The organism is Verrucomicrobiia bacterium (genome assembly GCA_019634625.1).
Lineage (GTDB): Bacteria > Verrucomicrobiota > Verrucomicrobiia > Limisphaerales > CAIMTB01 > CAIMTB01.
On sequence record JAHCBA010000013.1, the window covers coordinates 1 to 57,671 of the forward strand.

Here is a 57,671-nt window from a genome sequence, read left to right on the forward strand (position 1 = left end):
TTTTTTGGCCAGCTCCAGTACCTGCTTGGGGGTGCTCATTGGGATCCAGGGGTCAGGCGTTGCGCTTGCTTTGGTTGATGTGATGGCGCCCGCCGCGGCAACGCCATGAGGCGGCGGGCGCAGAGGGGCATTCAGGCGCCGTGGTAGCCTTCCTCGCCGTGCTCGGCGAGATCGAGGCCGGCGACTTCGACGTCCTCGGAGGGGCGGAGACCGACGACGGCTTTGACCAGGAGGGCGAGGAGGACGGTGGCGACGACCGAGAGGACGAGGGTGATGGCGATGGCCTTGATCTGGGCCATGAGGAGGCCGTCGGCGACGTCGGCGACGAGGGGATTGGCCTCAGGGGTGGCGAGCAGGCCGGTGAGGAGGGCGCCCAGGGTACCGCCGACGCCATGGATGCCGAAGGTATCGAGGGCGTCGTCGTAGCCCAGCCATTGCTTGAGTTTCCAGCAGGCGAAGAAGGTGAGGACACCGGAGAGGATGCCGATGATCATGGCGCCGCTGGTGGAGACGAAGCCGCAGGCGGGGGTGACGGCGACGAGGCCGGCGACGACGCCGGAGCAGTATCCGAGGACGCTGGGTTTGCCCTTGATGATCCATTCGGTCATGGCCCAGGCGAAGCTGGCGGCGGCGGCGGCGAGGGTGGTGTTGACGAAGGCGACGGCGGCGATGCCGTCGGCGGCGAGGGCGCTGCCGCCGTTGAAGCCGTACCAGCCGACCCAGAGCATGCCGGTGCCGATCATGCAGAGGACGAGACTGTGCGGGGGCAGGGGTTCCCTGCCGTAGCCGAGTCGTTTGCCGAGGAGGATGCAGAGGGCGAGGGCGGTCCAGCCGGAGGACATGTGGACAACGGTGCCTCCGGCGAAGTCGAGGGCCTTGATGGGGGCATCCGGGTTGACCGCACCGGCCATGAGTCCGTCGGCGGCCCAGACCATGTGGGCGAGGGGGAAGTAGACGACGAACATCCAGAGGGTGACGAAGAGGAGCACGGCGGAGTACTTCATGCGTTCGGCGACGGCGCCGACGATGAGGGCGGGGGTGATGATGGCGAAGGTGAGTTGGAAGACGGCCCAGATGCTGTTGGAGATCCAGGGACCGCCATGACCGACTTCATCGCCGCGGACGCCCTGGAAGAACATGAACTCGGTGCCACCGAGGAAGGCGTTGCCGGTGGCGAAGGCGAGACTGTAGCCGCAGATCCACCAGAGGAGGGTGACCAGGCCGGCGATGCCGAGGCACTGGGCCATGACCGAGAGGACATTCTTGCGTCGGACCAGACCCCCGTAGAAGAGGGCCAGTCCCGGGAGGGTCATGAAGAGGACCAGGGCGGTCGAGGTCATCTGCCACGCGTTGTGGCCGGGGCCCGGGCCGGGGATGAGCGACGTGTCATCATTGGTGCGGGCGCCGTTGTTCATGTAGGCCTCGAGATCGGCCAGGCGGTCCTCGACGGAGGGGAGAGGGGTGGAAGCGTCAGCGCCCAGGGCCTGGAGACAGGGCAGGAGGAGCAGGGCGATTGCGGCGAGGGAGGCGAGGGCGTGACGCGGCATCATCGTGGGGGGGGATGAGGGTTGTCTGGAGTTGTTGGAGGGTGCGACCGGCCCCCCGGCCCCGAAGGGCGACCGGGCCTGGAAGCCACGGTCGCCCGGGGGTGAGGGAACGGGGCCGGGCCCCGCGCAGGGTCTATCGTTCGGCGATCGGCTGGAAGTACGGATACGCTTCGTTGCCGTGTTCTCCGATATCGAGGCCTTCGCTTTCCTCGTCGGCGGAGACGCGGAGACCCATGGTCGCCTTGATGACGAGGAAGAGGATCAAGGCGAAGGCGAAGGTGAAGGCGCCAATGGAGACGATGCCGATGAGCTGGGAGACGAGTTGGGCACCGCCGGCGAGGCCGCCGAAGAGGCCGACGGCGAGGGTGCCCCAGATGCCGCAGGTGAGGTGGACCGAGATCGCGCCGACGGGGTCGTCGATCTTGACGCGGTCGAGGAAGAGCACGGAGAGGACCACGAGGACACCGGCGATGAGGCCGATGACGATGGCGGAGCCCATGGCCATCAGATCGGCGCCGGCGGTGATGCCGACGAGGCCGGCGAGGACGCCGTTGAGGACCATGGAGAGGTCCGGCTTCTTGAGAAGGATCCAGGCGGTGGCCATGGAACCGACGGCACCGGCCGCGGCGGCCAGGGCGGTGGTGACCAGGGTGAGGGAGGTGGCCGCGGGGTCGGCCGAGAGGACCGAGCCGCCATTGAAGCCGAACCAGCCGAGCCAGAGGAGGAAGACGCCGATGGTGGCGAGGGGCATCGAGTGGCCGGGGATGGGGAGGGGCCGACCTTCCTTGGAGTACTTGCCGAGGCGGGGTCCGAGGATCAGGACACCGGCGAGGGCGCCCCAGCCGCCGACCGAATGGACAAGGGTGGAGCCTGCGAAGTCGTAGAAGGGCGTTTCCAGGGCGTCGAGCCAGCCGGCGCCCCACTTCCACATGCCGGTGATCGGGTAGGAGATGGCGACGAAGAGCGTCGAGAAGATCAGGAACGGGCCGAGCTTGATCCGTTCCGCGACGGCACCGGAGACGATGGTGGCGGCGGTGGCGGCGAACATCCCCTGGAAGAGGAAGTCGGTCCAGTAGGTGTACCCGGCGTTGTAGGTGTCGGTGAGGGACGCGACGTCGTCGGTGACCCCGACACCGAAGCCGGCGAAGCCGAACCATTTGCCGGCGAAATCATCGCCCGGGTACATCAGGTTGAAGCCCACGAACGCGTAGGTAAGGAGACCGATGCAGGGGATGAGGGTGTTTTTGAAGAGGACGTTGACGGTGTTTTTGGAGCGGGTGAGGCCGGATTCGAGGCTGGCGAAGCCAAGGTGCATGATGAAGACCAGGGCAGTGGCCACCATCATCCACAGGTTGTGGGCGGTGAAGATCACGTAGCCTGGGGAGGCCTGGAAGGCTTCGAGGTCGGCGTAGGCGGCCTCTTCGGCACCGACGGCCGAAAGCGAGGCCAGGCCGAGGAGCAAGATCAATGGGGCGAATCGTTTCTTCATGTTGGGAACGGATCTGGGCTGGGGTTGTTTCGCGGGCTGGGGGTTGGGGGCTAGACGGCGGTGTCGCCCTTCTCTCCGGTGCGAATCCGGACGGCGTCATCGATGGCCGACACAAAGATCTTGCCGTCGCCGATTTTGCCGGTCTTGGCGGCGCCGACGATCGCCTTGACGGCGGTCTCGACGCGGTCGTCGGGGAGGACGAGTTCGATTTTGATCTTGGGGAGGAAATCGACCGTGTACTCGCTGCCGCGGTAGATTTCGGTATGGCCCTTCTGGCGGCCGAAGCCCTTGACCTCGCTGACGGTCATTCCTTCGATGCCGGCTTCGCCGAGGGCATCCTTCACTTCCTCCAGTTTGAACGGCTTGATGATTGCTTCGATTTTCTTCATGAGCTCTGCGGTTTGGCCGGCTGAGCGGGGGTGTCGGTTGGTCCGGGTTGGGCGAGGAACAGTCCCTCGAAATCCAAGATTACCCCGGGGTCGGGGTCTATCGGACCGGACGGCGTCCTACCCCCGTAGAGACCGCCCGGTCCGAAGACCGAGGGCAGGGGGAACATCCCCGGCCGAGGGGGAACAAGCACCCGGGATGCCAGTTCTCCTGATGGGGACTGAACCGATTGGAAACAGGCGGGTTACCACGAATCCGGCCGGATTGTGGCGGAGTGTCGGTGGGGAGTGGTGTTGCTTTTTGGGCAGATGGTTCGGAATGCGGCAGGGAAGCGGCGAGAATCGAGCGGGATCCGCCATTTGGCTCATGGTTTCCATGGAAGGATTCGGGCTCGAATCCCCTTGGCGCCGACGACCGGGGTAGGGCTATGCTCCGGCGCATGCGGAGTTTCATGAGAGTGCTGAGCGGGCGGATTGGCCCGTGGTGGATTGGCCGGTTGGCGGGGGTGGCGATGGGGTTGCTGGGGGGTGGGGGGATGGCGAGGGGGGGTGGCGACTCCGGGGTGGGGGCGTTCGACTACGTGCGGGATTTGAAGCCCTTCGTCATGGACTACTGCATTGCGTGCCACGGGAAGGAGCGACCGCGGGCGCAGATTGATTTGGAGAGCGTGCCGCCGGCGGGGATTGTGCTCTCCAACCGGGACGTCTGGGACAAGGTGCGGCATGTCATCGAGTCGCGGGAGATGCCTCCGGAGAACCGGCGTCAACCCTCGGAATTCGACCGTCAGGCGACGGCGCGGTTGATCGGGGACGAACTGGAGCGCCTGGAGGCGGCACTGCCGCCAACGGCGGGATTGGTGACGTTGCGGCGGCTCAACCGGAACGAGTATCGGAACACCATCCGGGATCTGCTGGGAGTGGACTACGAGGTGCACGGGGAGTTTCCGCACGACGAATCCGGGTACGGGTTCGACAACATCGGGGATGTGTTGTCGCTGCCGCCGATGCTTTTCGAGAAGTACCTGGCGGCGGCGGAGGAGATTGCCCGGCGGACGATCGTCACGGAAGATCCGGCCCGGCAGCGGGTGAAGCGGCTTCCGGCGGGGGCGTTTTCGACGGAAGCGGATGCGATTTCGACGTTGGAGGAGGAGATCTGGGGATTCTACCGGGAGGGCGAGATTGTGACGGTCCACGCATTCGCGAAGGCGGGGGACTACATCCTGCGTTTGGGGGCCTACGGGGAGCAGGCGGGGTCGGAATTGCCGAAGATGGGGGTGGGGTTGGGCGGACGGGAGATCCATGTGCAATCGGTTCGGGCTTTGGAGGGCCGGCCGGAGACGTTCGAGGTCCCGATTCGGATCGAGGAGGCCGGACCGCAGCGGCTCTCGGTGTCGTACCTGAACAATTTCAATACGGACGGGGATCGCAATGTGTTCATGACCTCGTTTGAGGTACTGGGGCCGCTCGGTGCGGAGGAGGAATCGTATCCGGAATCGCACCGGCGGGTGTTGCCGCGGCGGCCTCTGGCGGGGGAGGAGGCGACGGTGGCGGCGGAAGCCTTGCGGAGCCTGGTGTCGCGGGCGTACCGGCGTCCGGCGAAGGACGAGGAGGTGAGGCGTTTGGTGGGTTTGGTGGAACAGGTGCGGAAGGACGGAGCCAGTTTCGAGGAGGGGATGCGGCTGGCGCTGCAGGCGGTGCTGGTCTCGCCGCATTTTCTGTACCGGTGGGAACTGGATCCCGAGCCGTTGGGGCCCGGGGAGGAGCGGGCGTTGAACGATTACGAGGTGGCGTCGAGGCTTTCGTATTTCCTGTGGAGTTCGATGCCGGACGACGCGCTGCTGGCGGTGGCGGCGGAGGGGAGGCTGACGGAGCCGGACGTGCTGGTGCGGGAGACGAAGAGGATGTTGAGGGATCCGAAGGCGCGGGCGTTGGTGGAGCATTTCGGGGGGCAATGGTTGCAGATCCGCAACCTGGAGGAGGCGGAACCAGACCCGTTGATTTTTCCGGGATGGGGACCGGAACTGCGGGAGGCGATGAAGGCCGAGGCGGAAATGTTCCTGTGGGCCTTGATCCAGGAGGACCGGCCGATTCAGAGCCTGTTGGATGCGGACTTCACCTATCTCAACGAGCGATTGGCGCGTCATTACGGGATGGAAGGGGTGGAAGGGGAGGCGTTTCGGCGGGTGACGTTGCCGGCGGGATCGGCGCGAGGCGGGGTTCTGACCATGGGGAGCGTGTTGACGGTGACCTCCGTCCCGACGCGGACGGCGCCGGTCCTGCGGGGCAAGTGGATATTGGAGCAGATCCTTGGGACGCCGCCGCCGCCGCCGCCGCCGGACGTGCCGGCGATCGAGGAAGGGGAGGAGGCCTCGAAGACGGCGACGCTGCGGCAGCGGCTGGAACTGCACCGGAGCAAGCCGGAGTGCATGACCTGCCATCAGCGGATGGACCCCTTGGGATTCGCGCTGGAGAACTTCGATGCGGTGGGGGCATGGCGGGAGATGGACGGGGTGCACCCGATCGACAACACGGCGGAGCTGCCGGGGGGCCGGACGTTTGTGGGGGCGGCGGGGTTGAAGGAGGTATTGCGGTCGAACGAGGAGTTTCCGCGGGCGCTGACCTCGAAGCTGCTGACCTATGCGTTGGGGCGGGGATTGCAGGTGTACGACCGGCGGGCGGTGCGGGGGATTCTGGAGAACCTCGAAAAGAATGGCTTTAAGTTTTCCTCCCTGGTGTTAGAAGTGGTGGCCAGTGACCCATTCCTGAAGCGACAGCCAGAGCCTGCAATTCATGACCAACATGCGAGTCTCCATCCCTAGAAGGACCTTCCTGCGCGGTCTGGGCGCCTTGGTGGCGTTGCCGGCGTGCGAATCCCTGATGTCGGCGCGGGCGTTGGCGGGCGTGGCGGGGGAACCGTCGTCGCCGCTGCGTCTGGCGTTCCTCTATGTGCCGAACGGCGTGCACATGCCGGACTGGACGCCTTCGTACGAGGGGGCCTTGTCGAGTCTGCCCGCGATTCTGGAGCCGCTGTCGGCGTTCCGGCGGGACATGACGATCCTGACGGGTCTGACGCACGACAAGGGTCGGGCGAACGGGGACGGGCCGGGGGACCATGCGCGGGCGGCGGCGAGCTGGTTGACCGGTTCGCAGGCGCTGAAGAGCGAGGGTTCGGAGATTCGGGCGGGGGTATCTGTGGATCAGGTTGCGGCGGCGGCGATCGGCCATTACACGCGGTTGCCGTCGCTGGAGATCGGGGCGGAGCCGGGGCGTCAGGCGGGCAAGTGCGACTCGGGATACAGCTGCGCGTACTCGAACAACATTTCGTGGCGGAACGACTCGACGGCGATGGCCAAGGAGATCAATCCGCGGGCGGTATTCGAGCGCATGTTTGGGGGCGGGACCGACCGGGAACAGGCCGAGGGTCTGGCGCGGCGCCGGCGGTATCAGAGAAGCCTGCTGGATTTCGTGCATGAGGATGCCAGGGCGCTGGTTCGGAAGGCGTCGGGGCGGGACCGGACCAAGCTGGACGAGTATTTGACCGCGGTACGGGAGATCGAGCAGCGCGTGGAACGGGCCGAGCGGGAGTCGCATCGGGGATTGGAAGGGGTGCCGGACGCGACGTTGCCGGAGGGGATACCGTCGAGTTACGAGGAGCATCTGCGGTTGCTGGGGGACATGCTGGTGCTGGCGTTTCAGACCGACACCACGCGGGTGGCGACGTACATGTTCGCCAACGAGGGCAGCAACAAGCCGTATCCGTTCATCGGGGTGCGGGACGGGCATCACACGCTGTCCCACCACGAGAACGACCGGGAGAAGCAGGAGCGGATCAGCCGGATCAACCAGTTCCACACCCGCCAGCTGGCGTATTTGTTGAACCGGCTGAAGTCCACGCCGGACGGGGATGGCAACCTGCTCGATCACTCGATCCTCGTGTACGGTTCAAGCATCAGCGACGGGAACCGGCACAACCATGACGACCTGCCGGTGGCGCTGTTTGGAGGGGGATGCGGCAGCATTCTGCCGGGGCGCCACATCCGGTATCCGCAAGAGACGCCGATGTGCAATCTGTTCCTGTCCCTGTTGGAGCGGGCCGGAGTGAAGGAGGAGCGATTCGGGGACAGCACCGGGCCGCTTCGTTATCTGGAGGGATAGGAGCAGGGAGGGACTGTCCGCCCGGCAGGCCGGCGATTCGGTCCTTCACGAGTGCAGGTAAGCGTCGGGAGAGCCGAGGGAGGTCCGAGGGGTCCCCTCGGCTCTCGGCTTGAGGACGGTGGGCTGGATGACAGTTGGAATGGCATGAGAGCGACGATCGCAGGACTACTGGTATGGGCTTGGTTGATCGGGGTATCGGGGGCGCAACGGACCCCGGCGGAATACGCCGCTGATCTGGAGTCCACGGATCCCAGGATTCGGAGGGAGGCGGCGTACCAACTGAGCCGGTTGGGCCAGGACGTCCGCGAGGTGGTGCCGCAACTGATCCGGGCGTTGAACGACGATGAGCAGCAGGTGTGGTTTGGGGCGATTACGGCGCTGACGCACCTGGGAGCGGAGGCGGAGCCGGCACTGGAGCCACTCTTGCAGGATCTGGAGGGCTGGCAGCCGTTCCGGCGGAACCGTCAGGGGAGCCAGGCCCTGTATCGAACGGCGGTGGCGTTGGGAGCGATCGGGGAGGCGGCGGTCCCATCGCTGGTGGAGAGGCTGGGAGATCGGCGGTGGCATGTGCGGGCGGGGGCGGCCATGGCCCTGGGGTTTGCGGGGGACTCGGCGCGGCCGGGTGTTCCGGGTCTGGTGGTCCTGCTGGGCGACGACCGTGCGGAGGTCCGAGAGGCGGCCACGGAGACGCTGGCCCGGATGGGTTCCCTGGCGGTGGGTTCGCTGGCCGAAGCGCTTGAGGGCGGGGCAGCGGTAACGCGGCGGGTGGCGGCGGCGGATGCGCTTGGGCGGATGGGGCCCGAGGGGATGCCGGCGGTGGGGGTGCTGCGGTTGCTGGCCATGTCGGTGGCGACGGAGGAGGAGGTCCGGGCGGCGGCTCTGCGTTCCTTGGGGCGGGTGGATCGGGATCCGGCCACGCTGCTCCCGGTGCTGATGGAGGCGTGGCGGGGAGAGGGGGAGACGATCCGGGCTGCGGCGAAGGAGAGGCTGCTTCTGGTGCGACCGGTGGACAGGGCACTGGTGCTGGCGCTGTTGCCGGAGCTGGAGGCGGCGACGGGCGCGGATCGTGGGCGGGTGGCGGGATTGATTGCGGAATTGGGGCCGGCGGCGCGTGGGGCCGGGCCGACCCTGGTGCGGATGTTGCGCCAGGAGGACCGGGCGGATGAAGGACTGGTGACCGCGTTGGCCGGGTTGGGCGTTGGTGGGGTGCCGCTGGTGCTGGAGGCCTTGGCGGGAATGCCCGTGAACCGGGTTTCGGAGGATCACTGGACCCTGGCGGTGTTGCGCCGGGTGGACCGGACCGTGGTGGGCCGGTTGGAGGAGGCCTTGGGGCATGAGGTTGCGTCGGTGCGTATGGGGGCGCTCGAGGGGTTGGCGGCGTTGGGGGAGGATGCGCGGTCCGCGGCGGGGCGGGTGCCCGCCTTGATGGACGACGCCGAGCCGGCGGTGCGGGCGCGGGCGTGGCTGGCGGCGGCCCGCTGCGGGGTGGCGCCTGCGGCGATGGTGGAGCGGCTGGATGCCGGACTGGGCGACGCGGATCTGGGAGTGCGGCGGGCGGCGGTGGCCGGCATTGCGGAACTGGGTGCGGCCGCCGCCCCGGCGGTGCCGCAGTTGGTGGATAAGCTGGGGGCCGACGATGCGGCGTTGCGCGGGGCCGCGGTGCGCGCCCTGGGGGCGGTGGGTCCCGGGGCGGCCGTGGCCGTGAGTCCGCTGGCCCAATCCCTGGCGTTGGTCCCGGCGGGGGATCGGGTGGAGACGCTGGTCGCCCTGGGCCGGATCGGGAGGGCGTCAGCCAGCGCGATGCCGGAGATTATGGAGACGTTGAAGGCCCCGGAGCCGGAGGTGCGGCGGGCGGCGATCGAGGCGATCGGGCGCATGCAGGAGGCGGGGCAGCCGGGCCTGCCGCAGGTGCTTTTGGGGTTGAAGGATGGCGACCCGCGGGTTCGGGCGACGGCGGTGGAAGCCCTGGTGGCGGTGGATGCGGCGGGCGAGGAGACGGTGGCCCGGGTGACAGAATCCCTGGAGGATGAAGTCACCGGGGTTCGGCGGGCGGCCGGGACGGCCCTGGTGCGATTGGAGCAACGGGGCCGGCCAGCACAGGACCGGCTGTTTGCGATGCTGGACAGCGCGGCGGATCGGGGATTGGCCGTCGAGGCCTTGCGGGCGATTCATCCCACGTCGGTTCCGGCACTGATGCGCGCGCTCGAGCACGGGGACTGGACGGTGCGGGAGATGGCGGCGGACGGGTTGGCGCGGTTGGGCCGGGAGGCGAACGAGGCGATGGCGGCGCTGGAACGGGCGTTGCGCGAGGATCCTTACGAGGAGGTCAAGCGGGCGTCGCGTCGGGCCTTGCGCCGGATTCGCGAGGGATCGTGAAGCCGACCGGCGGGGGGGGCGCGACTCAGTCGAGAGTTTGGCGGTAGCGTTTGAGGCCCAGGGCGAGGGCGAGGACCAGGAAGGCGAGGAGGGGCCAGAGGTGGGGGAGGATGTCGGGGAGCGGATTGCCCTTGAGGATGATGCCGCGGGCGATGCGGAGGAAGTGGGTGAGGGGAAGGAGGCTTCCCAGGGACTGGGCCCAATCGGGCATGCCACGAAAGGGAAACATGAAGCCCGAGAGGAGCAGGGAGGGGAGGAAGAAGAAGAAGGACATCTGCATGGCCTGGAGCTGATTGCGGGCGATGGTGGAGAAGGTGATGCCCATGGCCAGGTTGGCGACGATGAAGGGCAGCATGGTGACGAGGAGGAGGGTGAGGCTGCCTTCGAGGGGGACGTGAAAGAGGTGGCGTGCGGCGACGAGAATGGCGGCGGTCTGGAGATAGCCCACAAGGATGTAGGGGATGATCTTCCCGATCATGACTTCGGCGGGGCGGGCGGGGGTGGACAGGAGATTTTCCATGGTGCCGCGCTCGCGTTCCCGGGTGATGGCGACGGCGGTGATGATGACCATGGTCATCGTGAGCACCACGCCGAGGAGACCGGGCACGATGTGGTAGCGGGTGATGCCCTCCGGGTTGTAGCGGCGATGGGCACGAAGTTCCACGGGGCCGGGGCGGGGCCGGAGATGGGCGAGGGGCCCGTGGAGATCGGGATCGAAGGCATGGTCGATGAGCGATTGGACCGCCCCGAGGGCCTGGCTGGTGGCGGCCGGGTCGGTGGCGTCGGCGTCGAGGAGAAGAGCGGGGCGTTCGCCGCGGAGGAGCTGACGTTCGAAGTCCGCGGGGATGTGGACGACGAAGAGGACGTCGCCGCGTCGGAGCAGGCGTTCCGCCTCGGCCTCGGAATCGATTCGGGCGACGATGCGGAAGTAGCGGGTGTTTTCGAGGGCGGTTTCGAGGGATCGGGAGAAGGGGCTGCGATCGGCAGCGAGGATGGCGGTGGGGAGGTCGCGGGGATCGGCATTGATGGCGTAGCCGAAGAGGATGAGCTGGAGGCAGGGGATGCCGATCATCATCCCGAAGGTCATCCGGTCGCGGCGCATCTGGATGAACTCCTTGGCGATGATGGCCCAGCAGCGGGCGAAACTGAATCTCATGGGTGGGTGAATGGCGGCGGGGTGAAATTGTCGGGGGCGCGGTTCATGAGGCTGATGAAGGCATCTTCGAGGCCGGGCGGGATGGGGCGGTATTGGTAGGGTTCACGAACGACCTCGCCAAGGGCCTGGGCCATGCGGACGGGGTCGTGGCCGCCAACATGCAGGACGAGGCCGAAGGGGACGACCTGGTCGATGCCAGGGGTTTGGACAAGGATCGGGGCGAGGGTGGAGACGTCCGGCCCATGGATTTCCCAAGTATGAATGGCGGCCTGCCGGATGACCTCGGGAACGGTGCCGCGGGCCAGGAGGCGTCCGTAGGCGATGTAGGCGAGCCGATGACAGCGTTCCGCCTCGTCCATGTAGTGGGTGGTGATGAGAACGGTGAGGCCCTGGGTGGCGAGATCGTGGAGTTCCGCCCAGAAGTCGCGGCGCGCCTTGGGATCGACGCCTGCGGTGGGTTCATCGAGGAGGAGGAGCCGGGGTTGGTGAATGAGACAGGCGGCAAGGGCCAGCCGTTGTTTCCAGCCACCGGAGAGGACGCCCGCGAGTTGCCGGCGACGGTCGGCGAGTCCCAGGCGGTCGAGGCTGTCGCGGACGGCCTGGCGGCGTTGGGGCATGCGGTAGATGCGGGCGATGAAATCGAGGTTCTCCTCAAGGGTGAGGTCCTCGTAGAAGCTGAACCGCTGGGTCATGTAGCCGACACGACATTTGATCTCGGCGGCCTGGGTGCGGAAGTCGAAGCCGAGGCAGGAACCGGAGCCGGCGTCCGGGGTGAGGAGCCCGCAGAGCATGCGCAGGAAGGTCGTCTTGCCGCTGCCGTTGGGACCGAGGAATCCGAAGATCTCGCCGCGCCGGACCTCGAGGGCGACGCCGTCCACCACGGTGCGGCCCGCAAAGCGCTTGGTGACGTCGCGGACGTCGATGATTGGTTGAGAACTCATGGCAGTCGGACCTCGACGGGTTGGCCGGGCCGGAGGGAGGCGGCGACCCCGGGGGAGACCTCGGCCTCGACCCGAAAGACCAGCTTGGCGCGGGTGTCGCGGCTGTAGATGACGGGTGGCGTGAACTCGGCCCGGGTGGCGACGTGGCGGATCCGGCCGGGAATGGGGGTGTCGGAGCCATCGTGCCGAATCTCGACCTGGCGGCCCGGGGTCATCGCGCCGAGTTGGTCGGAGGGAACGAAGAAGCGGACAAACAGGTTTTCCGGGGGAAGCAGGACCACGGCGCCGGCGCCGGGCGGAACGAATTCTCCGGGGCGGAACAGGATTTCGTGGACGATGGCGGGGAGGGGAGCGGACTGGGATTTCTGACCGAGGGCCCAGCGGGCGCGATCGAGGACGGCGCGCATCGCGTCCCGCTCGGCGGCGGCAGCCTGGATCTCGTCTTCACGTCCGCCGAGGCGGGCGGTCGCCAGGTCGGCCTCGGCCGCATCCAGGGCAGCCTGGGCGGCATTGCGCTGGGTGCGGGCCTGATCGATTTCGGCCTCGGCGATCACCTGGTCCCGGGCCAGTTGTTGACGACGCTGGAACTCGGCGGTCCAGAACTCGAGCGAGGCACGGCCCTGGGCGGCACGGGCCTCGAGAGCGGCGATCTCGGTGGGGCGGCGTCCCTTGAGGAGATTGTCCAGCCGCGCTTCGGCGAGGGCGACGCGGCGTTCGGCCTCCTCGACGGCGGCGCGTTCGAGTCCGGATTCGAGGGTGAAGAGAGGATCGCCGGCCTGGACGTTGTCGCCTCGGCGCACCTCGCACTGGAGCAGCAGGCCTCCCACCGGCGAGGCGACATGGACGTAGTCGGCCTCGATGTAGCCTTGGAAGGAGTCTGGGGGCGGGGGTGCGCAGCCGGCGAGGGCGAGGGTCAGAGCAAGGGCGAAGGCAAAGGCGGGCGCAGGGAAGGCTGGTTGGGTTGATTGTGGGGCTGGAGCGGCGCTGAAAGGGGGAGGCATTGGCAAAGCAATAGCTCCGGGCCGGGCCTGGATGCACGCCGTTTGGGGGGGCTGACGGTTCGAACAGTCGCTGCAGGGAAGGCTTGGCGACGGACCGATGGGTTCGGTCTCGTCCTGCGCGAGGGCATCCCGCTAGGCTTCGTGCGTGATGCAGGCGCTTCGGGTGATTGGTTTTGGGGAGGATGGCCGGGCGAGGGCGGGTCATGGCAGGGGCGTGGGGCGACATTGGAACGGTTTTCGTGATGGGGGCTGGAGTGTCCGGACCCTGGGGGGTGTCAAGGGTTCCTCGGGGCGACCATGAGTTACCGGCTTTCCCTTCATCCCAGCGGGCATCTGCATGTCGAGGAGACGACTCCGGGTGACGCGACGATCTCGCGCGACCTGGGTGAGGATGGGTCTGAATCCGCGGAGGCACCGGCCTGGGTCGAAGCGTTCCGTGTTTCGTCGGCGCAGGGGTTGCTGGCGTTGGTGTCGCACGGGGAGCGGGGGGCGGGGTGGACGGCGGAACTTGGTTTCTGGCGCGAGTTTGCGGTGGCCCATCTGACCGCCGTGGCCCATGCGCCTGAGTTGGCCGAGGGTTCTCCGGTTGATTCGGGGTCGGCGACGGAGCCGCCGCCGGGGTGGTTTCAGGAGTTGACCTTGAAGATTCCGGCGATGCGGGGCGCGGAGTACGCGAGTCTGGAGGTGTTTGCGCGGTTGTGGGGCGAGCTGGACGGGCTGGCACGGGCGGCGGCGAAGGCGGCCGGCGGGTGGAAGCCGTGGCTGGCGAAGGTCCATCCCGCGCTGCATCTGCTGGGCAAGGTGACGTTCCACCTCGCGGAGAACAAGCGGTCGGTCGCGACGCCGTTCGCCTTCATGGCGACCTACACGCACCGGCTGTCGGCCTCGGAGAAGCCGGTGCATCTCCCGTTGGGACGGGCGTTGCAGGAGTACGCGGGGGCGCGGAACCAGAAGGCGCTTCGATCCCTGCTGGAACCGGTGCAACGCGCGGCGGAACGCAGTGAGTGGGTGCGGCAGGCGTTGGACAGCCACCGGGTCTTCCAACCCCAGGCGTGGTCTCCGGTCGAGGCCTACGTGTTTCTCAAGGAGGTGCCAACGATCGAGGACTGCGGGATCGTGACCCGGATTCCCGACTGGTGGAAGGGGGGCCGCGGGCCGCGCCCTCAGGTCCGGGTGCGGGTGGGGGAGAACGTCGTCGCCGGGTTGGGCCAGGACCGGCTTCTGGAGTTCTCGATGGAGACGGCCCTGGATGGGGAACCGTTGACCGAGGAGGAGTGGCGCGCCCTGACAAGTGCCTCGGATGGATTGGTGCAGTTGCGCGGCCGCTGGGTCGAGGCGGACCGCGAACGGCTGCAAGGGGCGTTGGAACACTGGAAGCGGGTCGAGAAGGAGCTGGCTGGGACCGGGGTGCCGTTCTCCCAGGCCATGCGCCTGTTGTCCGGGGTGCGGCTGGGATCGGACAGGATTGACACGGGCGACGCATCGGCGGCGCCCGACTGGTCCGAGGTGGTGGCGGGAGGATGGCTCCGGGAGGCCCTGAATGCCTGGCGTCAGACAGCGCCTGACGCGGACTTCGACCTCCATCGCAATCTGCGTGCCCGGCTGCGTCCCTACCAGGAGGTTGGGGTTCGCTGGCTCCGACTCCTTCAGGAACTCGGCCTTGGGGCGTGCCTTGCCGATGACATGGGGCTGGGCAAGACCCTTCAGGTCATTGCGCTGTTGCAGCACCTGAAGGACCGAGCCGCCGCCCGGACGATGCGGAAGGGGGAGCGGAAGGGGGAGCCTCGGGTTTCGGGTCCGGCGTTGCTGGTGGCGCCGGCGTCGTTGCTGGCCAACTGGCGAAACGAGGTGACCCGGTTCGCTCCGGGATTGCGGATGGGATTCGCCCATCCGGCGGAGGGGGTGGAGGAAGGCTGGCGGGAGGGCAGCGAGGCGTTCGTCGGGGGGAAGGACCTGATTGTGACCACATACGGTCAGGCAGCCCGGCTGGACTGGCTGGCCACGCGCGAGTGGGCGTTGGTCGTGCTGGACGAGGCCCAGGCGATCAAGAATCCCGGGGCCCGCCAGACGCGGGCTGTGAAGCGCCTGCGGGCGCGGGCGCGCATCGCATTGAGCGGAACGCCGGTCGAGAACCGGCTGGGGGATTTGTGGTCGTTGTATGACTTCCTGAACCCCGGGCTGCTGGGATCGGCGACGGAGTTCTCACGGTACGTGAAGGGGATCCGGGCGGCGGCTTCCCCGGACTTCGCGCCCTTGAGGCGCCTGGTGCGTCCGTACCTGCTGCGGCGGCTCAAGACGGACCCTTCCATCGTGCCGGATCTTCCCGAGAAGACCGAGTTGACGGCCTACTGCGGGCTGAGCCGGAAGCAGGCCGGGCTGTACGCGCGGAGCGTGGAGGAACTGGCGGAAGGACTGGAGTCGTCCGAGCCGGGCATTCAGCGGAGGGGCCTCGTGCTGGCGTTCCTGATGCGATTCAAACAGATCTGCAACCACCCCAGCCACTGGTTGGGCGACGGCGAGTTCGCTGCGGACGACAGCGGCAAGTTCGGGCGCCTGACGGAATTGGCGGAAGAGATCGCCTCGCGGCAGGAGAAGGTGCTCGTCTTCACGCAGTTCAAGGAGATGACGGGCCCCTTGGCGGCGCACCTGGCCGCAGCGTTTGGAAGGGCGGGCCTGATGCTGCACGGATCCACACCGGTCCGGGAACGACCCAAGCTGGTGGCGGCATTCGAGCGCGAGGACGGGCCCCCGTTCTTCGTGCTTTCGCTCAAGGCGGGCGGAACGGGGTTGAATCTCACGGCCGCCAACCACGTGATCCATTTCGACCGCTGGTGGAATCCGGCGGTGGAGAACCAGGCCACGGACCGGGCGTTTCGCATCGGTCAACGCCGCAATGTCCTGGTCCACAAATTCGTCTGTCGCGGAACCGTCGAGGAACGGATCGACGCCTTGATTGCAGAGAAGCGGGCGCTGGCGGATTCGGTCCTGGGAGGGGAACCCGGCGCGGAGACCCTGCTGACGGAGATGTCGGACGAGGACTTGCTGCAGTTGGTCGCGCTGGACATGAAGACGGCGGGCGCGGAGTGACTCGGTGCCACGATCGCCGGCGGGTGGGGTTTGGAAATGGGCTGAATGGGTGTGCATATGCACGAAGTTTGGGTCGGTTGGATCGGGGGAACGGCGAGGGCGGAAACGCGGGGGTGGAGTGGCGGGCGGGAGGTTGGGAATGGACTGAATTCCCGTGCATATGCACGAAGTTTGCGTCGGTTGGGTCGGGGGAACGGCGAGGGCGGAAATGCGGGGTGGGGTGGCGGGCGGGAGGTTGGGAATGGACTGAATTCCCGTGCATATGCACGAAGTTTGGGTCGATTTGGGTCGGGGGAACGGCGAGGGCGGGAACGCGGGGGTGGAGTAGCGGGCGGGGGTTGGAAATGGACTGAACTGGCGTGCATCTGCACGAAGTTTGGGTCGATTTGGGTCGGGGGAACGGCGAAGGCGGGAACGCGGGGGTGGAGTGGCGGGTGGGAGGTTGGGAATGGACTGAATTCGCGTGCATATGCACGAAGTTTGAGGCGATGGGCGACAACCGGGAGGGAGGGAAGGCTGTTGGGGAGGGAAGGCTTGCTTCTGGATCGGGCGAACCGGGAGGCTGCGTCTGCGCGAGCGATTCATCCTGACCATGTCCTGGTACTCCTTTCGCCCCTATGTGTCGGTGGCCCAGCGTCGGCGGGAAGCGGAACAAACGGCCCGCAAGATGGCCCGGAAGGGCACGCCGCTGAACCCCGTGGTGGTGGGGCGCACCATCGCCCGGACCTTCTGGGGGGAGTCGTGGTGCGACAATCTCGAGGCTTACAGCGATTACGCCAACCGACTGCCACGCGGCCGCACCTACGTCCGGAACGGATCAGTGATCGATCTCCAGGTCGGGACGGGAACGGTCAAGGCGCTGGTCCAGGGAAGTTCGCTTTATCGCATTGAGATCGGCATCGCCGCTCTCGACAGGAAACGCTGGATCGCATTTCGGGATCGATGCGCCGGCAAGGTGACGAACCTGCTCGATCTCCTGCAGGGCCGCCTTTCCAAGGAAATCCTCCGGGACATTGCCGCCCCGGGCCAGGGCCTGTTTCCGTCGCCGAAGGAGATCCGGCTTTCCTGTTCGTGTCCCGACTGGGCGGTCATGTGCAAGCATGTGGCGGCGGCGCTTTACGGCATTGGCGCGCGTCTCGACGAGCAACCGGAGCTGTTCTTCACGCTGCGAGGCGTGGATATGAGGGAATTGCTCGCCGCGGCCACGGAAGCGGTGGCCGCACCCCGGTCGAAGGGTTCCGTCACCGACCCGACCCTGGCGGGGGAGGATCTGGGCGCGATTTTCGGGGTGGAGCTGGAGACGGGCACCCTGATGGACGGGGCGGTTGCGGCAACGAAGACGGCAACCGGCGCCTCGGGGACAGGCCGGAGGAAGACCCCGCGAAGCGTGACGCGGCGAAGCGCGACCCGGGGAAAACCCGGCGCGGGTGCCGGCGGGGGCGGTTCCGGGATCGGGAAGGCGGCGAGCGCCGGGAAGCCGGGGGCGGCGAAGCGGCGTTCGAAGGTCAAGGCGGCGGTGCGGCGGCGGGTTCCGGGGTGATGAAGGGATGGTCATGGGGGCGGGGATGGCGTAGATCGGGGGCGACTTATGGCGCTCGCACTTGAGGACTACGCGATGATTGGGGACTGCCAGACGGCGGCGCTGGTGGGACGGGATGGATCGATCGACTGGCTGTGTCTTCCGCGGTTCGATTCCGGGGCGTGTTTTGCGGCGCTGCTGGGGGGCGAGGAGCACGGGACGTGGCGGATTGCGCCGGCGGGCTGGGAGGGGCGATCGGAGCGGGCGTATCGGGGTCCGACGCTGGTGCTGGAGACGGAGTTCGTGACGCCGGAGGGGGTGGTGGCGGTGGTGGATTTCATGCCGCCGCGGAGCGGGGCGGCGGATCTGGTGCGGATCGTGGAGGGGCGGAAGGGGCGGGTGGAGATGGAGATGACGCTGCGGATCCGGTTCGACTATGGATCGATCGTGCCGTGGGTGCGGGCGATCGAGGGGGGAGCGGTGGCGGTGGGGGGGCCGGACACGCTGCGGTTGGTGGGGTCGGTGCCGGTGGAGGAGCGGGATGGGGCGTGGGTGGCGCGGTTTGCGGTGGCGGAGGGGGAGCGGGTGTGTTTCGACCTGACCTGGTACCGGTCGCACGAGGCGGAGCCGGCGCGGATCGACCCGATGGGGGTGTTGAGTTCGACGGTGGAGTATTGGAAGCGGTGGGCGGGGCACTCGACGTACCGGGGTCCGTGGTCGGAGGCGGTGACGCGGTCGCTGGTGACCTTGAAGGGACTGACGTACGAGCCGACGGGAGGGATTGTGGCGGCGCCGACGACGTCATTGCCGGAGCATCTGGGGGGGCAGCGGAACTGGGATTACCGGTACTGCTGGTTGCGGGATGCGACGTTCACATTGTATGCGCTGGCGGGGGCGGGGTATCTCGACGAGGCGCGGGCGTGGCGGGAATGGCTGTTGCGGGCGGTGGCGGGGAGGCCGTCGCAGGTGAGCATCATGTATGGGGTGGCGGGGGAGCGGCGGTTGCCGGAACTGGAGCTGGGCTGGCTTCCGGGGTATGAGGAATCGCGACCGGTTCGGATAGGGAACGGGGCGTACCAGCAGTTGCAGATCGATGTGTTCGGGGAGGTGCTGGATGCGATGCACCGGTGCTGGCGGATGGGGTTGGAGCCGGCGGAGGATGCGTGGCGGGTGGAGCGGGCGATGGTGGAGTATCTGGAGACGCACTGGGAATCGCCGGACGAGGGGATCTGGGAGGTGCGGGGACCGCGGCGGCACTTCACCCATTCGAAGATGATGGCGTGGGTGGCGCTGGACCGGGCGGTGAAGGGGATCGAGTGCTTCGGTCTCGAAGGGCCACTGGAGCGGTGGCGCGAGGTTCGGGCGCGGATTCACCGGGACGTGTGCGAGAAGGGGTATGCTGCGTCGCGGGGGGCGTTCACGCAGTCGTACGGTTCCGAACTTCTGGATGCGAGCCTGTTGATGATGCCGCTGGTGGGGTTTCTGCCGGCGGAGGATGTGCGGGTGCGGGGGACGATCGAGGCGATCGAACGGGAGTTGACGAGGGACGGGTTTGTGTCGCGGTACCGGACGGTGCCGGAGGTGGACGGATTGCCGGAGGGGGAGGGGGCATTCCTGTTGTGCACGTTCTGGCTGGCGGACGCGCTGGTGCTCCTGGGGCGGCGGGAGGATGCGCGGCGGGTGTTCGAAGGCGTGCTGGCGGTGAGGAACGACGTGGGATTGTTGTCGGAGAGTTTCGATGTCGAACGGCGACGGCTGGTGGGGAACTACCCGCAGGCGTTCTCGCATATCGGGTTGATCAACACGGCGTGCAACCTGGCGGAGGGGGTTGGTCCGGCCGAATCGCGATGCCGGGAGTGAGGAGCGCGTCGGATCGATGGAGGGTGCGGAAGGCATGAGGAAGGAGGGCAAGGACGTGCAGGACACCGGCGGGGATCTCCACGGACTGCTGGAGCGGCATTTCGGGTTCCGGACCTTCCGGCCGTGGCAGGAGGAGATTGTCCGGGACGCGCTGGCGGGGCGGGATGTGTTTGCGGTGCTGCCGACCGGGGGCGGGAAGTCGCTGTGCTTCCAACTGCCGGCGCTGGCACGGCCGGGGTTGACGGTGGTGGTGTCGCCGCTGATTGCGTTGATGAAGGACCAGGTGGATGCGCTGACGGCGGCGGGGGTGTCGGCGACCTATCTCAATTCCTCGCTGGCGGCCGGGGAATCTCGGCCGCGGCTGCGGGGGTTGCATGCGGGGGAGTACCGGTTGCTGTATGTGGCGCCGGAGCGGCTGATGCTGTCGGGGTTTCTGGAGGATCTGCGCCGGTGGCGGGTGGCGCAGTTCGCCATCGACGAGGCGCATTGCATCAGCGAATGGGGGCACGATTTCCGTCCGGAGTACCGGCAGCTGGCGCAGTTGCGGGCGTTGTTTCCTGAAGTGCCGATGATGGCGCTGACCGCGACCGCGACCGAGCGGGTGCGGGGGGACATTCTGGAGCAGTTGCACCTGCGGGATCCGGGGGTGTATGTGGCCAGCTTCAACCGGCCGAACCTGACCTACCGGGTGCGGGCGAAGGCGGGGGCGTACGAGCAGACCCTGGCGTTCGTGCGGGCGCGGGCGCAGGAGGCGGGGATCGTGTATGTGCAGAGCCGCAAGGGGGCGGAGGGACTGGCGGAGAAGCTGGTGGCGGACGGGGTCCGGGCGGCGCCGTACCATGCGGGCCTGGCGCCGGGGGATCGGGCGCGGAACCAGGAGCGGTTTCTGCGGGACGAGATCCGGGTGATCTGCGCGACGATCGCCTTTGGAATGGGGATCAACAAACCGAACGTCCGGTACGTGATCCACTACGACCTGCCCAAGAACATCGAGGGGTATTACCAGGAGACCGGGCGGGCCGGTCGGGACGGGCTGCCGAGCGAGTGCCTGCTGTTGTTCAGTGCGGGGGACGTCCGGAAGCAGCTTCAGTTCATCGAGGAAAAACCGGACCCGGCGGAGCAGGAGGTGGCGCGGGGGCAGTTGCGTCGGATGGTGCACTACGCGGAGTCGGCGCTGTGCCGTCGGGTGGAGCTGCTCGGATACTTTGGGGAGAATTACGGGGAGGCGGCGTGCGGGGCGTGCGACAACTGTCTGTCACCGCGGCCGACCTACGATGGGACGATCGACGCGCAGAAGTTCCTGTCGTGTGTGTACCGGATCCGGGAACGGAGCGGGTTTGGAGTGGGCGTGGCGCATGTCATCGACGTGCTGCGCGGCGCGGAGACGGAACGGATCCGGCAGTGGGGTCATGAGACGTTATCCACGTACGGGATTGGGCGGGACAAGGACAAGGGCGGATGGGGAGCGGTGGCGCGGGAGCTGATGCGGCTGGGGTATTTGCGGCAGGCGACCGGGCGGTATCCGACGCTGGAGGTGACGGACGAGGGGATGGCGGCGCTGCGGGAGCGGCGTGCGGTGCGCCTGACGCAGCCGGTGGGGGAGGATCGGCCGGCGGCGCCGGGGCGCGGGGAGATTGCGTGCGACGAGGTATTGTTCGAGCGGTTGCGCGGGCTGCGGAAGGAGATTGCGGACGATCTCGGGGTGCCGCCGTACATCGTGTTCGGGGACGTCTCCCTGCGGCAGATGGCGCGGTTGTATCCGACCACGGCGGAGGCGTTGCGGCGGATCAGCGGGGTTGGGGACCACAAGCTGCGGCAGTTTGGCCGCCCCTTTCTGGAGGCCATCGAACTGCATTTGCAGAGTCACGCCCGGCAGATGTTCGGCGACGAGACGTTTGGATCGGGGCGATGACCGGGAGGGCCGTGGTGCGCGGGGCGGGTTGGTGGACGCAGGCTAGACAAGGCCGATGAGGCGGAGGGAGGCGAGGACGGCGAAGGCGAGGACGAGGGTGTCGAAGGCGCGTTGGGGGAGGCGGTTCATGACGGCGCGGCCGAGGAGGAGTCCGGCGGCGATGGCGGGGAGGAGGAGCGCATTGAAGGCGAGGGTGGGGACGGTGATGAGGCCGAGCTGGGCGCTGAAGGGGACCTTGATGAGGTTGATGAGGAGGAAGAACCAGGCGGCGGTGCCGAGGAATTCCTGTTTGGGGAGGGCGACGGCGAGGAGGTAGAGGGCCATGACGGGACCGGCGGCGTTGGCCAGCATGGTGGTGACGCCGGCGAGGAGGCCCATGGTCCAGGCGAAGGTGCGGGTGTGAGGGACACGGCGCCAGGCGTCGGGTCGCCAGTCACGGGTGACTTGAAGGGCGGCGAGGGCGAGTACGATGCCGCCGATGACGGGGCTGAAGCGGGTGTCGGGGAGGTGGCGCATGAGGGCCCAGCCGGCGGCCACGCCGATGACGGCGGGGGGGAGGGTGCGGGCGACATGGGGCCATTGGGTGTGGCGTCGGAAGAGGCCCATGGCACCGAAATCACCGGCGATGAGCATGGGGAGGACGACGCCGGTGGATTGGAGGCCGGGGAAGAGGTGGGCGAAGAGGGCGACGTGGAGGAGGCTGAGTCCGGGCAGGCCGCTCTTGGAGACACCGATGCCGAGGGCGGCAAGGACGGCGATGGACCATTCGAAGGCGGAGAAGGAGGGGAGGGGCGGGGATGTCACGAGTGGGGAGGGACGGGAAATGAAACCTGAAGACTGAAACCTGAAACCTGAAACCTGAAACCTGAAGACTGAAGACTGAAGACTGAAGACTGAAGACTGAAACGGGATCCAGTTCCCACGCGGAATGGGAGGTCCGGGGGAGATCGAACCCATCGGGCGGGCCCAAAGGCGATGATCGAAACGGTATGCCTGCGGGATCGAGAACGAGGACGAGGACCGCCCTTCGGGCTGAGTACGAGTCTGCCCGGCCCCCACGGATGGGTGCTGCGACCCCTGGCGGGGTGGTGTGCGCGGTGGGGCTTCTGCCCGGGGCGGTCCCCGACGAACCGGACGACCTCGCCAGAGGGCGGCGGATGGCTCAGTCTGAGGCCATGACCACCGAGGCGATCCAGGCGGCACTGGGCGAGATTGGGCGGGAGACAGACCCAGCGGCCAAGCACCTGAAGCTTGCCAGCCTCGTTTCAGCGGTCTTCCGGCAGCGCGGCATCGAACTGGTCGTCGTGGGCGGGTCTGCGATCGAGTTCTACACGGATGGTGAGTACGTCTCCGGGGATCTGGATTTATGTCTGGTCTCACCCGCCCGCATCGATCTACGGACGCGCCAGGAACGGATGGGCCTTCTGCAGGCAGCTGGAGGGCCCCGGAGCTGGCAGGTGGCCGGCCAGTACGTGGATCTCCTTGGGGAGGTGGAGACCCTGGCGAAGACGCCCTTCGCCGAACTGACAGGTCCTTACGGGCCGGTGCGTTTGATCAGTCCGGAGGATCTGCTGGTCGAGCGCCTGCTGATCTCGATCTATCCCCAGCCCTACGCCCCTGCGGATCATTGCGCGCGCAAACTTCTGGCGGTTGCCCTCTGCGGTCAGGTCGAGGTGGACTGGGCCGAGTTGCGTCGCCTTGCTGCCGGGCCCGCGTTCGATATTCTCCCGTTGCTGCTGCAGCGCGTCGGTGAGATCTCGAATGAGCTTGGAACCTCCAATCCCTATCATTCCGAAGGGACGAGTCCTTAGCTGGGAGGACTGGGAGCGGGGTCGGCGCGCCCGGCGCGAGGCGGGCAACCGGGTTGCGCCGCCGAACATTCAGCGTGGGACCAGTTCGAGCGATGGGCGGCTGCGCCGATTGTTTCGGGGTGAACGAGGCCTGCCGTTTCCCGGTGACGACGAGGCCGGAGGCGTCCGGGCTGCCGCGCACGGGTCGTCGGCGTCGGGGCAGGCGGACCGCGGATTTCGGGACCGGGCATGAAGACGGCGGGAAGGGGGTGCATCGGGATGAGGACTCGCGGAGCTCGTCCCTCCGAGCGGAAGGGGGGAGGTGCAAGCGGGGGGCTGAGATCCAGCAGGGCGCAAGGGTGTGGGGCGTTGGGATGAGGACTCGCGGAGCTCGTCCCTCCGATTCGGTGGCACCTCGGCCACAACTCCGGGATCCACTGCGGCACGAAAACGGCACACTCGCAGGCTGGTCATGGTTTGGGGGTTTCGGTAGCAGGAGGCCATGACTGCGGGTTGCTGGAACCGATCGGTTTGGGTTGTGGTGGGGTGCCTTCTTGGGGCGGGTGAGGGTTCGGGCGGGGTGGAGACTGCGGGGTCGGGACTTCGGCTGGATCAATGCCAGGTGATTGGCACCCACAACTCCTACCATGTGGAGCCGGGGCCGGTGATGGAGGCGTTGATACGACAGAACCGGCCGGAGGAGGCGGAGGCCCTGGGCTACACGCACCGCGCCCTGCGCGAGCAGTTCGGTGTGCTGGGGGTGCGCCAGATCGAACTGGACGTGTTTGCCGATCCGGAAGGGGGGCGGTACGCGGTGCCGCGTGGTCCGATGCTGGCGCGGGCGAGGGGGTTGTCCGAGGTTCCGTCGCACGATCCGGGCGGGGTATTGCGGGGGCCGGGGTTCAAGGTGCTGCATGTGCAGGACATCGATTTCCTGACGCGGAACCTCACCTTTCGGGATGCCCTCGAGGAGATCCGGGACTGGTCGGCCGCGAATCCGTTTCATTTTCCGATTTTCGTGATGGTCGAGCTCAAGGAAGGGGCGCCGGGGCCCGAGTTCACGCCGGCCCTGCCGTTCGATGAGGCGACCCTGGCGGCGCTGGATGCGGAGATCCGGGAGGTCCTTCCCGCGCGGCAGCGGTTCGAGCCCGATCAACTGAGGGCCGGGCGGCCGACGCTGCGCGAGGCGGTGGCGGGGAGGGGATGGCCGGAGGTGTCCGCGCTGCTGGGGAAGGTACTGTTCGCCATGGACAACGAGGGAGCGGTCCGGGAGCGATACCTGTCCGGGGCTCCGAATCTTGAGGGGCGGGCGATGTTTGTTTCGGTGGATGCGGGTCATCCTGCGGCGGCATGGATGAAGCGGAACGATGCGGTGGGAGATTTCGAGGGGATCCGGGACCTGGTGCGTCAGGGATTCCTGGTGCGGACGCGGGCGGATGTGGGGACGGTGGAGGCGCGGAGGGACGATGGAACGCGACGGGACCGGGCGCTGGCGAGCGGGGCGCAGTTTGTCAGCACGGATTATCCGGAAGCGGATCTGCGGCTGAGTTCCTACGCGGTCCGGCTGCCCGGGGGGGTGGTGGCACGGGCGAATCCGGTGAGTGGCGGGCATCTCCCGGTGGCGGCCGACCTGGAAGTGCTGGCGCGGCAGACGGCGCCGATCCAGAACGCGATGGGGGAGGCGGCCCACCGGTTGCGGCGACTGGCGGAGGCCTCGGAACACTACCGGACGGCCCTGGAACTGGAACCGCCGGGGGAAGGCACGGCGGAGGATCTGGGGTTGGCGGGACGCTTCGCCCCGGTGCTGCACATTCATCGGGACGAGCCCTTCGGGTTGCGCGACGTGGCGGTGGTGATCCATCCGCGGCGACCGTGGATCGGATACCATTTGTTCTGGGACGACGACATTGATTTTCCCGACGACAACGACCCGTGTGACCACGAGGTGATCTGGGTGGAGTGCGATCCCGGATGGGGTCGTGCAGTGGCGGTCCACACCTACTTTCACGGGAGGATTCTGACCCACCGTTTGGAGGGCGGTCAGCGGCCGGAGGTGGCGGTGGAGTGGGGCAAGCACGGCAGTCTGCCGCTCGACGGGACGGGGCGGCTGGCGTTCGAACCGGAGTCATTGCGGCAGCATTGGCGGCGGTTACGGGAGACCGGTCGGCGGGCGGCGGACCATCCGCTGGGGCGGGGCTGGCCGGCGCGGTTCGAGGGAGGCTACGATTCGTTTGTGACCTTCGACCGGTCCCTGGGGCTGGCGGACCGGATTCAGGAGACCCGGCAGGTCATGCGGAGCCGCTGGCCGAATGGGGTGATCCATCGGTGGATGCTGCCGTACAATTTCGCGGTCAAGACGCGATGGCCGGAGGGATGAGCAGGCAGGGGTGAGGGTTGCGACGGGCGGGGCGGAGTGCCTAGGCTGGGAGGCATGGCACGCGCGACCGGCATGGTGTTGGGATGGGTATTGGCGTGGCTGGGCATGGTCCCGGCCTGGGGGGAGGATGCCGCGCGATTCGAGCTGCTGTCGCGACTGGCCCGGGACCCATCGCCGGCGGTGCGGGTGGAGGCCTTGCGGGGACTGGCGCGGATTCCGACGGCGGAGTCGGCGGCGACGGCGCTGGGGGTGTTGGAGCTGCCGATGGATGCGACCCTGGATTATGCGCTGTGGCTGACGCTCAACGACCTGGCCGAGCCGTGGATCCGTGCGGTGGAGTCGGGGGTGTGGCGGGCGGAGGGGAAGGAAGCGCAACTGGCCTTTGCGTTGGGGGCGTTGCGTCCGGAACAGGTCGGCCGGGTGTTGGGGACGGTGCTGGGCGAGCGGGCGTTGCCGAGGGACGGGTCGGGTCCGTGGATCGAGGCGATCGGGGCGGCCGGGGCGCCGGAGCATCTGGAGCGGCTGCTGCGTCAGGCGCGCGAGGGGGGCTTTGATGAGGCGGCGACGGTGCGGGCCCTGCGGGCCCTGGGGGAGGCGGCGCGCCTGCGGGACCGGAAGCCGCGCGGGGACGGTTCCGCGGTGGGGACATTTTTGCGGAGCCGATCGGGGGCGGTGCGCATGGAGGCGGTGCGACTGGCGGGGCAGTGGAAGGCGATCGGGGACGCGCTGCCGGTGCTATTGAATGAGGTGGCGGGGCGGGCGGGGGCACCGGCGGAGGAGCGAGCGGCGGCGTTCGATGCCCTGCGGGCGATCGGGGGGGAAGCGGTGGTGCGGGCCTTGCGCGATTGGAGTGTCTCATCGGCGGATCCGTCGGTGCGACGGCTGGCGGCAACGACCCTGGTGGCGGTGGACGGGGTGGGCGGCATGCCGGCGGTGCTGGCGGTGGCGGGGACGATCGGGGACGAGGGTGAAGCCGTGGAGTTTTGGAGGGCGGTCCTGGCGACGCGCGGGGCTGGGATGGCCTTGCGGGAGGCGTTGGAGGGGCAACGACTGCCGGCGGTGGTGGCGCGGGCTGGACTGCGGGTGGCGCGGGAAGGGGGGCGTGACGATCTCGAACTCGTGGCGGAACTGGCGCGGGCCGGGGGATTGGCGACGGACACGGAGGCGATGACCGGGGAACTGCTGAAGGAATGGGCGGCGCGGGCCGAGGCGGAAGGCGATCCGCACCGGGGCGAATGGGTGTACCGACGTCCGGAGCTGGCCTGTGTGACCTGTCATGCGATTGGCGGGGTGGGTGGGAAGGTGGGGCCGGACATGACGAGCATTGGGGCGAGCGCGCCATTGGATTACCTGGTGGAATCGCTGTTGTTGCCGCACGCCAAGATCAAGGAGGGGTATCACTCGGTGATCGTGGAGACGCGGGAAGGCGAGGAGGTGACGGGCACGGTGGCGCGGGAGACGCCGGAGGAGTTGTTTCTGAGGAATGCGGCGGGTCAGGAGGTGTCGATTGCCAAGGGGTCGATCGTGCGGCGCGAGATGGGGCGATTGTCGCTGATGCCGGGCGGGTTGTTGGAGCCGTTGAGCGAGCAGGAGCGGCTGGATCTTTATGCGTTTCTGGGGCGGCTGGGGAAGCCCGGGGATTTCGATGCGAGCCGGGGCGGGGTGGCGCGGCGGTGGCGGGTGGCGAACGTGGTGCACACCGACCTCCAGAACAATCAGGGCGACTGGTACTGGCGCCGGCCGCTGGACGACCGGCGTTGGGCAACGGTTGACAGCCTGGTGCGGGGGGATGTGCCGGAGCGGGCCCTCGAGGAGGCGACCCGGGCGCAGGCGTGGACCTCGAAGGTGGCGGTGGTGCTGGCGACCGAGATCGAGCTGGCCGTCGAGGGCGGGGTGTCATTTCGGTGGGTGCCGGAGGAGGCTGAGTTGTGGGTGGGTGGGAAGCGGCTGGATGCGGGGCCGGTTGCGGAAGCGCGGATCGCGGCGGGACGACACCGGGTGATTGTGAAGCTGGATCCACGGCGTGTTCCGGAGCGGGTGCGACTGGAGGCGGAGGGGGCGGTGTTTGTGGTGGAGTGATTTTGGCTTTTGGGCTGGAAGGGGGCGGGGCAAGGTGAGCGGCACAGCCATGTTAGCGCGCTTGCTCATTGTTGGGGCGGTGATGTCGGGGTGTTGGATGGTGCAGGGGGGAGACCTGCGCCTGGGGATGATCGGACTGGACACCTCGCACGCGACCGCCTTCACGAAGCTGCTGAACGATCCGGACGATCCGCATCATGTGCGGGGCGGGAAGGTGGTGGCGGCCTTCCGAGGGGGCAGTCCGGATCTGCCGTCGAGCTGGTCGCGGGTCGAGGGCTATACGCGGGAGATGACCGAGAGATGGGGGGTGCGGCTGTACGACACGATCGAGGCGATGTGCCGGGAGGTGGACGCGGTGTTGATCGAGAGCGTGGACGGGCGTCCGCACCTGGCGCAGGCGCGGCCGGTGATCGAGGCGGGCAGGCCGTTGTACATCGACAAGCCGATGGCGGCGTCGTTGCGGGATGTGGGGGAGATCTTCCGGTTGGCGGAGGCGAAGGGGGTGCCTGTGTTCAGCGCGTCGTCGTTGCGGTTCGCGAGGAACACCCTGGCGGCGCGGGGCGGGGCCTTGGGGGCGATCCGGAGCGCGGAGACGTTCAGTCCGTGTCACATCGATCCCACCCATCCGGATCTGTTCTGGTACGGGATCCATGGGGTCGAGTCCCTGTTTACGGTGATGGGGCGCGGGTGTGAATCGGTGCGGCGCGGGTTGACCGGGGAGGGGAAGATCGAGGTGAACGGGACGTGGTCCGGCGGGCGGACCGGGATATATCGGGAGGGGAACGGGTATGGCGGGGTGGCGCGGGGGGAGAAGGGAGAAGGGCCGGTGGGAGGCTTCGACGGGTATGCGCCGCTGGTGGAGGCCATCATGGAATTTTTCCGGACAGGCCGGGCGCCGGTGCCGGCGGAGGAGACGCTGGAGATCTTCGCGTTTATGGAAGCGGCCGATGTGAGCAAGGCGCGCGGGGGCGAGGAAGTGCGGTTGGCGGAAGTGTTCGAAAAGGCGGGGATCCGGAGGCCGTGACATGATGACGACACGTGTGGGAAGGGGCAGGTTTATGAGCATGACCGTGGCGGCGCTGGGGCTGGGACTGGGAGCCGAACCCGGGATTGACGCCGCGCAGGCGATCCGGGACGAGGCGCAGGTACCGGCCTACACCCTGCCGGATCCGCTGCGCGGGGTGGATGGGCGGGTGGTGGGTTCGGCGGCGGACTGGGTGGAATGGCGGCGGGGCGAAGTGCTGGAGCAGTTCATGTCGGAGGTGTACGGGCGGAGTCCGGGACGGCCGGGGCGGGTGATCTACGAGGTTGGGCCGGTCGATTGGGAGGCGCTGGGGGGCAGGGCGATTCGGAAGAGTGTGACGGTGCGATTCACGGACCGGGCGGACGGGCCGTCGATGGAGATTCTGTTGTATGTGCCCAAGGGCGCAGAGGGACCGGTGCCGGCGTTTCTGGGGTTGAATTTTCACGGCAACCACACCGTGGCGGGCGATCCGGGGATTCCGCTTTCCACGCGGTGGATGCGGAATGACGAGCGGACGGGCCGGGTGGGGAACCGGGCCACGGAGGCCTCGAGGGGAACGGCGGCGAGCCGGTGGCCGGTGGAGACGATCCTGGCGCGGGGCTACGCGCTGGCGACGGTCTATTGCGGGGACATCGAGCCCGACCATGCGGATGGATGGCGGACGGGCGTGCGGAGTATGTTTCCGGTGGGCGACGGGGGGGACGGGGTGCAACCCGCGGCCGCACCGATCGAGGCGATGGCCCCGGATGCGTGGGGTTGCATTGCGGCGTGGGCGTGGGGCTTGAGCCGGGCGCTGGATTATCTGGAGGCGGACACCGATGTGGACGCCGGGCGGGTGACCGTGGTGGGGCATTCGCGGCTGGGAAAGACGGCGCTTTGGGCGGGGGCCACCGACACGCGGTTTGCGGCGGTCATTTCGAATAATTCGGGATGCGGCGGGGCGGCCCTGAGCCGGAGGGCGTTCGGGGAGACGGTGGAGCGGATCAACACGGTGTTTCCGCATTGGTTCTGCGGGAACTTCAAGCGGTACAACGGGCGCGAACCGGATCTGCCGGTGGACCAGCACCAGTTACTGGCCCTGACGGCGCCACGGCCGGTGTATGTGGCCAGCGCGGAGGAGGACTGGTGGGCGGATCCGCGCGGGGAATTCCTGGCGTTGCAGGCGGCTGAACCGGTGTACGCCCTCTTCGGGATCGCGGGACTTGGGGTGAGGGAAATGCCGGCACCCGACCAGCCGGTCGGAGGGGTGATGGGATACCACCTGCGCACAGGGGAACACGACATCACGGCCTACGACTGGGCGCGGTACCTGGACTTCGCGGACCGGAATCCCGGCGTGGGACGGAGGTAAGAGCCTGTTTGAAAACTCGAAGGGGTCCTGCTTTCGGGGAAAGGGTTGGCGGAGCGCAGGTTGAGAGATCCGGGTGTGAACTCGCGGAGCTCGTCCCTCCGGATGTGGACCTGCGCGGGAGCGTGCAGGCGGAGGCGGAAGGCGGGTGTGGACTCGCGGAGCTCGTCCCTCCGGATATGGCCCTTCGGCTCGCCTTCTCATTACCGAATACCCGGGGAGGCACCGGGGGTATCGGGTGTTGAGAGGCCGGGGTTGACGAGTTCCATGGTGTCATCGCCCATGGCGAGGCCATAGACCTTGCTGCGATTGAGGAACGGGATGACCGAGGAATCGATCGAGACGCTGGCCACCACCGGGATGAGTTGGTGCTGAGCGTACTCGGGGAGGAATTCCGGGATGATTCGGAGGCCTTCGAGGAAATCGCGGATCTTGTCCGGATTGAGGCGCCACTTGGCTTCAACGATCATCAGGTGCCGTCTTCCGGCGGCGAGGAGGTCAATCTCGATGGAACGTCCGCGATCGGCAGGATGCGTTTGGCGGAGGCGCTGCGCGACGCGGACGACAGGGTCATCTGGAAAGATCTGGGAGGCGATGCGGCGGGCGTTGGGGGCGACCAAGTCCTCGACGAGGGTTCCCATGCTGTCGGAGGCTTCGGCCAGGCGTTTGTTGAAGTCCTTTCGATCCTTCTCCCACTGCCTGCGGTCCTCATCGGCACGCCTGCGGTCCTCATCGGCACGCCTGCGGTCTTCATCGGCACGTTGGCGATCCAGTTCAGCCTGATGACGATCGAGGTCCGCCTGATGCTGAAGTTCGCGGAGCAGCGCGTCGGTGCGGAGGTTGCTGGCGCGGATATCCGCCAGCGCCTCCTCGGTTCGCGCCATGAATGACGCGAAGACGCGTTCGAGTCGATCGACCCTGACCTCCAGTTCCGGCATGACGGGGTCAGGATCGCGGATCGGCCGGGGCTGTCAATGCGGGCATCCGGAGGAGCGATGGGTCATGAAGTAGAGGACGGGGACGGCCATGCGGCTGATGAGGAGGGAAGCGATTTCTCCGGCCATGAGGGCGATGGCGAGGCCCTGGAAGATGGGGTCGAAGAGGATGACCCCGGCGCCGACGACCACGGCCATGGCGGTGAGGAGCATGGGGCGGAAGCGGACGGCTCCGGCATCGACGACGGCCTGGGCGAGGGGCATGCCTTCGCGCACGCGCAGCTCGATGAAGTCCACGAGGATGATGGAATTGCGGACGACGATGCCGGCGCCGGCCATGAAGCCGATCATGGAGGTGGCGGTGAAGAAGGCGCCGAGTAGGCCGTGGGCGGGGAGGATGCCGACCAGGGAGAAGGGGATGGCGACCATGACCACGAGCGGGGTGAGGAAGGAACGGAACCAGCCGACCATCAGGACATAGATGAGGATGAGGACGGCGCCGAAGGCGAGGCCGAGGTCGCGAAAGACCTCGAGGGTGATGTGCCATTCGCCATCCCATTTCATGGCGAGCTGGCGGTCGGAGAAGGGCAGGGAGGCATTGAGGATGGGGAGGGATGCCGCGGGGGACCCGGGATCGATGCGGCGCAGGTCGAGATCCCGGAGGGCGCGGTTCATCTGGAGGATGGCGTACACGGGGCTCTCGATGACGCCTGCCACGTCGCCGATGACATAGGTGACGGGCATGAGGTTCTTGTGGTGGATGCTTTTGTCCGCGGTGGTGTATTCGAGGGTGACGAGTTCGCGGAGGGGGACCAGCGGAGGCGTGTTGGGGGAGCCGGGTTCGGGGAGGGCGTTGGCATCGCCGGAGCGGACGCGGAGGGCGAGGAGTTGCCCGGGTCGGGAGCGGGCGTCCCTTGGGAGCTGGAGGACGATCTCGACGTCCTCTTTTTCGCCGGGGAGGTGGAGGAGATCGACGGACACGCCCTGGACGGCCAGGCGCAGGGTGCGGGAGATGGACTCGGCGCTGATGCCGGCGAGGGCGGCCTTCTCCTTGTCGATGACGAACCGGGCTTTGGGCTGGTCGGCTTCGACGTACCAGTCCACGTCCACGACGCCTTCGGTTTCGGAGAAGATGCGTCGGACTTCGCGGGCGAGGGCGAGGCGGGTTTCCTCGGTGGGACCGTAGATCTCGGCGACCAGGGTTTGGAGGACGGGGGGGCCGGGCGGGACTTCGGCGACGGCGACGCGGGCGCCGTGGCGTTCGGCGATGGCGGCGACGGCGGGGCGGATGCGTTTGGCGATGTCGTGGCTTTGGGCGCGGCGCTGGTGTTTGGGGAGGAGATTGACCTGGAGATCGGCGACGTGGGCGCCGCGGCGGAGGAAGTAATGGCGGACGAGGCCGTTGAAATTGAAGGGGGCGGCGGTGCCGACGTAGATCTGGTAATCGGTGACCTCGGGTTCATCGCGGAGGGCGGCGGCGATTTCGCGGGCGGCCTGGGCGGTCCGTTCGAGGGCGGTGCCCTCGGGCATGTTGAGAATGACCTGGAACTCCGACTTGTTGTCGAAGGGGAGCATTTTGACCTTCACCCAGCCGAGCACGACGGTGGCCATGGCACCGAGGAGCAGGAGGGCATTGGCGGCGAGGAAGAGCCAGCGCCAGCGGGGGCGACGGATCATGGGCACCATCACGCGGCAATAGAGGCGGGTCAGGAAGTCGCCCTGGTAGGCGGAGGTGTCGATGGCGGGCGGACCGACGTCCGGGCCGCCGGGTGACGCCTCGGAACGGGTGGTGGGCGTTGCGGCATTGGGGGAGGCGGGAGCGGGATGGCGGTCGGCGTGGCGGAGGAGCCGGGCCTCGCCACCGAGCCAGCGGAGCATGCGGATGGAGGCCCACGGGGTGACGATGAAGGCGATGAGGAGGGACCAGAACATCGCGGCGCTGGCCCCGATTGGAATGGGGCGCATGTAGGGTCCCATGAGCCCGCCGACGAAGGCCATGGGGAGCACGGCGAAGATGACGGCGAAGGTGGCGAGAATGGTGGGGTTGCCGACTTCGCCGACGGCTTCGACGGCGATGGCGGTCCAGGGGCGCCCGCGATTGGCCGGGAGATGGAAGTGGCGGACGATGTTTTCGACCACGACGATGGCGTCATCGACGAGGATGCCGATGCTGAAGATGAGGGCGAAGAGGGTGATGCGGTTGAGGGTGAATCCGTAGAGGTAGAAGACGAGGAGGGTGAGGGCGAGGGTGGCGGGGATGGCGACGGCGACGATGCCGGATTCGCGCCAGCCGAGGACGAGCCAGATGAGGAGCGAAACGCTGACCACGGCGATGGCCATGTGGAGGAGCAGTTCGTTCGATTTCTCGGCGGCGGTGGCGCCGTAGTGGCGGGTGACGGAGACGGTGACGTCGGCGGGGATTTCGGTGCCGCGGAGGGAATCGACTTTGCGAAGGACGTCCCTGGCGACGGAGATGGCATTGGCGCCGGGACGTTTGGCGACGGTGAGGGTGACGGCGGGTTCCTCGGCGGCGAGGTTGGGGGACGAGCGGGAAGGGTGGGCGGCGCCGGGGCCGAAGAAGACGTAGTTCGAGGGTTCTTCGGCGCCATCGACGATGTCGGCCACTTCACGGAGGTACACGGGGCGGCCGTTGAACACGCCGACCACCACGGCGCCGACGTCGGCGGCCGATTGGAGGAAGGCGCCGGTTTCGACGAGGAACTCGCGATTGGCGCTGGTGAGTCCGCCGGAATGGAACTGGCGGTTGGCCTGTTCCAGCATGGGGATGAGTCCGACGGGGCTGAGCTGGCGGGCGGCGAGGCGGGCGGGATCGAGGAGGACGCGAAGCTGGCGGCGGGAGCCGCCGATGAGCTGGGTTTCGGCGACCAGGGGGACCTGTTTGACGGCGTCGTCCACCTGGGCGGCGAGGCGGCGGAGGGTGAGGTGATCGTAGCGGGCGCTGTGGAAGGTGAGGGCGAGGATGGGGACATCGTCGATGGAGCGCGGTTTGACCAGGGGCGTGGTGACGCCGTGGGGGATGCGGTCGAAGTTGGAGGCGAGCTTCTGGTTGAGTTTGACCAGGCTTTCCTCGAGGTCCTCGCCGACGCGGAAGCGGACGATGACGAGGGATTCGCCTTCGCGGGAGGTGGAGTAGAGGTACTCGACGCCGGGGATTTCCCAGAGGAGTTTCTCCATCGGGCGGGTGGCGCGTTCGGCGACCTCGCGGGCGGAGAAGCCGGGCATGGCGACCATGACATCGACCATGGGCACCTTGATCTGGGGCTCCTCCTCGCGAGGAAGCATCACCACGGCAAAGGCGCCGAGGAGGACCGCGGCCAGGACGATCAGCGGGGTGAGCTTGGAGTCGATGAAGGCGGCGGCCACGCGTCCGGCAAGGCCCTGGGCCGGGGCATCCGAGGGGGGCATGGGGGAAGGCGATTGGGACACGGAAGGACGGCGGGTTGGGGGGCCGGTTGGGATCAGCGCACGCGGACAGGCTGACCGTCGGCAAGCGGGCCCGGGCGGTCGACGACCACGGATTCGCCGGGTTCGAGACCTGCCAGGATTTCGACATCGGGGCCAAGGCGCCTGCCGGTGCGGACGAGACGGAGCCGGGCATGATCTCCGGCGACCACGTGGACCAGTTCCAATTGTCCACGGGTGGCGAGGGCGGATTGCGGAATGGTGAGGAGGTTCGACTCACCGACCGGCACGGCGAGCCTGCCGAACAGCCCGGCCCGGGCGGGGGTGCGGGGCGGAAGGTCGATGCGGACGCGGAAGGTGCCGCTGGCGGCATCGGCGGAGGGTTCGATCTCGCCGACCACCCCTTCGACCGGGGCGTCGAGGGAGACGATGCGGAGACTGAGGCGATCGCCGAGGGTCAGGCGGTCGAGGAGGGTGACGGGGACATCGGCCTCGAAGCGCAGGGCATCGGGGTCTTCGAGTTCCAGGAGGGGACGTCCCGGGGAGGCCATATCGCCGACCTCGGCGTGTTTGCGGGTCACGATCCCGGCGAAGGGAGCGGTCACCTGGGCGTAGCCCAGGAGGGTTTCGGACTCGGAGACGGCTGCCTGGGCCACACGGAAGCGGGCTTCGGTGGCATCGAACTCGGCCTGGGTGACGGCGCCTTCGCCGAGCAGGGTGCGCACGCGGGCCAGATCGCGTTCGGTCTGTTCGAGGACGGCACGGGACTGGCGGACGCGGGCGGCGATGTCATCGGCATCGAGCACGACCAGGAGTTGTCCTGCGGCGACCGACTGGCCGGGTGCGGCGAAGACCTGGGAGATGCGTCCGCTGACCTTGGCTTCGAGGGCGGCGCGGCGGCGGGAGCGAACGGTGCCGACGATCTCCTCGATGGCCGGGTGGACACCGGCGTGGGCGGCATGGATCGAGACTTCGACGACAGGCAACGGGGTGCGGGCTGACGAGGCATCGGGGGGGGTGCAGCCGGTGGTCGCGACCAAGACCGCGGCAGCGGCGGTCAGGATGGCGAACGGGAAGGGGCGGCCGGTTAGTTGCAGCATGATTTCTGGTCTTTTCCGACGCCGAGGCGCCGCAGGATGGATTCGGCGGGGCAGAAGCCGGTGAGGGCGGACTGGATGAGATTGAGGCCCACGAAGACGGCGAGGAGGAGCCAGGCGTGGTGGACCCAATGGGCGAGGGCGACGGAGAGGAGGACGAACGTTCCGGCGAGGATGCGAATGGCGTGTTCGAGTTTCATCGGGGTGGAAAGGACTGGGTTGCAATTTCGGGGCCGATCCGGCAGCGTCCCGGCAACATCTGTATGACTATTGAATCATATAGTGAATGTCAATGGGGAAAGGGGGGTGCATGGCGCGGCGGCACCTGACGGAGGCGGCCCTGGAGCTGATTGCGGCGCGGTTCCGGGTGCTTGGGGAGCCCATGCGGTTACGGTTATTGATCGCGCTGGAGGAGGGCGAGCGGAATGTGACGGAGCTGGTGGAGGCGGTCGGGGCGACGCAGGCCAACGTTTCGCGGCATATGCGGACGTTGACGGAGGCGGGGCTGGTTGAGCGACGGAAGGAAGGGCTCAACGCGTACTATCGGATTGCCGAGCCGGAAATCTTCGAATTGTGCGGACAGGTGTGTGGAAGCCTGCGCCGGCGTCACGGGGCCCAGGCGAAATCGCTGGGATTGGAAGGGTGACGGGAATGAGCGACCGGGGGACAGGGCCGGGGAGGGGAGGCGGATGGGTATGGGTGGGGGTGCAGAGCGTGCTGCTGACGGGATTGGTCGTGGCGGGGCCGGCGGGGGCCGGGGCCTGGCATTCGATGGCGGGGGTGATTTTGGGTGGGCTGCTGTTTGGGGCGGGCGGGTGGATTGGCATCGCCGGGGTGGTCGTGCTGGGGAGGAATCGCACGCCGTTTCCGGGGCCGCGTCCCGGATCGGAGCTGGTCACGCGCGGGGTGTACGGATGGGTGAGGCATCCGTTGTACGTGAGTCTGATGGTGGCGGGAGCGGGCTGGGGATTGCTCTGGCAGAGCGGCTGGGCGCTGGGGGTGGTGATGGGATTGGGCGTCTTTCTGGACCGCAAGGCGCGGGAGGAGGAGCGGCGCCTGCGGGAGGCATTTCCGGAGTACGGGGAGTACGCGGCGCGGGTGCGTCGGTTTCTGCCGGGGATGTACTGAATTCAGGCGCGGCGTTTCGGGGGAGAGGAGCCTTCAACGCTTCGCGACCTGACGGACGCGGCTACCGCGGCTACGGGGCCGCGAGATGGATTCTCAGGCGAGGATACCCTTGACCAGTTCGCCATGGACGTCGGTGAGGCGGAAATCGCGGCCTTGGAAGCGGTAGGTCAGGCGGGTGTGGTCGATACCGAGGCAGTGGAGGATGGTGGCGTTGAAGTCGTGAATGTGGACGGGATTCTCGACGATGTTGTAGCAGTAGTCGTCGGTTTCGCCGAACACGGTACCGGGTTTGATGCCGCCGCCGGCCATCCAGAGGGAGAAGCAGCGTCCGTGATGATCGCGCCCGTGGTTGGTCTGGGTGAGCTGGCCCTGGCTGTACACGGTACGGCCGAATTCGCCGCCCCAGATGACGAGCGTATCGTCGAGGAGCCCGCGTTGGGCGAGGTCCTTGACGAGGGCGGCGGAGGGTTGATCGACGTCGCTGCACTGGCCACGGATCTGGCGGGGGAGGTCGCTGTGCTGGTCCCAGCCGCGGTGCATGAGCTGCACGAAGCGGGTGCCGCGTTCGATCATGCGACGGGCGAGGAGGCAGTTGCGGGCGAAGCCGCCGTCGGTGGGGTTGTCCCGAATGCCGTACATCTCGCGGATGGAGGCGGGTTCCTGGGCGATGTCGGTGAGATCGGGGACGGACATCTGCATCTGGTAGGCCATCTCGTACTGGGCGATGCGGGTGTGGATTTCGGGATCGCCGAATTCGCGGGCGGCGAGGTGGTTGAGGTCACGGACGCCGTCGAGCATCTGGCGGCGGTTGGAGCGGGCGATGCCGGGAGGATCGGAGAGGTAGAGGACGGGATCGCCGGAGCCGGAGCGGAAGCGGACGCCCTGGTGTTCGCTGGGGAGGAAGCCGGGGCCCCACATGCGGGAGACGAGGGGCTGGTCGGTTTTGTTGCCGCTGCCCTGGGAGATCATGACAACGAAGGCCGGGAGGTCGCGGTTTTCGCTGCCGATGCCGTAGCTGAGCCAGGCGCCGAGGCTGGGGCGACCGGGCTGTTGATGACCGGTCTGGATGTAGGTGAAGGCCGGGTCATGGTTGATGGCCTCGGTGTGCATCGACTTGATGAGGCAGATGCGGTCGGCGATGGAGCCGATATGGGGGAGGAGTTCGCTCATCCAGATGCCGGCCTTGCCGTGGCGCTGGAAATCGAACATCGGGGCGACGCAGGGGAAGGACGACTGCCCGGAGGTCATGCCGGTGATGCGCTGTCCCATGCGGATGGAGCCGGGGAGTTCCTGGCCGTGGTAGTCACGGAGCCGGGGTTTGTGGTCGAAGAGGTCGATGTGGGAGGGACCGCCCGACATGAAGAGGAAGATGACCCTCCTGGCCTTGGGGGCGAAGTGGAGGGACGGGAGGGTGCCGAGGCTTCGGAGGCGGGGGTCGGCGTCGGCGGCGAACAGGCGTTCGTTGAGGAGGGAGGCGAGGGCGGCGGTGCCGAGGCCGAGGGTGGAGCGCCGGAAGAAGTGGCGGCGGGTGATGAACTTGTCGAACTCGGAAGCGGGCTGCATGGCGATCAACCTTTGGTGACAGTTTCGTCGAGATTGAGGATGGCGCTGGAGAGCATGGTCCAGGCGGCCAGTTCGGCGGAATCGAGGGTAAGGTCGCGGGGCGCCTCGCCATTGGAGAGGAGATCCTCGGCGGCCCTGGGGTGGGCGCGGTAGTGAGCGCGCTGCTCATCGAGGATGCGGAGAAGGATGGCCTGTTCCGACGGGCTGGGCAGGCGTGCGGTGGCGAGGCGGAAGGCGTGGGCGACGCGCTCGGCATCGGAGCCCGGGCGGGCGAGGAGGCGTTCGGCGAGTTTGCGGGAGGCCTCGATGTAGGTGGGGTCGTTGAGGAGGATGAGGGCCTGGAGAGGCGTGTTGGTGCGCGGGCGGCGCACGGTGCAGGTCTCGCGGTCGGGGGCGTCGAAGGTGGTCATCTGGGGCGGGGGCGAGCTGCGCTTCCAGAAGGTGTACATGGAGCGGCGGTAGAGGTCTTCGCCGGTGCTTTGAACGAAGAACTGGGCGGAGAAGTTTTTCGAGTCTTCGCGCATGGAGAGTTCCTCCCAAAGACCCTCGGGCTGGTAGGGGGAGACCGAGTGCCCGCCGATGACGGGATTGAGGAGGCCGCTGATGGCGAGGGCCTGATCGCGGATGAACTCGGCCTGGAGGCGGAAGCGGGGACCACGGGCGAGGAGGAGGTTGTCGGGGTCGCGCTGATGGAGTTCGGGGGTGATGCGGGAGGATTGACGGTACGCGGTGCTGGTGAGCATGAGGCGGTGAAGGTGTTTCATGTTCCAGCCGGTTTCGATGAACTCGCGCGCCAGCCAGTCGAGGAGTTCCGGGTGGGTGGGCCAGGCGCCCTGGGAACCGAAGTCCTCGGGAGTGGTGACGAGGCCGGTGCCGAAGACGGACTGCCAGAACCGGTTGACGGTGACGCGGGCGGTGAGGGGGTGTTTGGGATCGACCAGCCAGCGGGCCAGGGTAAGGCGGTTGGGGGGTTGATCCGGGGGCAGGGGTGGGAGGGCGGCGGGGGTGCCGGGGGTGACCTTTTCGCCGAGTTTATCGTATTCGCCGCGGAGTCGCATGAAGGTCTCACGGGGTTCATCCCGTTCGGCCATGATCATGGTGGTGGGGATTTTGGCATCGAACTCGTCGCGGGCACGACGGCTGGCGGCGACGGCATCGGCGAGGCGGCGATGGTCGTCGGAGATCTGTTCCCGGTAGTGGCGGCGGATGCGGGCGCGTTCGTCGTCGGTGCGATCGCCGGTGGGTTTGGCGAGGGCGAGGCGGAGATCATCCGGCAGATCGGAGGCTGCGTGAGGGTCGGCGGAGCCGGTGACCGCCAGGCGCAGGCGGCCGATGGCGTGCTGACCGAAGCCTGATTGGAAGTCGAGAGTGAGGGTGAGCGGAGCGGCGGGGGCGGCGGGGGCGGCGAGTTCCAGGACCGCGCTGTTCGACCTGCCGATGGCGCCGTCCACGGCCCAGCCGGTGTTGGAACGTCCGTCGAGGGCGGCATCAACGGGGTATCCGTTCTGGCTGTGGGAGGCGGAGGCCCGTTTCCAGGGGAGGGGACTGCCGTCGGCGTCCAGACGGGCAGCGGTCAGGACGAAGTTGCCATTGGCGGAGCGGCCGGGGCCGCGTTGGGGGAGGGAACGATCGGTCAGAGCCTCGACGCGAACGGCGGTGAGGGCGGGCAGGGGATTGGAGAAGGTGAGGGAATAGGTATCGCGGTCGGGGTTGGGTCCGGTGACACGGAAGGACTGATCGTCGAGGGCCTGGAAGGAGGCGCCACCGGCGGCGGAGAGGGAGGTGGGGAGCACGGTGACCCACGCGGCGGGTGGCTGGGCGGACTGGAGCTGGCGTTCCCAGTCGAGCTGGGCGGCATCGATGGCGGGGAGGGCGTTGTTGAGGCGCTGCTGGGCTTCGTCGAGGGAGTGGTTGAGGCGAGCGAGTTCGGCCTCCTGTTCCGGGGTGGGCAGTTTGAGGAGCGGGGCGGCGTTCCCGCGATTGCCGTCGAGGCCGCGTTCGGGGACGTTGTCGAAGAAGGCGTAGAAGCGGTAGAACTCCTTTTCGGAGAGGGGATCGTACTTGTGATCGTGGCATTGGGCGCAGGCCATGGTGAGGCCGAGCCAGACGGTCGAGGTGGTGTTCACGCGGTCCACGAGGTAGGTGTAGTGATACTCCTCGGGGATGGCGCCGCCCTCATAATTGATCATGTGATTGCGGTTGAAGCCGCTGGCGATCTTCTGGCTGCGGGTGGCGTTGGGAAGGAGGTCCCCGGCGAGCTGCTCGACGGTGAACTGGTCGAAGGGGAGATTGTCATTGAAGGCACGGATGACCCAGTCGCGCCAGGCGGTCATATCGCGGCCGGAATCCAGGTGATAGCCGTGGGTATCGGCGTAGCGGGCGGCATCCAGCCAGTCCACGGCCATGCGTTCGCCGAAGCGAGGGGAGTCGAGGAGGCGATCGACGAGGCGTTCGTAGGCCTTGGGGGAATCGTCGGCGAGGAAGGCGTCTATTTCCTCGGGGGTGGGAGGCAGGCCGGTGAGGGTGAGGGTGGCGCGGCGGATGAGGGTTGGCCGGTCGGCTTCGGGGGCGGGGGTGAGGTCTTCGCGATGGCGGCGGGCGGCGAGGAAGGCGTCGATGGGGTTGGGGGCGGCATCCTGGGAGATGGCACCCTGGGAGGGAGGGATTGGGGGCACCGGGGGGCGTTTGGGCGGGACGAAGGCCCAGTGTTCGAGGTATTCCGCGCCTTCGGAGATCCAACGTTCCAGGAGGGCGATCTGGTCCGGGGAGAGGGATTTCCCGGACTCCGGCGGGGGCATGATGTCGTTCGGATTCGGGGCGCGGACGCGAAGCATGACCTCACTGGCGTCGGGTTGGCCGGGGACGATGGGGAGTTCGCGGGAGCGCCCCGGGCGCAGGGCGTCTTCGCGGAGATCGAGGCGGAGCCGGCCCTTGCGTTCCTTCTCGTCGGGTCCGTGGCAGGCGAAGCAGTTGTCCGAGAGGATGGGCCGGATGTCGCGATTGAAGTCGATGGGCGACGAGGCGGAGAGGGCGGGTGGGCAGACGCTGAGGATCAGGCTGCCGAGGCACAACCACCGGAAGAAGTGCGGGACCTTCATGAGTGCGTGCGAAAAACCTGACGGAAATAGCTGGGGAGTCGAAGCGATTTCAATTGCGCCTTCCGCCGCACACCCACGTCCGGCCCGGCGCGCGTGGAGAGCGCGCCGGGCCGGGAAAGGTTGGGGGATCGGCTGACCCCGGATCAGCGGGTGGCGATGCAGTAGAGATTGGAATCGCCGCGGAGGAGGAGGCGGTTGGCTGCGAGGACGGGTGTGGCGACGATGCGTTCGCCCATCGGGTTTTCGGAGATCAGTTCGAAGCCGTCGCGAATCCTGGCGACGAAGACGGTGCCGTCTTCCCGGGCGGCATAGAGATGGCCGTTGGCGAGGACGGGGGAGGCGTAGTAGGGGGCGGCGTGGCGGGGGAGGGATTCGCTCCAGTGGGAACGGCCGGTGGCGGGGTCGAGGCAGACGATTTCACCGCGATAGCGGAGGAGGTAGATGCGTCCGGCGTCTTCGGCCGGGGTGGAAACGAAGGTGCCGATATCGTCACGGATCCAGGCGCGGTGGGTGTCGGTGACATCTCCGGAGCCACCGAGGCGGATGCCGTGGAGGCTGGCCTGACCTGGGCGATCGTCGCGACCGACGGGGACGACGGCGATCTGGCCGTGGAGGACGGGGGACGCGATGGCGGGCCAGTAGCCGGTGCGATTGGGATTGAACCCGCCGGCGGACCAGAGGAGTCGGCCGTCGGAGGCATCGTGGGCCGTGAGGTGATCGGCGCCCCAGACGAGGAAGGCGGGGCGGCCGGCGTTTTCGAAGTGGATGGGGGTGGTGTAGCCGTTGTCGTTTTCGGGTGGGACGCGGTAATCGCGGGCCACCTGCCAGAGGAGTTCCCCGGTGGCCTTGTCGAAGCCGGCGATCCAGGAGTCGCCCTGGTGCATGCGGGTGAGGACGACGTGACGATCGGTGACAACGGGGGAGCTGCCCTGATCCCAGAAGAGGCGTTCGGGTCCGAAACGTTCGGTGAGGTTGTGTTTCCAGCGGACGGTGCCGTCGGGTTCGAGGGCGGCGAAGTGGCCGCTCTTGAAGTACACGAAGATGCCTGTGCCGTCGGTGACGGGGGAGGAATTGCAGCTTGAGCCGAGGGTACGGTGTTTGGGCGGGGTTTCGGGGCCGAGATGGGTGGACCAAAGGACGTTACCGGAGGCGAGGTCGAGGGCCATGACGGTATCCTGACCTTGCGCCGGGGTGGTCACGTAGGCGCGGCCATTCCAGACGATGGGACTGGAGGAGCCCTTGCCGGGCATGGGCACCTTCCAGGCGGCGGCGTTGGCGGTCCAGCGGACCGGGTACTGGCCGTCGGGGGCTTTGCCGTTGAGGGAGGGGCCGCGCCAGTTGGGCCAGTTGCCATGGGCGTCGGCGAGGGAGGGGTTGGGGCCAAGGGCAAGCGCGAGGGCCGCGAGTGCCGCGGGTGCCAGGAGGGATGGAGTGGCGGGCCGGGACGTACGAGAAGGGCTGTGAATCCTCGTCATGGTGGGGCGGAAAGTTGACCAAGCGTGGGCGGACGTCCATTCGATTCGGCAGGGGAGGCTGACCGGCTGAAGCCGGGGCACCGAACAGTTGGGGAGCAATGGAGAATAAGGTACCCGGCAGAAGATGACTGACCGGCTGAAGCCGGGACACCGAACGGTTGAGGTGGACGCCGCAGCCCACTCGGTCAAGCAATGGAGAAAAATAAGATACCCGGCAGAAGATGACTGACCGGCTGAAGCCGGGACACCGAACGGTTGGGGTGGACGCCGCAGCCCACTCGGTCAAGCAATGGAGAAAAACAAGATACCCGGCAGAAGATGACTGACCGGCTGAAGCCGGGACACCGAACGGTAGGGGTGGACGCCGCAGCCCAATCGAAATCCCACGCCAGGGAAGGGCGTTTCCGGACAATCCAATCATAAAATGCCGGGCAGGTAATCTACCGTGCCAGGATGAGTGAACAATAAGATGCCGGGCATATTAACTGGCTGAAGCCGGGACACCCTACGGCCGGGTCGGATGTCGCGCGCCCGAATCCCCAGGGAGAATCGGGGAAGTGCTTTATCGGGCGATCATCCAGCGATCATCCAGCGGGGGATGCCGGTGGCGGCGGGGCCTCGACGGGGGGCGTCGCTGATGAGGACGCCGAGGTTGGTGACGTTGGCGAGGTGCCAGCCTTGCTGGCGGACGGCTTCGCCGAGGAGAACGTCTTCGGAGGCATGGAGGAGTCTTGGGTCGGGCCAGTCGAGGGCACGGAGGGCGGAGGTTCGGAACCAGGTGCAGCCCCCGGAGAGGAACCACCAATCCTCGTTGCCGGGGGTACCCGGGGGTTCGAGGCCGCGGAACCAGGGGGCCTGGGTGACCCAGCGGCGGGCGTCGTCGAGGGTGGGGAAGCCTTCGGGATGGCGGATGACACAGGTTCCGCCCCAGCCGACGACCTTGGGGGAGCCGGCCTGGACCTGGGCGAGCCAGCGGTCGGCGACGCCGGGGTCGAGGACATGGGAGTCGTCATCGAAGGACCACAGGTAGTCGCCGCGGGCGGCATCGAGGAGGTGCCGCATCATGGGGCACTTGAAGAGATTGGATTCGGAGAGGAGGAGGCGATGGATGCGACCGCGCCGGGTTTGATCGAGGAGCCATTCGCGGGTGTCGGCGCCCGGGGCGTTGGCACCGACGAGGACCTCGGCGTGGTGCGGGGGGAGGGTGGTCCAGAGGGAATCGAGGCAGCGTTGGGCGAGGGGGAGATGATCGCCGTAGGTGACCATGGCGACGGAGAGCCAGGGTCGGAAGGGATCGTGGTGCGGGGAATCGAGGGTGACGAGACCTTCAGGCATAGGGGGCGGGGACTTCGGAGCGGAGGTGGGGTCGGGCGAGGCTGGCCTGGGGCGGGGTGAGGCAGCGGGCGGCGCCGCCTTCGAGATAGCGTTCGATGGCGCGGATGACGTCGTGGGCGGAGATCAGGTGCATGCAGCGGGGGAGGTCGCCGTGGACATCGAGGCAGAGGCGTTCGGGGGCATCGTTCTCGTCGTCATCGTGAAGGGGGAGGGTGCGGGATCGCCAGCAGGCGCCTTCGGCGCAGCAGGGGAGGGAGCCGATGGTATGGAGGAACTGGTGACCGGGATAGGCTTCCCAATGGAGGGGTTCGCGGGCGCCGGCGACGACGACGCAGGGTCGGAGGGTGGGGCGGTCGGGGCGGGTGGGGACGGCGGCGGCGAGGTGCATGAGGGAGGTGATGCCGCAGAGGACGCCCTCGGCATGGCGCATGAGGAGGATGAGTTCGCGGAGGGTGGTGGTGCCGCGGAGGTCGAGGACGCCGCGGAGCGGGGGATGATAATTGCCGAGTTCACCGGCCTGGACGAAGAGGATGCGGTCCTGGAAGTGATCGATGACCTGTTGATAGCGGCGGTAGGACCACCATTTGGCGGTGATGTCGAATTTGCCGCCGGCGGCGACGAGCCAGAAGGGGAGGTCGGCGCCGAGGAGGTGGGCGACGCGGGAGGGGCGGGCTTGTTCGAAGGGGGTGAGGTGGATGTCGCCGCGGAACTCGGTGAGCTGGAATTCGCGGTCGAGGACGAAGCCCATGTAATTGCCGAAGCCCTCCAGGAAATGGCAGGGGCGGCGGTTGCTCCACTGGATGAGGGGGCATTGGAGGTCGAGGGACTCGACGGAGGGATCCTGGTCGGTGAGGGCGGTGAGGTGGGGATTGTTGAGCCAGATGTCGGGGCAGGGGCAGCGGACATCGAAGGCGAACTCGCCCGGGTAGAGCCGTTGAAAATCGCGGAGGGCGGCGGTGAGGACGATGTTGTCCCCGGGTGCCAGGTGATTGCGCAGGATGACGGCGCGCATGGGCGTCGGGTGGCCGGGGAGGCGACCGGCGGGCGTGGGACGGGGGTGGGACGGCCGGAGGGGAGGGGGTTAGCTGGCGAGGGCCTTGATGACGAGGATGGCGACGGAGACGAAGATGCCGGCGATGGCGACGAGGGAGGCGAGGATGACGGCGAGGGCGGCGAGGGGGACGAGGTGTTCGGGACTGGAGGGGCGGGTGATGGCCCAGGTCCAGGGGGGAGCGTTGTAGGTGCTGGTGGGGGGGAGGGTGGTGGCGGCGCGGGGGGCGACGGCGGCGGCGAGGGCCGGAACGGCGGAATAGGTCTGGGTGGTGATGGGGGGGCGCGGGGAGCCGGCGGGCGGGGTGGGGTTTGGGTTTTCGGGATTCATGTTCGGGTATGAGGTTGGGTGGAGAGGGGGACGGTGGCGACAGGGGCTTGGGAGGGTCAACGGGAAAGCTGGGAAGCGGAGCCGGAACTGCCGGGATCGCCCGGGGGTCGGGCCGCGGAGAGGAGCTGGTCGCGGCGTTGATGGGCGGCGAGGCAGTCGGGGTCGAGGCGGAGGACTTCGGCGAGGGCGAGGGAGGCCTCGGAGGGGAGGTCGAGCTGCTGGAGGAGGAGGGCGCGATGCCAGTGGAGGGCCCAGTGGTCGGGGAGGGCACGGAGGGCGAGGTCCAGGTGGCGGAGGGCGAGGTCGTGGCGACCGATTCGGGCGCAGCTTTCGGCTTCGCGGCGGTGCCAGGAGGCGACTGCGCCGGGGGAGACTTCGAGGATGGGGCTCCAGCGGTGGGTGCGATCGGTGCGCGGGCCTGCGGGTGAGGTGGGAGAGGTGTCGGTATCGCCCTGGAGGGCATGGGCGAGTTGGAGGAGATCGGGGACGGCGGCCTCGACGGGGGTGAGGTCCCAGAGGTAGGCCTTGCCGTCGTTGCAATGGGTGAGGAGCCGGCGACCGCCGGCGACGAACCAGGCGCGCCAGACGATGGCCGGGTGGCGGAGGATGGGGGTGATAGGCTGACCGGAGTGGGTTTCCCAGACGCGGGCGGAGCCATCGGCGCTGGTGGCGGCGAAGAGGTGGCCGGAATCGTCGAAGGTGACATCGAGGACCTGGTAGCCCATGCGTTGTTCGGCGCGGCGGAGGGGCGGGTTATCGGGGTCCCAGAGGCGGACGAGGCAATCCTCGCCACCGGTGACGACGTAGGCCTCGGAGGGGTGGCAGGCGACGGCGAGGACACCGTCTTCGTGCCAGAGGTGGGGTTCGAGGCGGCGGCCGGTGGTGACGTCCCAGGCGACGGTGGGGCGGGGTTCGAGGAGGGCGTCGGTGCAGGCGGTGAGGAGGCGGGTCCCGTCGGAATGGAAGGCGATGCGGCGGACGCGATGGCCGGGTTCGAGGATGGGGGTGGAGGAGAGGCCGGAATCGATGTGCCAGAGGGAGACTTCGCTGCGCAGGTCGCCTTCGTTCCAGAAGGTGGCGAGGAGGGAATGGTTTGGGGAGAGTTCGGCGCCGTGAACGGGGGTATGGAGGTGGCGGCGGATGGGTTGATGGCCGGGGTCGTCGAGGCGCCAGATCCACCAGTCGCCTTCTTCGCCGAGGACATGGAGGTCGCGCTGGCTGGCGAGGAGGGCTCGAACGGGGCGGGGCAGTTCGCCGAGGAGGCGGGGGCGGGGATCGGAGCGGGAGAGGTCGGTGATCCAGATGCGCCTGTGGGGAAGCGAGGCGTTTTCGGAAGGGGCCTCGATGGCGACGAGGCGGGAGCCGGAGGCATCGAAGAGGAGCTGGCGGACGGGCCCGGGATGGTGAAGGCGTGGGGAAATCCGGGCGCCGGTCACGGCATCCCAGATGGCGGCGAGGCCGGAGGGGCCGGCTCCGGCGAGGCGGAGTCCATCGGTGGAGACGGCCCAGGTGGAGAGCGGTTCCTCGAGTTCGAGGGGAGGGATGGGGCCGGCGTGGGAGGCGAAGTCAAAGACGCGGACGGCATCGTCCACGACAGTGACAGCGCGTCGGCCATCGGGGAGGAAGCGGATTTGGAAGTGGTTGTGATTGCGCCAGGCGGGATGACGGACGGGTTCGGCGATGAGGGCGACCCGGGCGGGGTCCCAGAGTCGGAGGTGGCGGTCGAAGCAGCCGGTGAGGACGTAGCGACCGTCTGGGGAGAGGTCGCCACCGGTGACCGAGTGGGGGTGGGGGAGGACGACGGGGAGGCCGGCGGCGCCATGGGTATCGCCGACCTGGACGCGGGAATCGCGTCCGGCGGAGGTGGAGATGAAGAGGGAGCCGTGCTGGGCGAAGCCGGCCCACATGACCACATCGTCATGGCGCCTGGGGGGGCCGATGGGTTCGAGGGAGGGGAGGGCGAGGAGATGGACCTCCCGAAGGCTGGCGACGAGGAGGAGGGCATCGCGGGGGTCGAATTCGAGGAAACGGACGGGGGATTGGGGAGGGGGGGCCTGGGCGAGGAGGCGGGCGTTGGGGACATCCCAGACCTGGAGGAGGGCGGGGTGATCGGGGGTGGAATCGATGGCGGCGGCGAGGAAGCGGCTGCTGCGGCTGAAGGCGAGATGTTGAATGGGCGGGTGGGACGGGAGGAGGACGGGTTGGGCGTGGGGGTCGAGGCGTTGGATGAGGTGGATGGGCGCATCCCGTCCCGCGGTGGCGTACCAGCGGCCATCGGGACTGGCGGCGACGGCCAGGGCGTCGGGGGAGGCGAGATTGGAATCGGGGAGGCCGCCTTCGTTGTTCCAGGGCCAGACATGGAGCGGCTTCCCGTAGGGATGGGCGAAGAACTCACGGCCGTCGGGGGTGAAGCCGATGGTGTTAAGGGGCGGATCGAGGCGCCGGGTGGGGCCGGCGGCGAGGCCGTCATCGATGCGCCAGACCTGGACCGCACCGTCCTCGGTGCCTCCGGCGATCCATTCTCCGGAGGGATCGATGGCGAGGAGGAGGGCCTGTTCGCCCATGCGCCACTCCTGGGTTTGGCGGGGCATGCTACGGAGGACGGCGGCGATGCGGCGGCGATGGACTTGTTCGCGGGCGGGGCCGCCGGATTCCTGGCGGAGGGCGAGGATGAACTGCTCGAGGGAGCCGGCGAGGTCGCCGTTTTCCATGAGACGGACGCCGTTGGCGACCTGGAGTCGGACGGCGGTTTCCTCGGCGACCCGCTGGGCGGAGGTGGCGAGGGATTGTTTTTCCATGGCGCTCCAGGCGAGCCAGCCCATGAGGCCGACGATGATGGCGGCGACGGCGGCGGTGCGGGCGACGCCCTGCCAGTAGGCGCGGCGTTCGCGGCGGGCGAGTTCGCGGCGGCGTTCGGGGAGTCGGCGGAGGCGGACGGCGAGATCGCCGGCGGAGCGGAGGCGGGCGTGGGGATCGGTGGCGAGGCAGGCGAGGAGGTCGTCGAGGAGGAGGGGATCGCGGATGCGGCGGGCGACATCGATGGTGACGGGCTGGGTGAGGTCACCGACGAGGACCTGATAGAGCAGGACGCCGAGGGCATAGATGTCGGAGGCGGGGGAAGGGGGGGTGCCGCGAAACAGTTCGGGGGCCCAGCAGAGGGGGGCGCCGGTGGCGGTGGCGGTGGCGGTGGGATCGGGGGAGAGTTCGGCGGCGAATTCGGCGGCGAGTTCGGCGGCGAGTTCGGCGGCGACGAGGGCGCCGGTGCCGAAGTCGGTGATCTTGACGGCGGGTGGGGCGGCGGGGTCGGGGGGGTATTCGACCATGACCACCTGGGGTTTGAGGTTGCCATGGACGACACCGGCGCGGTGGGCGGAATCGAGGGCCTCGGCGGCCTGGGCCATGATTTCGAGGGGATCCTCGGGGGTGCGCCAGGGGGTGGGTTGGGGGCCGTGATAATGTTCCCAGAGGGATTGGCCGCGGGCGTATTCGGTTTCGAGGTGGTGGGGGGCGTGATCGAACTGGAAGCTGAGGAGGCGGGCGATGCCGGGATGCTGGCAATGGGGGGTACGGAGACGTTCGAAGAGGGGGGTGGCCTCGCGGAGGAGGCGGACGCGGGCGGGGCGGAAGCAGAAGCGGAGGGCACGGGTGGCCTGGCGTGAGGCGTCGGTGGCGAGCCAGACTTCGCCGAAGTGGGAACTGCCGAGGAATCGCTCGACCCGCCACGGGGTGCCGGGCACTTCCTCACGAACGGCAGGGCGCCAGCCGAGCAGGATATCGTCGTCGGCGCGATCCTCGGGGGAGCGGCCCGGGGATTGGAGGGGAGCGCCTTCCTCTTCGCCGACTTCGAAGATGGGGACGGGGGCTTCGAGGCCCTTGAGGCGGTAGTGGCCGTGGCTGAGCCAGCTCAGGGGGGCGAACTCGTCCAGTTCGCCCTCGTCCGGGGCGGACCGGGCGAGGTCAAAGGCGGCTTCGGAGAGGAGGATCTGGTCGGGACCGGCGAGGTCCATGACGCTGAAGGCGAGGCTGACGCCGAAGCCGGTGAGGTCTTTGGCGCCGTCGGGGCGGCGGGATTCCTCGACTTCATCGTAGTGGATGCCGATGCGGTCGCAGATGCGGAGGTGGGAGGGTTGACCGGCGAGCCAGGCACGGAGTTCGTGCTGGAGTCGAAGGGCGAAGCGGAGGGCCTGGCGGGGATGGGGAAAGGCGAGGAAGACGGAATCGCCGCCGGTATTGATGATCTCGCCGCCGCCGACGCGCTGGAGGACGCGGGAGGCGAGCTGGTGATGATCGAGGATGCGCCGGTTGCCTTCCAGATCTCCGAGGGCGGAGAGGAGGCGGGTGGATCCGACGATGTCGGTGAAGACCAGGGCCTCCCGTCGTCGCACGGGGGTGCGCGCCGCGTCCGCTTGGTCGGTCAAGGCGGTCGTGTCCATCGGCAATGCAAGAGGTTGCGGTGTATGGACGAGGATGGGAAGCACGGAGCCCGGCGGCAGAATCGGCTTGGAGGGTGGGCGGTGGATTTTCGAGAGTGAGGCGGATGGACGAGGGGACGACCGCCGAACGGCCTTGGGATGCACCGGTCCGGGTATTGGACGGGGTGGGTGCGGAGCGGGCGGTGCGACTGGAGCGATTGGGGATCCGGACGGTGGGGGATCTGCTGTTGCATGCGCCGCGGCGGTACGAGGACCGACGCCGTTGGCGGGCCATCGGGGAGGTTCGGGAGAAGGGGGTGGCGACGGTATGCGGGAGGGTGATCGGGTGCGGGGTGAAGTATTTCCGGCGGCGGACCCGGTCGGTGTATGAGGTCATTCTGGAGGGGGACGGGGCGCGGTTGCATTGTCGATGGTGGAACATGCCGTATCTCGAGGGGCAGCATGCGGTGGGGGAGGTCTGGCTGGTGCACGGGCGGGTGGTGGATTTGAAGCCACGGACGATCGACCATCCGGAGATGGAGCGGATGGACGAGGGGGAGGAGGGTGGGGATGGGGGTGGGGATGGGGGTGGGGGATCGTGGCACATGGGTCGGATTGTGCCGATCTATCCACTGACCGAGGGGCTCACCCAGCGTTGGATGCGGGGGCGGGTTGGAGGGGCGTTGGAACGGTGGGCGGGAACGGTGGGGGAACCGCATCCGGGGCTGGAGCCTGAGGGAATGCCATCGCGGTCGGAGGCGTTGTGGGCGCTGCATTTCCCGGGGGAGATGGACGATGCGGAGCGGGCGCGGCGACGGCTGGCTTACGACGAGTGGGTGGCCTTGCAGGTATCGATCCAGACGCGGCGGCGCCGGCTGTTTGCGCGGGTCAGGGGTCTGGCCTGCGGGGGGGACAACCGTTGGATCCGGCCGTTTCTGGGACGGCTGGGGTTTGAACTGACGGCGGGGCAGAAGGACGTGCTGCGGGTGATCCGTGGGGAACTGGGTGGGCCGCGGCCGATGCGGCGACTGCTGCAGGGGGATGTGGGATCGGGGAAGACGGTGGTGGCGGCGCTGGCGGCGCTGATGACGATCGAGAGCGGGTACAGTGCGGTATTGATGGCGCCGACGGAGATCCTGGTGCGGCAGCATGCCATGCGGTTTCGGGAGTGGTTTGAGCCGCTGGGGATCCGGGTGGGGGTGTGGACCGGGGGGGAGAAGGTGCCGTTGGAAGGGAAGGGTCCGGGGCTGGTGGTGGGGACGCACGCGCTGGCGCAGTCGGGATTTGCGCCGGAGGGCCTGGGGCTGGCGATCATCGACGAGCAGCACCGGTTCGGGGTGGGGCAGCGGGAGGCGCTGCTGCGGAAGGGGGTGTATCCGCACCTGCTGGTGATGACGGCGACGCCGATACCGAGGACCCTGGCGCTGACCCTGTACGGGGATCTGGATGTTTCGCGGATCGAGGGGATGCCGCCGGGACGGGGGCGGGTACGGACGTTTGTGAGGACGCGGGACCGGTTGGAGGCGGTGTGGGGATTCGTGCGGGAACAGGTGGCGGCGGGCCGGCAGGCGTACGTGGTGCTGCCGCGGGTGGAGGAGGATGAGGCGGGGGAGGTCAAGGCCGTGTTGAAGGAGCGGGATGCGGTGGTCCGGGCCATGGCGCCGCACCGGGTGGAAGTGCTGCATGGGCGGATGGCGTCGGAGGAGAAGGACCGGGTGATGACGGGGTTTCGGGAGGGCCGGGTCGGGGTATTGCTGACGACCGTGGTGATCGAGGTGGGGGTGGACGTGGCGAACGCGACCGTGATGGTGATCGAGAACGCCGAACGTTTTGGGTTGTCCCAGTTGCACCAGTTGCGAGGGCGGATCGGGCGCGGGGAGCACGGGGGGTTCTGCATCCTGATGGCGGGCAAGGACACGGAGGAGGCGCGGGAACGGTTGAAGGTGCTGGAGGGGAATAAGGACGGGTGGGCGATCGCGGAGGCGGATCTGCGGTGGCGCGGGCCTGGGGAACTGCTGGGCCGGGCGCAGAGCGGGATGCCGGCGTGGCGGTTTGCGGATCTGGCGCGGGACGGGGACCTGATCGAGGCGGCGCGGGGCCGGGTGGCGTCGGCCCTGGCGGCGGGGGAAAGCGTTGCTGAAACGTCAGTGGTTCGCGCTTGAGTTGGGGCGGGGGCGGGTTAGACAGGCGGCATTACGGACGAGCGATCGAATGAACTTGGAAGCGAGAGTTGGGGACGGGCCGGTTCCGGTGGCGGATCGCCCGGTGGAGGAGCGGGGTCGCAGCTACCGGTTGCGTCGGGCGGCCTCTTCGGAGGATGTGCGACGGGCCCAGCGACTCCGGTTCGAGGTGTTCAACCTTGAGTTGAGGGAGGGGTTGGCGGAGTCGCACCAGACCGGGCTGGACGCGGATGCGTTCGATGAGGTCTGCGATCATCTGATGGTGGAGGAGATGGGGAGCGGGACGGTGGTGGGGACGTACCGGGTGCAGACGGGGAAGAACGCGAAGGACTGCCGTGGGTACTACAGCGAGCAGGAGTTCGATTTCGGTCCGTTCGAGGGGTTTCGAGGGGAGATTGTCGAGCTGGGTCGGGCCTGTGTGGATGCGGCGCACCGGACGCTTTCGGTGCTGAGCCTGCTGTGGCGGGGCATTGCGGACTATGCCTACGAGCACGGGGCGCGGTACCTGGTGGGGTGCAGTTCGCTGACCTCGCAGGATCCGCGGGAGGGGGCGGCGATGTACCGGCAGTTGGCAAGCCGCCATCTGGCGCCGCCGGAGTGGCGGACGGTTCCGCTTCCGGCGGTGGCGTGCGGGCTGGAGGAGGCGGCAACGTCGGGGCTGAAGGTGCCGAAACTGCTGGCGGCGTACCTGACGATCGGGGCACGGATCTGCGGGCCGCCGGCGATCGACCGTGAGTTCAAGACCATCGATTTCCTGACTTTTCTGGACTTGCGGGCGCTGCCGCCGCAGGTGGCGCAGAAGTTTCTCGGGGGCGAGCGAACGGAACGCGGGAGACGGGAATGAGACCGGTCCGGCGCGGGCGGGGGATGGGGGTGGAGGGGGAAGGTGGGGAGGCAGGGATCAGGATCAGGGTTTGGGCTCGAAGGCGAGGGAGGCGGAATTGATGCAATAACGGAGGCCGGTGGGGGGCGGGCCATCCTCGAAGACATGGCCGAGGTGGCCCTCGCAGCGGGCGCAGTGGACTTCGGTTCGGGTCATGAAGAAGCGGCGGTCCACGCGTTCGCCGACATGGGCGGGCTGGATGGGCTGCGAGAAGCTGGGCCAGCCGGTGCCCGAATCGTACTTGGTGTCGGAGGCGAACAATTCGAGTCCGCAGCCGGCACAGCGGAAGGTGCCGGGGCGGTGTTCGTTCCAGAGGGCCCCGGTGAAGGCGCGTTCGGTCCCTTCCTTTCGCAGGACGTGGAATTGTTCGGGGGAGAGGCGCTGACGCCATTCCTCTTCGGTGAGGGCGATTTTGTCGGTCATGTTCCAGGTGGGGACAGCGGGGGGTGGTTCGGGCGGGGTGGGATTGGGCGCGGAGCGGTCGGCATCGGGGGCGGTTTGGGGGCTGCAACCGGTGGCCAGCAGGGCGAAGGCGAAGGCGAGGGCGAGCGGGGTTGGGTTCATGGGGTCATGAGGTTCGGCATCGTCATCCGCCCCGGGGGGCTGAGGCGGGTTCGGCGGTACGGATCCAGCGGCGGGCCTTCATTTCGAAGCGGGGCAGGGTGCCGGGTTCGAGGATGCGGACGGGGACCCGAAGGGCGAGGCGGGATTGGAAGGCGTGTTCGAGGCGGCGGGCGAGGTCGGCGGGGGCCGTGGCGGAGGAGGAAGCGGGAACGGGTTCGATTTCGATACGGAGTTCGCGGAGGGCGCCCTCGGCGTGGACTTCGGCGCGGTATTCGGCGATTCCACCGACATCGCGGATGACCTCCTCCACGGCGCTGGGGAAGACGTTGACGCCGCGGATGACGACCATGTCGTCGGCGCGACCGAGGATGCCGCCGTCGAGGGCGAGATCGACGGAGCCGCAGGGGCAGGGGGAGGCGATGGGGCGGGCGCGGACGAGGTCGCCGGTGCGGTAGCGGATGAGGGGGGAACCGACGCGGCCGAGGGTGGTGAGGACGAGTTCGCCGATGGCGTGATCCGGGGAGGGCTGGGTGGTGCGGGGATCCACGATTTCGGCGAGGTAGCCCTCCTCGATGACGTGGAGCACGCCGGGTTGGGCGGGGCAGGGGTAGCTGACGGGGCCGACCTCGGTCATGCCGTGGTGATCGAAGACGCGGGCGCCGGGCCAGGCGGATTCGATGGCGTTGCGGGTGGCGGGGATGCTTCCGCCGGGTTCCCCGGCGACGAGGATGCGGCGGACGGGACTGGCGGCGAGGTCAAGGTGTTCGGCGTGGGCGGTGGCGCCGAGGTGAAGGGCGTAGGTGGGGGTGCAGCAGAGGACGGTGGCCTGCTGATCGAGGATGGAGCGGAGACGGGCGACGGTGGTGAGGCCGCCACCCGGGAGGCAGAGGCAGCCGAGCTGGAGGGCGGCCTCGAAGGCGGTCCAGAAGCCGAGGAACGGTCCGAAGGAGAAGGCGAAGAAGACGCGGTCGGAGCGGGTGACACCGGCGGCGAGGTACACGCGGCGCCAGTTGTCGAGCATCCACTGCCAGCTTTGGGGGGTATCGAGCCAGCGGAGGGGGTGCCCGGTGCTGCCGCTGGTGCCGTGGCAGCGGGTGTAGTGGTCGATGGGGAAGGTGAGGTTGGAGCCGTAGGGGGGATGAGCGGCCTGATCGATGACGAGGTCCTGCTTTCGGGTGAAGGGGAAGCGGGTCTTGAACTCGGCGATCGATCCGACTTCGGGACGGATGCCGCAGGCCTGCCAGCGGTCGCGGTAGAAGGGGTTGTCGCGGCCCACGCGCTCGAGGAGGGAGGCGAGGAGGGGCCACTGGCGTTGTTCGAGACTGGAGCGGGACGTCGCGGGCGCCACGGGACGGGGTGGGGGTTATGACCGTGGCCCGGCGGGTTGGGCGGGGCCTGGGTGGTGGGCGGCGACGCCGGGTTTGGCGGGGGCCGGCGGCGGTTTGAAGTAGGTGACGAGGCAACCGCCGATGGCGGCGAGGGCGATGCCCAGGTAGAACTGCGGTTTGACGGCGCCCCAACCGCCGGCGGGGGGATGGAGACTGAGGGCGACCAGGGCGTTCACGACGGGGGCGCCGGCGAAGATGATGGACATGACGACGGGCGGCGTGCCTTTGGCTCCGAAGGCAAGGAGGACACCGAAGGCCCCGATGGCGCCGACGATGCCGGCGAGGAGGGACCACCAGGCGCCCTTGGCGGGGAAGACCCAGGAGGCGCCCTTGAACCAGAGGAGGGCGGCGGGGGCGAGGACGGCCGTCAGGAAGTAGGCGAGGCCGACGAAGAGGAAGGCCTTGTAGCGGCCGTTCACCGGGTCGCCCATGCCGATCTGGCCCGTATGGAGAAAGATGCCGTACACGCCCCAGGTGACGACGGTGAGCAGCGCGAAGAGCAGCCAGGTGAGGCCCGGAGTGGAATGGTCCGCCATACGGCCGGGCACCGTAGCGGGAGTCGGGACGGGTCACACGCCAAAAGCCGGGGTCCGGGGCCAAGGCAGTGCATCCCGAAGTTCTGGGTAGAGGTGCGAACTCCGCCAAGCGGCGCTTCGGAGGGCCGAGTTCCACGAGGCCGCAACGATGTGGAGCGTTGGGTTGAGGACTCGCAGAGCTCGTCGCTCCGATTCGCGGCCTCGGTACCGACAACTTGGGGATGCTCCGGGGCCAAGGCGACGCAGGAAAAGGTGTGCCTGTGGGCTCGAGGACGAGGACGAGTACCGCCCTTCGGGCTGAGTACGAGTCCCAGCGAGACTTCGATCTGATGCACCACACCCCTGCGGCCTCGTGGAACTCGGCCCTCCGATTTCACGCCGTTGGATCACTCTGGAGGGACGCGCTGTGCGGGTCATCCATCTGATGCACCGTTCTCCTGCGGCCTCGTGGAATCCGGCCCTCCGAGGCGACGTGGATTCAGGAAACGGCGGCGGCGACCGGTTCGGCGGGGCAGTCCGCGGAGGGGGGGGCGATGAGGCGGCGGGTTTCGAGGAGGAGCTGGGTTGGGCTGAAGGGTTTGGTGAGGAAGAGAGCGGCGCCGTACTCCTCGGCTTCCTGGCGGGTCATGACATGGCCGCGGGCGGTGATCATGATGACGGGGATGTCGGCGGTGACGGGATCGGCCTTAAGGCGGCGGAGGGCGGTCAGGCCATCGACTTCGGGCATGAGGACATCCATGACGATGAGGTCTGGGAGGTGACGGGTGGCCAGTTCGATGGCCTGGCGGCCGTTGCGGCCGACGAGGAGGTGGAACCCGCCGCGTTTGAGGCTGAGTTCGGCGATGCGGAGCATGTGGGGTTCGTCATCGACGATGAGGACTGTGGCAGGCATGGCGGCGGGAGAGGTTGATGGGGGGGGTGGACGGGACGTCCTCCTGAAGGAGGAGCAGGGTGCGGTCGTCGGCGGCGGGGCGTTCGCCGTCGATGTCACCCTGGAGTTCACCGATGCGGGCGATGGTCCGTTCGACCTCGTCGCGGCGGAGGATGGAAGTGTTGAGGATTTCGATGAGGGGACCGGTGCCGACCTGGACGCCGTCGGGGTAGGTCGCCTCGGTGACACCGTCGGTGTAGAGGAGGAGTCTGGCGCCTGGCGGGAGGATGCGGCGTTCCTCGTGGAATTCGAGGCTGGAGCAGATGCCGAGGGGAGGGCCGCAACTGAGGACCTCCTCGGCGGGATGATCGACGCCGGCGAGGAGGAGCGGGGGATGGCCGGCGCCGGCGACGCGGAGTTCGCGGGTGGAGAGGTTGACGTAGGCGAGCTGGGCGGTGATGAACATCTCGAGTTCGCCCAGTTCCTCGACGAGGTTTTCGTTGAGCCAGTCCACGAAGGGTCCCGGGCTGCGGGCGAGTTCGGGGCGGGCGCGGAGGAGGGTACGGAAGACCGTGGCGAAGAGGGCGGCGGGGAGGCCCTTGCCCATGACATCGGCGACGGCGAGGAGGAGGCCGTTGGAGCCGACCTCGATGATGTCGTAGAAGTCGCCCCCGACGCGCTGGGCGCTTTCGCAGAAGCCGAGGGTGGCCCAGCGGCCGTTGCGGGGATGCTGTTTGGGGAGGAGCTGGCGCTGGATGCGGGAGGCCACCTCATAATCGCGATCGAGCAACTGGGCCTGGAGGGTGGATTTCTGGAACTGGGCGTTGCGGATCTGGATGCCGAGGAAGTCGGAGAGGGTATGGACGATGTTGACCTGACCGGCGGTGAAGGGATGGGAGCCGGCATAGCGGCCGACGGCGAGGGAGCCCACGAGCTGGCCGGCCACGAAGAGGGGATGGGCGAGTCCGGCGAGGGTTGCGGAGAGACAGCGGAGGGGATCGCCCTGGGGTGGGGGTTCGGAAGGATCGAACCAGACGTCCTGGCGGCCGTGGACGGCACGAAGTTCGAGGGAGCCTCCTGGGGAAAGCGTTCCGGCCAGGGGGAGTGGGGGGAACGGCATGTCGGGATGGGAGGTGCGGGCCACATCGAGGACGCCCCTGGATTCGTCGAGGAGGCGGAGAACGTACCAGTCGGCGCCGGTGATCTGTTTGAGTTCGAGGAGCCAGCGGTCCATGAACCGGTCGTCTCCGCCGCTGCGGATGAGTTCCTCGGTGAAGCGGAAGATGGCCGAGAGGCTCTCGTAGGAGGCGGCCAGTTCCTCGGTCATGGTGTGGAGGGTGGCCTCGAGCATGGAT

General features: G+C 68.1%; 39 protein-coding genes (1 of these 39 running past the window's edge). 16 read left to right on the forward strand and 23 right to left on the reverse strand.

Features of this window, described 5'->3' with window-relative positions:
* Nucleotides 1-131: 131 nt before the first annotated feature.
* The 3 genes from KF833_09845 to KF833_09855 all read right to left on the reverse strand — a co-directional run bounded on the left by KF833_09845 (nucleotide 132) and on the right by KF833_09855 (nucleotide 3,425).
* Entirely contained in the window at nucleotides 132-1,550 is a 1,419-nt protein-coding gene (locus KF833_09845; protein ID MBX3745598.1) for an ammonium transporter, read from the reverse strand.
* 130 nt (nucleotides 1,551-1,680) lie between these two features.
* Nucleotides 1,681-3,036 (reverse strand): ammonium transporter, encoded by a 1,356-nt coding sequence (amt, locus tag KF833_09850; protein MBX3745599.1) that lies wholly within the window; start codon nucleotides 3,034-3,036, stop codon nucleotides 1,681-1,683.
* Between the two features lie 50 nt (nucleotides 3,037-3,086).
* Nucleotides 3,087-3,425: a P-II family nitrogen regulator gene (locus tag KF833_09855; protein MBX3745600.1), complete on the reverse strand. Its 339-nt coding sequence runs from the start codon at nucleotides 3,423-3,425 to the stop codon at nucleotides 3,087-3,089.
* A gap of 449 nt (nucleotides 3,426-3,874) precedes the next feature.
* Between KF833_09855 and KF833_09860 the strand changes: the two genes are divergently transcribed.
* The 3 genes from KF833_09860 (at nucleotide 3,875) to KF833_09870 (ending at nucleotide 9,953) form a co-directional block, all read left to right on the forward strand.
* The gene (locus tag KF833_09860; GenBank protein MBX3745601.1) at nucleotides 3,875-6,241 is read left to right on the forward strand and encodes a DUF1592 domain-containing protein; all 2,367 of its coding nucleotides are present in this window, start codon (nucleotides 3,875-3,877) and stop codon (nucleotides 6,239-6,241) included.
* A complete protein-coding gene (locus KF833_09865) occupies nucleotides 6,213-7,577 on the forward strand; it encodes a DUF1552 domain-containing protein (GenBank protein MBX3745602.1) in 1,365 nt (454 codons plus the stop codon). The genes KF833_09860 and KF833_09865 overlap by 29 nt, the downstream gene beginning before the upstream one ends.
* Before the next feature lie 144 nt (nucleotides 7,578-7,721).
* Nucleotides 7,722-9,953: a HEAT repeat domain-containing protein gene (locus KF833_09870; GenBank protein MBX3745603.1), complete on the forward strand. Its 2,232-nt coding sequence runs from the start codon at nucleotides 7,722-7,724 to the stop codon at nucleotides 9,951-9,953.
* Nucleotides 9,954-9,978: 25 nt separating this feature from the next.
* Here KF833_09870 and KF833_09875 read toward each other — a convergent pair whose 3' ends face one another.
* Genes KF833_09875 through KF833_09885 form a run of 3 tightly spaced genes read right to left on the reverse strand, consistent with a single transcriptional unit; the run spans nucleotide 9,979 to nucleotide 13,051 of the window.
* Nucleotides 9,979-11,109: an ABC transporter permease gene (locus KF833_09875; GenBank protein MBX3745604.1), complete on the reverse strand. Its 1,131-nt coding sequence runs from the start codon at nucleotides 11,107-11,109 to the stop codon at nucleotides 9,979-9,981.
* Complete coding sequence (locus KF833_09880) at nucleotides 11,106-12,050, reverse strand: ABC transporter ATP-binding protein (protein MBX3745605.1); 945 nt, start codon at nucleotides 12,048-12,050, stop codon at nucleotides 11,106-11,108. The genes KF833_09875 and KF833_09880 overlap by 4 nt, the downstream gene beginning before the upstream one ends.
* Nucleotides 12,047-13,051, reverse strand: a complete 1,005-nt coding sequence (locus tag KF833_09885) for an HlyD family efflux transporter periplasmic adaptor subunit (GenBank protein ID MBX3745606.1) — start codon at nucleotides 13,049-13,051, stop codon at nucleotides 12,047-12,049. The genes KF833_09880 and KF833_09885 overlap by 4 nt, the downstream gene beginning before the upstream one ends.
* A gap of 297 nt (nucleotides 13,052-13,348) precedes the next feature.
* On the opposite strand from KF833_09885, the gene KF833_09890 reads away from it, so the two are divergent.
* The 4 genes from KF833_09890 to recQ all read left to right on the forward strand — a co-directional run bounded on the left by KF833_09890 (nucleotide 13,349) and on the right by recQ (nucleotide 21,429).
* A complete protein-coding gene (locus KF833_09890; protein ID MBX3745607.1) occupies nucleotides 13,349-16,138 on the forward strand; it encodes a DEAD/DEAH box helicase in 2,790 nt (929 codons plus the stop codon).
* 592 nt (nucleotides 16,139-16,730) lie between these two features.
* Nucleotides 16,731-17,678, forward strand: a complete 948-nt coding sequence (locus KF833_09895) for an SWIM zinc finger family protein (GenBank protein MBX3745608.1) — start codon at nucleotides 16,731-16,733, stop codon at nucleotides 17,676-17,678.
* A 48-nt stretch (nucleotides 17,679-17,726) separates the two neighbouring features.
* Nucleotides 17,727-19,517 (forward strand): glycoside hydrolase family 15 protein, encoded by a 1,791-nt coding sequence (locus KF833_09900; protein MBX3745609.1) that lies wholly within the window; start codon nucleotides 17,727-17,729, stop codon nucleotides 19,515-19,517.
* A gap of 34 nt (nucleotides 19,518-19,551) precedes the next feature.
* Complete coding sequence (gene recQ / locus KF833_09905; protein MBX3745610.1) at nucleotides 19,552-21,429, forward strand: DNA helicase RecQ; 1,878 nt, start codon at nucleotides 19,552-19,554, stop codon at nucleotides 21,427-21,429.
* Nucleotides 21,430-21,471: 42 nt separating this feature from the next.
* On the opposite strand, the gene KF833_09910 is transcribed toward recQ, so the two are convergent.
* Nucleotides 21,472-22,386: a sulfite exporter TauE/SafE family protein gene (locus KF833_09910; GenBank protein MBX3745611.1), complete on the reverse strand. Its 915-nt coding sequence runs from the start codon at nucleotides 22,384-22,386 to the stop codon at nucleotides 21,472-21,474.
* A gap of 104 nt (nucleotides 22,387-22,490) precedes the next feature.
* Between KF833_09910 and KF833_09915 the strand changes: the two genes are divergently transcribed.
* From KF833_09915 to KF833_09935, 5 genes are all read left to right on the forward strand, one after another.
* On the forward strand, nucleotides 22,491-23,240 hold the full coding sequence (locus tag KF833_09915; protein ID MBX3745612.1) for a hypothetical protein: 750 nt from the start codon (nucleotides 22,491-22,493) through the stop codon (nucleotides 23,238-23,240).
* Nucleotides 23,241-23,721: 481 nt separating this feature from the next.
* Nucleotides 23,722-25,596, forward strand: a complete 1,875-nt coding sequence (locus KF833_09920; protein ID MBX3745613.1) for a hypothetical protein — start codon at nucleotides 23,722-23,724, stop codon at nucleotides 25,594-25,596.
* A 54-nt stretch (nucleotides 25,597-25,650) separates the two neighbouring features.
* A complete protein-coding gene (locus KF833_09925; GenBank protein ID MBX3745614.1) occupies nucleotides 25,651-27,675 on the forward strand; it encodes a c-type cytochrome in 2,025 nt (674 codons plus the stop codon).
* 127 nt (nucleotides 27,676-27,802) lie between these two features.
* A complete protein-coding gene (locus KF833_09930) occupies nucleotides 27,803-28,699 on the forward strand; it encodes a Gfo/Idh/MocA family oxidoreductase (GenBank protein ID MBX3745615.1) in 897 nt (298 codons plus the stop codon).
* Between the two features lie 34 nt (nucleotides 28,700-28,733).
* Nucleotides 28,734-30,050: an acetylxylan esterase gene (locus KF833_09935; protein MBX3745616.1), complete on the forward strand. Its 1,317-nt coding sequence runs from the start codon at nucleotides 28,734-28,736 to the stop codon at nucleotides 30,048-30,050.
* Nucleotides 30,051-30,250: 200 nt separating this feature from the next.
* Here the strand turns inward: KF833_09935 and KF833_09940 are convergent, their stop codons facing one another.
* The 4 genes from KF833_09940 to KF833_09955 are packed head-to-tail and all read right to left on the reverse strand — an operon-like array spanning nucleotide 30,251 to nucleotide 35,702.
* Nucleotides 30,251-30,985 carry a hypothetical protein gene (locus KF833_09940; protein ID MBX3745617.1) on the reverse strand — a complete coding sequence of 245 codons (735 nt, stop codon included), beginning with the start codon at nucleotides 30,983-30,985 and terminating at the stop codon, nucleotides 30,251-30,253.
* 33 nt (nucleotides 30,986-31,018) lie between these two features.
* Entirely contained in the window at nucleotides 31,019-34,408 is a 3,390-nt protein-coding gene (locus KF833_09945; protein ID MBX3745618.1) for an efflux RND transporter permease subunit, read from the reverse strand.
* Between the two features lie 53 nt (nucleotides 34,409-34,461).
* On the reverse strand, nucleotides 34,462-35,505 hold the full coding sequence (locus KF833_09950; GenBank protein MBX3745619.1) for an efflux RND transporter periplasmic adaptor subunit: 1,044 nt from the start codon (nucleotides 35,503-35,505) through the stop codon (nucleotides 34,462-34,464).
* Complete coding sequence (locus KF833_09955) at nucleotides 35,493-35,702, reverse strand: DUF2892 domain-containing protein (GenBank protein MBX3745620.1); 210 nt, start codon at nucleotides 35,700-35,702, stop codon at nucleotides 35,493-35,495. Before KF833_09955 ends, KF833_09950 begins: the two co-directional genes overlap by 13 nt.
* Nucleotides 35,703-35,812: 110 nt before the next feature.
* On the opposite strand from KF833_09955, the gene KF833_09960 reads away from it, so the two are divergent.
* Nucleotides 35,813-36,148, forward strand: a complete 336-nt coding sequence (locus tag KF833_09960; protein ID MBX3745621.1) for a helix-turn-helix transcriptional regulator — start codon at nucleotides 35,813-35,815, stop codon at nucleotides 36,146-36,148.
* A gap of 5 nt (nucleotides 36,149-36,153) precedes the next feature.
* Nucleotides 36,154-36,630: an isoprenylcysteine carboxylmethyltransferase family protein gene (locus tag KF833_09965; protein ID MBX3745622.1), complete on the forward strand. Its 477-nt coding sequence runs from the start codon at nucleotides 36,154-36,156 to the stop codon at nucleotides 36,628-36,630.
* Nucleotides 36,631-36,723: 93 nt separating this feature from the next.
* On the opposite strand, the gene KF833_09970 is transcribed toward KF833_09965, so the two are convergent.
* The 7 genes from KF833_09970 to KF833_10000 all read right to left on the reverse strand — a co-directional run bounded on the left by KF833_09970 (nucleotide 36,724) and on the right by KF833_10000 (nucleotide 49,915).
* Complete coding sequence (locus KF833_09970) at nucleotides 36,724-38,193, reverse strand: DUF1501 domain-containing protein (protein ID MBX3745623.1); 1,470 nt, start codon at nucleotides 38,191-38,193, stop codon at nucleotides 36,724-36,726.
* Between the two features lie 5 nt (nucleotides 38,194-38,198).
* Nucleotides 38,199-41,291: a PSD1 domain-containing protein gene (locus tag KF833_09975; GenBank protein MBX3745624.1), complete on the reverse strand. Its 3,093-nt coding sequence runs from the start codon at nucleotides 41,289-41,291 to the stop codon at nucleotides 38,199-38,201.
* A gap of 143 nt (nucleotides 41,292-41,434) precedes the next feature.
* Nucleotides 41,435-42,766 carry a PQQ-like beta-propeller repeat protein gene (locus KF833_09980; protein MBX3745625.1) on the reverse strand — a complete coding sequence of 444 codons (1,332 nt, stop codon included), beginning with the start codon at nucleotides 42,764-42,766 and terminating at the stop codon, nucleotides 41,435-41,437.
* 573 nt (nucleotides 42,767-43,339) lie between these two features.
* Nucleotides 43,340-44,101 carry a glycosyltransferase gene (locus KF833_09985; GenBank protein MBX3745626.1) on the reverse strand — a complete coding sequence of 254 codons (762 nt, stop codon included), beginning with the start codon at nucleotides 44,099-44,101 and terminating at the stop codon, nucleotides 43,340-43,342.
* Nucleotides 44,094-45,113, reverse strand: coding sequence for an ADP-heptose--LPS heptosyltransferase (locus KF833_09990; GenBank protein ID MBX3745627.1), 1,020 nt, complete (start codon nucleotides 45,111-45,113; stop codon nucleotides 44,094-44,096). Before KF833_09990 ends, KF833_09985 begins: the two co-directional genes overlap by 8 nt.
* 69 nt (nucleotides 45,114-45,182) lie before the next feature.
* A complete protein-coding gene (locus KF833_09995) occupies nucleotides 45,183-45,482 on the reverse strand; it encodes a hypothetical protein (protein ID MBX3745628.1) in 300 nt (99 codons plus the stop codon).
* Between the two features lie 56 nt (nucleotides 45,483-45,538).
* Nucleotides 45,539-49,915 carry a protein kinase gene (locus tag KF833_10000; protein ID MBX3745629.1) on the reverse strand — a complete coding sequence of 1,459 codons (4,377 nt, stop codon included), beginning with the start codon at nucleotides 49,913-49,915 and terminating at the stop codon, nucleotides 45,539-45,541.
* 104 nt (nucleotides 49,916-50,019) lie between these two features.
* On the opposite strand from KF833_10000, the gene KF833_10005 reads away from it, so the two are divergent.
* Together KF833_10005 and KF833_10010 are read left to right on the forward strand one after the other, a co-directional pair.
* The gene (locus KF833_10005) at nucleotides 50,020-52,056 is read left to right on the forward strand and encodes an ATP-dependent DNA helicase RecG (protein MBX3745630.1); all 2,037 of its coding nucleotides are present in this window, start codon (nucleotides 50,020-50,022) and stop codon (nucleotides 52,054-52,056) included.
* Between the two features lie 49 nt (nucleotides 52,057-52,105).
* Complete coding sequence (locus KF833_10010; GenBank protein MBX3745631.1) at nucleotides 52,106-52,918, forward strand: GNAT family N-acetyltransferase; 813 nt, start codon at nucleotides 52,106-52,108, stop codon at nucleotides 52,916-52,918.
* A 63-nt stretch (nucleotides 52,919-52,981) separates the two neighbouring features.
* Here KF833_10010 and msrB read toward each other — a convergent pair whose 3' ends face one another.
* The 5 genes from msrB to KF833_10035 form a co-directional block, all read right to left on the reverse strand.
* Complete coding sequence (gene msrB, locus KF833_10015) at nucleotides 52,982-53,380, reverse strand: peptide-methionine (R)-S-oxide reductase MsrB (protein ID MBX3745632.1); 399 nt, start codon at nucleotides 53,378-53,380, stop codon at nucleotides 52,982-52,984.
* A gap of 163 nt (nucleotides 53,381-53,543) precedes the next feature.
* Nucleotides 53,544-54,869 carry an AMP-binding protein gene (locus KF833_10020; GenBank protein MBX3745633.1) on the reverse strand — a complete coding sequence of 442 codons (1,326 nt, stop codon included), beginning with the start codon at nucleotides 54,867-54,869 and terminating at the stop codon, nucleotides 53,544-53,546.
* 15 nt (nucleotides 54,870-54,884) lie between these two features.
* Entirely contained in the window at nucleotides 54,885-55,445 is a 561-nt protein-coding gene (locus tag KF833_10025) for a hypothetical protein (protein MBX3745634.1), read from the reverse strand.
* Nucleotides 55,446-55,923: 478 nt separating this feature from the next.
* Entirely contained in the window at nucleotides 55,924-56,337 is a 414-nt protein-coding gene (locus KF833_10030) for a response regulator (protein MBX3745635.1), read from the reverse strand.
* Nucleotides 56,309-57,671, reverse strand: the 3' portion of a protein-coding gene (locus KF833_10035) for a SpoIIE family protein phosphatase (GenBank protein MBX3745636.1). Its footprint extends 464 nt past the window's final position; only the last 1,363 of its 1,827 coding nucleotides appear in the window; the start codon falls outside the window, past its right edge — the gene reads right to left on this strand; its stop codon occupies nucleotides 56,309-56,311. The genes KF833_10030 and KF833_10035 overlap by 29 nt, the downstream gene beginning before the upstream one ends.

Coding starts and splice junctions, on each gene's coding strand:
- KF833_09870 (MBX3745603.1), top strand. CDS start 7,722: ATGAGAGCGACGATCGCAGGACTACTGGTATGGGCTTGGTTGATCGGG.
- KF833_09935 (MBX3745616.1), top strand. CDS start 28,734: ATGAGCATGACCGTGGCGGCGCTGGGGCTGGGACTGGGAGCCGAACCC.
- KF833_09880 (MBX3745605.1), bottom strand. CDS start 12,050: ATGAGTTCTCAACCAATCATCGACGTCCGCGACGTCACCAAGCGCTTT.
- KF833_10005 (MBX3745630.1), top strand. CDS start 50,020: ATGGACGAGGGGACGACCGCCGAACGGCCTTGGGATGCACCGGTCCGG.
- KF833_10010 (MBX3745631.1), top strand. CDS start 52,106: ATGAACTTGGAAGCGAGAGTTGGGGACGGGCCGGTTCCGGTGGCGGAT.
- KF833_10030 (MBX3745635.1), bottom strand. CDS start 56,337: ATGCCTGCCACAGTCCTCATCGTCGATGACGAACCCCACATGCTCCGC.
- KF833_09875 (MBX3745604.1), bottom strand. CDS start 11,109: ATGAGATTCAGTTTCGCCCGCTGCTGGGCCATCATCGCCAAGGAGTTC.
- KF833_09895 (MBX3745608.1), top strand. CDS start 16,731: ATGTCCTGGTACTCCTTTCGCCCCTATGTGTCGGTGGCCCAGCGTCGG.
- KF833_09915 (MBX3745612.1), top strand. CDS start 22,491: ATGGGTGCTGCGACCCCTGGCGGGGTGGTGTGCGCGGTGGGGCTTCTG.
- KF833_10025 (MBX3745634.1), bottom strand. CDS start 55,445: ATGGCGGACCATTCCACTCCGGGCCTCACCTGGCTGCTCTTCGCGCTG.
- KF833_09930 (MBX3745615.1), top strand. CDS start 27,803: ATGATCGGACTGGACACCTCGCACGCGACCGCCTTCACGAAGCTGCTG.
- msrB (MBX3745632.1), bottom strand. CDS start 53,380: ATGACCGACAAAATCGCCCTCACCGAAGAGGAATGGCGTCAGCGCCTC.
- KF833_09965 (MBX3745622.1), top strand. CDS start 36,154: ATGAGCGACCGGGGGACAGGGCCGGGGAGGGGAGGCGGATGGGTATGG.
- KF833_09980 (MBX3745625.1), bottom strand. CDS start 42,766: ATGACGAGGATTCACAGCCCTTCTCGTACGTCCCGGCCCGCCACTCCA.
- KF833_09885 (MBX3745606.1), bottom strand. CDS start 13,051: ATGCCTCCCCCTTTCAGCGCCGCTCCAGCCCCACAATCAACCCAACCA.
- KF833_09860 (MBX3745601.1), top strand. CDS start 3,875: ATGAGAGTGCTGAGCGGGCGGATTGGCCCGTGGTGGATTGGCCGGTTG.
- recQ (MBX3745610.1), top strand. CDS start 19,552: ATGAGGAAGGAGGGCAAGGACGTGCAGGACACCGGCGGGGATCTCCAC.
- KF833_09900 (MBX3745609.1), top strand. CDS start 17,727: ATGGCGCTCGCACTTGAGGACTACGCGATGATTGGGGACTGCCAGACG.
- KF833_09940 (MBX3745617.1), bottom strand. CDS start 30,985: ATGCCGGAACTGGAGGTCAGGGTCGATCGACTCGAACGCGTCTTCGCG.
- KF833_09985 (MBX3745626.1), bottom strand. CDS start 44,101: ATGCCTGAAGGTCTCGTCACCCTCGATTCCCCGCACCACGATCCCTTC.
- KF833_09995 (MBX3745628.1), bottom strand. CDS start 45,482: ATGAATCCCGAAAACCCAAACCCCACCCCGCCCGCCGGCTCCCCGCGC.
- KF833_09845 (MBX3745598.1), bottom strand. CDS start 1,550: ATGATGCCGCGTCACGCCCTCGCCTCCCTCGCCGCAATCGCCCTGCTC.
- KF833_09960 (MBX3745621.1), top strand. CDS start 35,813: ATGGCGCGGCGGCACCTGACGGAGGCGGCCCTGGAGCTGATTGCGGCG.
- KF833_09950 (MBX3745619.1), bottom strand. CDS start 35,505: ATGCTGCAACTAACCGGCCGCCCCTTCCCGTTCGCCATCCTGACCGCC.
- KF833_09955 (MBX3745620.1), bottom strand. CDS start 35,702: ATGAAACTCGAACACGCCATTCGCATCCTCGCCGGAACGTTCGTCCTC.
- KF833_09970 (MBX3745623.1), bottom strand. CDS start 38,193: ATGCAGCCCGCTTCCGAGTTCGACAAGTTCATCACCCGCCGCCACTTC.
- amt (MBX3745599.1), bottom strand. CDS start 3,036: ATGAAGAAACGATTCGCCCCATTGATCTTGCTCCTCGGCCTGGCCTCG.
- KF833_09945 (MBX3745618.1), bottom strand. CDS start 34,408: ATGCCCCCCTCGGATGCCCCGGCCCAGGGCCTTGCCGGACGCGTGGCC.
- KF833_09990 (MBX3745627.1), bottom strand. CDS start 45,113: ATGCGCGCCGTCATCCTGCGCAATCACCTGGCACCCGGGGACAACATC.
- KF833_09855 (MBX3745600.1), bottom strand. CDS start 3,425: ATGAAGAAAATCGAAGCAATCATCAAGCCGTTCAAACTGGAGGAAGTG.
- KF833_09925 (MBX3745614.1), top strand. CDS start 25,651: ATGGCACGCGCGACCGGCATGGTGTTGGGATGGGTATTGGCGTGGCTG.
- KF833_09890 (MBX3745607.1), top strand. CDS start 13,349: ATGAGTTACCGGCTTTCCCTTCATCCCAGCGGGCATCTGCATGTCGAG.
- KF833_09910 (MBX3745611.1), bottom strand. CDS start 22,386: ATGGGTTCGATCTCCCCCGGACCTCCCATTCCGCGTGGGAACTGGATC.
- KF833_09975 (MBX3745624.1), bottom strand. CDS start 41,291: ATGAAGGTCCCGCACTTCTTCCGGTGGTTGTGCCTCGGCAGCCTGATC.
- KF833_10000 (MBX3745629.1), bottom strand. CDS start 49,915: ATGGACACGACCGCCTTGACCGACCAAGCGGACGCGGCGCGCACCCCC.
- KF833_09920 (MBX3745613.1), top strand. CDS start 23,722: ATGACTGCGGGTTGCTGGAACCGATCGGTTTGGGTTGTGGTGGGGTGC.
- KF833_09865 (MBX3745602.1), top strand. CDS start 6,213: ATGACCAACATGCGAGTCTCCATCCCTAGAAGGACCTTCCTGCGCGGT.